At 71.2% G+C, this 56,467-nt stretch carries 52 protein-coding genes (2 of these 52 only partly in view); 26 read left to right on the forward strand and 26 right to left on the reverse strand.

From position 1 onward, the window contains the following. The 5 genes in view from AB0C35_RS34415 to AB0C35_RS34435 are tightly spaced (each overlapping or abutting the next) and all read right to left on the reverse strand, a layout consistent with a single transcriptional unit that may run on beyond the window. Positions 1–109, reverse strand: the beginning of a protein-coding gene (locus AB0C35_RS34415) for a carbon-nitrogen hydrolase family protein (protein ID WP_358465458.1). The gene continues 800 nt to the left of window position 1, outside the view; the window shows 109 of its 909 coding nt (coding positions 1–109); it begins with the start codon at positions 107–109; its stop codon lies off the left edge, out of view. After that, on the reverse strand, positions 106–903 hold the full coding sequence (locus AB0C35_RS34420; RefSeq protein ID WP_358465461.1) for an ATP-binding cassette domain-containing protein: 798 nt from the start codon (positions 901–903) through the stop codon (positions 106–108). The genes AB0C35_RS34415 and AB0C35_RS34420 overlap by 4 nt, the downstream gene beginning before the upstream one ends. After that, complete coding sequence (locus AB0C35_RS34425) at positions 900–2,807, reverse strand: dipeptide/oligopeptide/nickel ABC transporter permease/ATP-binding protein (RefSeq protein WP_358465464.1); 1,908 nt, start codon at positions 2,805–2,807, stop codon at positions 900–902. Before AB0C35_RS34425 ends, AB0C35_RS34420 begins: the two co-directional genes overlap by 4 nt. After that, positions 2,804–3,823: an ABC transporter permease gene (locus AB0C35_RS34430; protein ID WP_358465467.1), complete on the reverse strand. Its 1,020-nt coding sequence runs from the start codon at positions 3,821–3,823 to the stop codon at positions 2,804–2,806. The genes AB0C35_RS34425 and AB0C35_RS34430 overlap by 4 nt, the downstream gene beginning before the upstream one ends. After that, the gene (locus AB0C35_RS34435; protein ID WP_358465470.1) at positions 3,820–5,397 is read right to left on the reverse strand and encodes an ABC transporter substrate-binding protein; all 1,578 of its coding nucleotides are present in this window, start codon (positions 5,395–5,397) and stop codon (positions 3,820–3,822) included. Before AB0C35_RS34435 ends, AB0C35_RS34430 begins: the two co-directional genes overlap by 4 nt. A 131-nt stretch (positions 5,398–5,528) precedes the next feature. Between AB0C35_RS34435 and AB0C35_RS34440 the strand changes: the two genes are divergently transcribed. Beyond that, on the forward strand, positions 5,529–6,416 hold the full coding sequence (locus tag AB0C35_RS34440) for a LysR family transcriptional regulator (RefSeq protein ID WP_358465473.1): 888 nt from the start codon (positions 5,529–5,531) through the stop codon (positions 6,414–6,416). Positions 6,417–6,503: 87 nt separating this feature from the next. Next, complete coding sequence (locus AB0C35_RS34445; RefSeq protein ID WP_358465476.1) at positions 6,504–7,502, forward strand: RNA polymerase subunit sigma-70; 999 nt, start codon at positions 6,504–6,506, stop codon at positions 7,500–7,502. A gap of 58 nt (positions 7,503–7,560) precedes the next feature. Here AB0C35_RS34445 and AB0C35_RS34450 read toward each other — a convergent pair whose 3' ends face one another. Next, positions 7,561–7,899 (reverse strand): TraR/DksA C4-type zinc finger protein, encoded by a 339-nt coding sequence (locus AB0C35_RS34450; protein ID WP_358465479.1) that lies wholly within the window; start codon positions 7,897–7,899, stop codon positions 7,561–7,563. A 137-nt stretch (positions 7,900–8,036) separates the two neighbouring features. Here AB0C35_RS34450 and AB0C35_RS34455 point away from each other — a divergent pair, with 137 nt between their 5' ends. Beyond that, complete coding sequence (locus tag AB0C35_RS34455; RefSeq protein WP_358465482.1) at positions 8,037–10,754, forward strand: LuxR C-terminal-related transcriptional regulator; 2,718 nt, start codon at positions 8,037–8,039, stop codon at positions 10,752–10,754. On the opposite strand, the gene AB0C35_RS34460 is transcribed toward AB0C35_RS34455, so the two are convergent. Further along, positions 10,738–11,220 (reverse strand): DUF1579 family protein, encoded by a 483-nt coding sequence (locus AB0C35_RS34460; protein ID WP_358465485.1) that lies wholly within the window; start codon positions 11,218–11,220, stop codon positions 10,738–10,740. The two genes, AB0C35_RS34455 and AB0C35_RS34460, sit on opposite strands and share 17 nt — an antisense overlap. Before the next feature lie 196 nt (positions 11,221–11,416). After that, the gene (locus AB0C35_RS34465) at positions 11,417–12,244 is read right to left on the reverse strand and encodes a TIGR03619 family F420-dependent LLM class oxidoreductase (RefSeq protein ID WP_358465487.1); all 828 of its coding nucleotides are present in this window, start codon (positions 12,242–12,244) and stop codon (positions 11,417–11,419) included. Between the two features lie 210 nt (positions 12,245–12,454). On the opposite strand from AB0C35_RS34465, the gene AB0C35_RS34470 reads away from it, so the two are divergent. Then, a complete protein-coding gene (locus tag AB0C35_RS34470; protein WP_358465490.1) occupies positions 12,455–13,795 on the forward strand; it encodes a cytochrome P450 in 1,341 nt (446 codons plus the stop codon). Between the two features lie 49 nt (positions 13,796–13,844). Here AB0C35_RS34470 and AB0C35_RS34475 read toward each other — a convergent pair whose 3' ends face one another. After that, entirely contained in the window at positions 13,845–14,651 is an 807-nt protein-coding gene (locus AB0C35_RS34475) for an SAM-dependent methyltransferase (RefSeq protein WP_358465493.1), read from the reverse strand. Between the two features lie 426 nt (positions 14,652–15,077). Between AB0C35_RS34475 and AB0C35_RS34480 the strand changes: the two genes are divergently transcribed. Then, complete coding sequence (locus AB0C35_RS34480) at positions 15,078–16,355, forward strand: prolyl oligopeptidase family serine peptidase (RefSeq protein ID WP_358465496.1); 1,278 nt, start codon at positions 15,078–15,080, stop codon at positions 16,353–16,355. A gap of 40 nt (positions 16,356–16,395) precedes the next feature. Here AB0C35_RS34480 and AB0C35_RS34485 read toward each other — a convergent pair whose 3' ends face one another. From AB0C35_RS34485 to AB0C35_RS34500, 4 genes are all read right to left on the reverse strand, one after another. After that, the gene (locus tag AB0C35_RS34485; RefSeq protein WP_358465499.1) at positions 16,396–17,412 is read right to left on the reverse strand and encodes a TIGR03617 family F420-dependent LLM class oxidoreductase; all 1,017 of its coding nucleotides are present in this window, start codon (positions 17,410–17,412) and stop codon (positions 16,396–16,398) included. 129 nt (positions 17,413–17,541) lie between these two features. Then, on the reverse strand, positions 17,542–19,272 hold the full coding sequence (gene ilvD, locus AB0C35_RS34490) for a dihydroxy-acid dehydratase (RefSeq protein ID WP_358465502.1): 1,731 nt from the start codon (positions 19,270–19,272) through the stop codon (positions 17,542–17,544). Between the two features lie 62 nt (positions 19,273–19,334). Then, positions 19,335–20,270: an FAD binding domain-containing protein gene (locus AB0C35_RS34495; RefSeq protein ID WP_358465505.1), complete on the reverse strand. Its 936-nt coding sequence runs from the start codon at positions 20,268–20,270 to the stop codon at positions 19,335–19,337. Continuing rightward, positions 20,267–22,789, reverse strand: coding sequence for a molybdopterin-dependent oxidoreductase (locus tag AB0C35_RS34500; RefSeq protein ID WP_358465508.1), 2,523 nt, complete (start codon positions 22,787–22,789; stop codon positions 20,267–20,269). Before AB0C35_RS34500 ends, AB0C35_RS34495 begins: the two co-directional genes overlap by 4 nt. 133 nt (positions 22,790–22,922) lie before the next feature. On the opposite strand from AB0C35_RS34500, the gene AB0C35_RS34505 reads away from it, so the two are divergent. From AB0C35_RS34505 to AB0C35_RS34515, 3 genes are all read left to right on the forward strand, one after another. Then, positions 22,923–23,723 (forward strand): SAM-dependent methyltransferase, encoded by an 801-nt coding sequence (locus AB0C35_RS34505; RefSeq protein WP_358465511.1) that lies wholly within the window; start codon positions 22,923–22,925, stop codon positions 23,721–23,723. A gap of 248 nt (positions 23,724–23,971) precedes the next feature. After that, a complete protein-coding gene (locus AB0C35_RS34510) occupies positions 23,972–24,517 on the forward strand; it encodes a hypothetical protein (RefSeq protein WP_358465514.1) in 546 nt (181 codons plus the stop codon). Between the two features lie 67 nt (positions 24,518–24,584). Further along, complete coding sequence (locus tag AB0C35_RS34515; RefSeq protein WP_358465517.1) at positions 24,585–25,457, forward strand: IclR family transcriptional regulator; 873 nt, start codon at positions 24,585–24,587, stop codon at positions 25,455–25,457. A gap of 164 nt (positions 25,458–25,621) precedes the next feature. Here AB0C35_RS34515 and AB0C35_RS34520 read toward each other — a convergent pair whose 3' ends face one another. The 5 genes from AB0C35_RS34520 to AB0C35_RS34540 all read right to left on the reverse strand — a co-directional run bounded on the left by AB0C35_RS34520 (position 25,622) and on the right by AB0C35_RS34540 (position 30,376). After that, on the reverse strand, positions 25,622–26,110 hold the full coding sequence (locus AB0C35_RS34520; RefSeq protein ID WP_358465520.1) for a flavin reductase family protein: 489 nt from the start codon (positions 26,108–26,110) through the stop codon (positions 25,622–25,624). Positions 26,111–26,126: 16 nt separating this feature from the next. Continuing rightward, positions 26,127–27,335: an acyl-CoA dehydrogenase family protein gene (locus AB0C35_RS34525; protein ID WP_358465523.1), complete on the reverse strand. Its 1,209-nt coding sequence runs from the start codon at positions 27,333–27,335 to the stop codon at positions 26,127–26,129. 26 nt (positions 27,336–27,361) lie between these two features. Next, positions 27,362–28,858: an aldehyde dehydrogenase family protein gene (locus tag AB0C35_RS34530; protein ID WP_358465526.1), complete on the reverse strand. Its 1,497-nt coding sequence runs from the start codon at positions 28,856–28,858 to the stop codon at positions 27,362–27,364. Beyond that, a complete protein-coding gene (locus AB0C35_RS34535; protein WP_358465529.1) occupies positions 28,855–29,253 on the reverse strand; it encodes a nuclear transport factor 2 family protein in 399 nt (132 codons plus the stop codon). The genes AB0C35_RS34530 and AB0C35_RS34535 overlap by 4 nt, the downstream gene beginning before the upstream one ends. Positions 29,254–29,329: 76 nt before the next feature. After that, positions 29,330–30,376 carry a LuxR C-terminal-related transcriptional regulator gene (locus tag AB0C35_RS34540; protein WP_358465532.1) on the reverse strand — a complete coding sequence of 349 codons (1,047 nt, stop codon included), beginning with the start codon at positions 30,374–30,376 and terminating at the stop codon, positions 29,330–29,332. Positions 30,377–30,703: 327 nt separating this feature from the next. Between AB0C35_RS34540 and AB0C35_RS34545 the strand changes: the two genes are divergently transcribed. The 4 genes from AB0C35_RS34545 (at position 30,704) to AB0C35_RS34560 (ending at position 34,355) form a co-directional block, all read left to right on the forward strand. Then, entirely contained in the window at positions 30,704–32,350 is a 1,647-nt protein-coding gene (locus tag AB0C35_RS34545) for an NAD(P)/FAD-dependent oxidoreductase (protein ID WP_358465535.1), read from the forward strand. 129 nt (positions 32,351–32,479) lie between these two features. Continuing rightward, the gene (locus AB0C35_RS34550) at positions 32,480–32,848 is read left to right on the forward strand and encodes a nuclear transport factor 2 family protein (protein WP_358465538.1); all 369 of its coding nucleotides are present in this window, start codon (positions 32,480–32,482) and stop codon (positions 32,846–32,848) included. A 173-nt stretch (positions 32,849–33,021) separates the two neighbouring features. Next, entirely contained in the window at positions 33,022–33,717 is a 696-nt protein-coding gene (locus AB0C35_RS34555; RefSeq protein ID WP_358465541.1) for a 3-oxoacid CoA-transferase subunit A, read from the forward strand. Next, positions 33,717–34,355, forward strand: coding sequence for a 3-oxoacid CoA-transferase subunit B (locus tag AB0C35_RS34560; protein ID WP_358465544.1), 639 nt, complete (start codon positions 33,717–33,719; stop codon positions 34,353–34,355). The genes AB0C35_RS34555 and AB0C35_RS34560 overlap by 1 nt, the downstream gene beginning before the upstream one ends. 6 nt (positions 34,356–34,361) lie before the next feature. Here AB0C35_RS34560 and AB0C35_RS34565 read toward each other — a convergent pair whose 3' ends face one another. Next, a complete protein-coding gene (locus tag AB0C35_RS34565) occupies positions 34,362–35,384 on the reverse strand; it encodes a DNA polymerase IV (RefSeq protein WP_358465547.1) in 1,023 nt (340 codons plus the stop codon). Between the two features lie 162 nt (positions 35,385–35,546). Here AB0C35_RS34565 and AB0C35_RS34570 point away from each other — a divergent pair, with 162 nt between their 5' ends. Together AB0C35_RS34570 and AB0C35_RS34575 are read left to right on the forward strand one after the other, a co-directional pair. Further along, positions 35,547–36,176, forward strand: a complete 630-nt coding sequence (locus AB0C35_RS34570; RefSeq protein ID WP_358465550.1) for an ATP-dependent Clp protease proteolytic subunit — start codon at positions 35,547–35,549, stop codon at positions 36,174–36,176. Beyond that, a complete protein-coding gene (locus AB0C35_RS34575; RefSeq protein ID WP_358465553.1) occupies positions 36,173–36,781 on the forward strand; it encodes an ATP-dependent Clp protease proteolytic subunit in 609 nt (202 codons plus the stop codon). Before AB0C35_RS34570 ends, AB0C35_RS34575 begins: the two co-directional genes overlap by 4 nt. Here AB0C35_RS34575 and AB0C35_RS34580 read toward each other — a convergent pair whose 3' ends face one another. Further along, positions 36,782–37,147: a helix-turn-helix transcriptional regulator gene (locus AB0C35_RS34580; protein WP_358465556.1), complete on the reverse strand. Its 366-nt coding sequence runs from the start codon at positions 37,145–37,147 to the stop codon at positions 36,782–36,784. A 112-nt stretch (positions 37,148–37,259) separates the two neighbouring features. Between AB0C35_RS34580 and AB0C35_RS34585 the strand changes: the two genes are divergently transcribed. After that, positions 37,260–38,396: an FAD-dependent oxidoreductase gene (locus AB0C35_RS34585; RefSeq protein WP_358465559.1), complete on the forward strand. Its 1,137-nt coding sequence runs from the start codon at positions 37,260–37,262 to the stop codon at positions 38,394–38,396. Positions 38,397–38,500: 104 nt separating this feature from the next. Here the strand turns inward: AB0C35_RS34585 and AB0C35_RS34590 are convergent, their stop codons facing one another. After that, positions 38,501–39,535, reverse strand: coding sequence for a helix-turn-helix domain-containing protein (locus tag AB0C35_RS34590; protein WP_358465562.1), 1,035 nt, complete (start codon positions 39,533–39,535; stop codon positions 38,501–38,503). Positions 39,536–39,641: 106 nt separating this feature from the next. On the opposite strand from AB0C35_RS34590, the gene AB0C35_RS34595 reads away from it, so the two are divergent. Next, positions 39,642–40,550, forward strand: a complete 909-nt coding sequence (locus tag AB0C35_RS34595) for an alpha/beta hydrolase (RefSeq protein WP_358465564.1) — start codon at positions 39,642–39,644, stop codon at positions 40,548–40,550. 136 nt (positions 40,551–40,686) lie between these two features. Here the strand turns inward: AB0C35_RS34595 and AB0C35_RS34600 are convergent, their stop codons facing one another. Next, a complete protein-coding gene (locus AB0C35_RS34600) occupies positions 40,687–41,493 on the reverse strand; it encodes a GntR family transcriptional regulator (protein WP_358465567.1) in 807 nt (268 codons plus the stop codon). 197 nt (positions 41,494–41,690) lie between these two features. Here AB0C35_RS34600 and AB0C35_RS34605 point away from each other — a divergent pair, with 197 nt between their 5' ends. The 8 genes from AB0C35_RS34605 to AB0C35_RS34640 all read left to right on the forward strand — a co-directional run bounded on the left by AB0C35_RS34605 (position 41,691) and on the right by AB0C35_RS34640 (position 49,442). After that, positions 41,691–42,941 (forward strand): extracellular solute-binding protein, encoded by a 1,251-nt coding sequence (locus tag AB0C35_RS34605; protein WP_358465570.1) that lies wholly within the window; start codon positions 41,691–41,693, stop codon positions 42,939–42,941. A 27-nt stretch (positions 42,942–42,968) separates the two neighbouring features. Continuing rightward, the gene (locus AB0C35_RS34610) at positions 42,969–43,970 is read left to right on the forward strand and encodes a sugar ABC transporter permease (protein ID WP_358465573.1); all 1,002 of its coding nucleotides are present in this window, start codon (positions 42,969–42,971) and stop codon (positions 43,968–43,970) included. After that, a complete protein-coding gene (locus tag AB0C35_RS34615) occupies positions 43,967–44,800 on the forward strand; it encodes a carbohydrate ABC transporter permease (protein WP_358465575.1) in 834 nt (277 codons plus the stop codon). Before AB0C35_RS34610 ends, AB0C35_RS34615 begins: the two co-directional genes overlap by 4 nt. A 64-nt stretch (positions 44,801–44,864) precedes the next feature. Further along, a complete protein-coding gene (locus tag AB0C35_RS34620) occupies positions 44,865–46,409 on the forward strand; it encodes a beta-N-acetylhexosaminidase (RefSeq protein ID WP_358465578.1) in 1,545 nt (514 codons plus the stop codon). A 58-nt stretch (positions 46,410–46,467) separates the two neighbouring features. Further along, positions 46,468–47,907 (forward strand): cellulose binding domain-containing protein, encoded by a 1,440-nt coding sequence (locus tag AB0C35_RS34625; RefSeq protein WP_358465581.1) that lies wholly within the window; start codon positions 46,468–46,470, stop codon positions 47,905–47,907. 156 nt (positions 47,908–48,063) lie between these two features. Beyond that, positions 48,064–48,459, forward strand: coding sequence for a metalloregulator ArsR/SmtB family transcription factor (locus AB0C35_RS34630; protein ID WP_358465584.1), 396 nt, complete (start codon positions 48,064–48,066; stop codon positions 48,457–48,459). Next, on the forward strand, positions 48,392–48,874 hold the full coding sequence (locus tag AB0C35_RS34635; protein ID WP_358465587.1) for an SRPBCC family protein: 483 nt from the start codon (positions 48,392–48,394) through the stop codon (positions 48,872–48,874). The genes AB0C35_RS34630 and AB0C35_RS34635 overlap by 68 nt, the downstream gene beginning before the upstream one ends. Next, positions 48,861–49,442, forward strand: coding sequence for a TIGR03086 family metal-binding protein (locus AB0C35_RS34640; protein WP_358465590.1), 582 nt, complete (start codon positions 48,861–48,863; stop codon positions 49,440–49,442). Before AB0C35_RS34635 ends, AB0C35_RS34640 begins: the two co-directional genes overlap by 14 nt. 24 nt (positions 49,443–49,466) lie before the next feature. On the opposite strand, the gene AB0C35_RS34645 is transcribed toward AB0C35_RS34640, so the two are convergent. The 4 genes from AB0C35_RS34645 to AB0C35_RS34660 all read right to left on the reverse strand — a co-directional run bounded on the left by AB0C35_RS34645 (position 49,467) and on the right by AB0C35_RS34660 (position 53,804). Further along, on the reverse strand, positions 49,467–50,090 hold the full coding sequence (locus AB0C35_RS34645; protein WP_358465593.1) for a TetR/AcrR family transcriptional regulator: 624 nt from the start codon (positions 50,088–50,090) through the stop codon (positions 49,467–49,469). Between the two features lie 4 nt (positions 50,091–50,094). Further along, positions 50,095–51,225 carry a hypothetical protein gene (locus AB0C35_RS34650; RefSeq protein ID WP_358465596.1) on the reverse strand — a complete coding sequence of 377 codons (1,131 nt, stop codon included), beginning with the start codon at positions 51,223–51,225 and terminating at the stop codon, positions 50,095–50,097. 14 nt (positions 51,226–51,239) lie between these two features. Then, the gene (locus AB0C35_RS34655) at positions 51,240–52,763 is read right to left on the reverse strand and encodes a hypothetical protein (RefSeq protein WP_358465599.1); all 1,524 of its coding nucleotides are present in this window, start codon (positions 52,761–52,763) and stop codon (positions 51,240–51,242) included. A 156-nt stretch (positions 52,764–52,919) separates the two neighbouring features. Then, on the reverse strand, positions 52,920–53,804 hold the full coding sequence (locus AB0C35_RS34660; RefSeq protein ID WP_358465602.1) for a LysR family transcriptional regulator: 885 nt from the start codon (positions 53,802–53,804) through the stop codon (positions 52,920–52,922). 134 nt (positions 53,805–53,938) lie between these two features. On the opposite strand from AB0C35_RS34660, the gene AB0C35_RS34665 reads away from it, so the two are divergent. Together AB0C35_RS34665 and AB0C35_RS34670 are read left to right on the forward strand one after the other, a co-directional pair. Beyond that, positions 53,939–55,126 (forward strand): CoA transferase, encoded by a 1,188-nt coding sequence (locus AB0C35_RS34665; protein WP_358465605.1) that lies wholly within the window; start codon positions 53,939–53,941, stop codon positions 55,124–55,126. An 18-nt stretch (positions 55,127–55,144) separates the two neighbouring features. Next, positions 55,145–56,467, forward strand: partial view of an SLC13 family permease gene (locus AB0C35_RS34670; RefSeq protein ID WP_358465608.1) — the 5' portion only. Its footprint extends 57 nt past the window's final position; only the first 1,323 of its 1,380 coding nucleotides appear in the window; it begins with the start codon at positions 55,145–55,147; its stop codon lies beyond the right edge, outside the window.

Raw genomic sequence — 56,467 nt, forward strand, 5'->3', positions numbered from 1 at the left:
ACACCGCGGCGAGTGATCTCACCTCGCGGGCGAACTTCGCGAAGGTCGCCTCCGGGTCGGTGGCGACGGGGGCGACCTGCATGGCGGCGACGCCGAGGATACGGCTCACGAACGGGCTCCTTGGGGATGGTCGAGGACGGACGCGCGGCCGCGGCCGGGCACGGAGTCGAGAAGACGACGCGTGTACGGGTGCTCCGGTGTTTCCAGCACATCCCGTGCCGGCCCGGTCTCCACGATCTCGCCGCAGTACATGACGCTGACCCGGTCGGCCAGATGCCTGACCACGCCGAGGTCGTGCGATATGAACAGGTATGCCAGGTCGGCGGCCTCCCGCAGGTCGAGGAGCAGGTTGAGGATCTGGGCCTGGACGGAGACGTCGAGCGCCGACGTCGGTTCGTCGAGGACGAGCAGCGCGGGCCCCACCGCCAGCGCCCGCGCGATCGCCACGCGCTGGCACTGGCCGCCGGAGAGTTCGTGCGGATACCTGTCGAGCAGGTCGCCGGGCAGTCCGACCCGTTCGAGCTCGGCGGTGACCTCGCTCTCCCGGCGGCCCGCGACGCGGAGCGGCTCGGCGACGAGCCGCCGGACGGTCATCCTCGGGTTGAGCGCGGCGTACGGGTTCTGGAAGACGATCTGCACCCGGCGGCGCAGGCTCCGCATCTCCGCGCGGGAGAGTCCGGCGAGCGCCCGCCCGGCGACGCTGATCTCTCCGGCGGTGGGTGGGATCAGCCCGAGGACGCAGCGGGCCAGCGTCGTCTTGCCGGAACCCGACTCGCCGACGAGCGCGTGGATCTCGCCCGGGGCGATCCGCAGGTCGGCGCCGGCGACGGCGGTGTGGGCGCCGTACTTCTTGACCAGTTTCCGTACGTCCAACGCCGGTTGCGGGCTTCCGTCGGGTGTCACGCGGGCACTCCCTTCAGGTGGCAGGCGCTGGCCCTGTCCTCTCCGGCCGCGTCCGGATCGGCCCGCAGCACCGGGGCGGTGCGGCAGGCCTCCATCGCGTGGTCGCAGCGGTCGGCGAACACGCAGCCCTCGACGGTGTCGGGACGGGCGGGCACCGCGCCGGGGATGGCCGCGAGACGGTCGCCGGCGCGGGCGGCGTCCGGCAGCGCGGCGAGCAGCGCCTTGGTGTAGGGGTGCGCCGGGCGGTCGAGCACCTCGGGGACCGGTCCCGTCTCGACGACCTCGCCGGCGTAGAGGACGTGGACCCGGTCGCACAGCTCCCGCACCTCACCGAGGTTGTGCGTGATGTACAGGACGCCGAAGCCGTACTCGGCCTGGAGGCTCCGCAGCAGCGAGCGGATCTCCTTGGCGACGGTGACGTCGAGCGCGACCGTCGGCTCGTCGGCGATCACCAGGTCCGGGCGGCAGGCGAGCGCCATCGCGATCATGGCGCGCTGCAGCATGCCGCCGGACAGCTCGTGCGGGTACGCGCCGAGCACGCGGGCGGCGTCGAGGCCGACCGCCTTGAGCGTGTCGTCCGCCAGTTCGAGCGCCGCCGCGCGGGAGAGACCGTGCCGTAGCCGGATCACCCTGCGCAGCTGCCGTCCGATCGTGGTGACCGGGTCGAACGACGTCGCCGGACTCTGGAAGATCATGGCGATCTCGCGGCCGCGGACCCGCCGGAGGTCGCCGCCGAGCAGCGTGCGGCCGTGCAGCCGGATCGAGCCGGCGGCGGTGGCTCCGGGCGGCAGCATGCCGATCACCGACAGGGCGGTGAGGGTCTTCCCGCAGCCGCTCTCACCGACGATCCCGACGATCTCGCCGGGGCGGACCGTGAGGTTCACCTCGCGGACCCGGACGGCGTCGCCGATCGCGACCCGCAGGTTCTCGATCTCCAGCAGCGGCGCGTCCCGCGTTCTCTTGGCCGTGATCTCGACCGGCGCATCGATCGGCGCATCGGCCAGCGCATCGGCCGGCTTGGCCGACTTGGCCGGCTTGGCCACGGGTTCGCGGGAACGGCGCGCCGCGCGCTTCGCCGTGGCGGCGCTTCGGGGATCGAAGATGTCTCTGAGCGCGTCGCCGACGAGGTTGCAGGCGAGCACCGTAAGGAAGATTGCGAGCCCGGGGAACGCCGAGATCCACCAGTGGGCGAAGATGTCGACGCGCCCATCGGAGATCATCAAGCCCCAGTCGGCCGCCGGCGGCTGGGTGCCGAGGCCGAGGAAGGCGAGCGACGCGGCGGCCAGGACGACGGTGCCGATGTCCACCGTCGCCTGCACCAGGATGGGCGAGGCGGCGTTCGGCAGGATGTGCCTGCCCATGATCACCCAGTCGGGCAGCCCGAGCGCGCGTGCGCCCTCGACGAAGGGCCGTTCCCGGAGCGAGGCCGCGAGGCCCTGGACGAGCCGCGTGTACCACGGCCACCACGACACGGCCAGCGCCAGGCAGGCGTTCGCGAGGCTGGGCCCGAGCAGCGCGACGATCGCCATCGCCAGCAGCAGCGGCGGGAACGCGAGGAACATGTCGCAGACCCGCATGATCACTTCGCCGGTCCGCCCGCCGCGGTATCCCGCGACCAGGCCCAGCGGCACCCCGATGAGCACCGCGAGGCCGACGACGAGGAGCGGCACGTACAGCGCGGGCCGCGCCCCGTACACGATCCGGCTCAGCACGTCCCGGCCAAGGCCGTCGGTGCCGAGCGGGTGCGCGCCGCTGGGCGCGAGGTTGCGCGCGGCCACGTCCGCCGCGCCCGCGCCCTGCGCCGGATACGGGGCAAGCCAGGGGGCCAGCAGCGCCGCGAGGACGAGGAGGGCGATGACGACGAGGCCGAACAGGGCCAGCCGGTCGCGGACGAGCGCGGTCACGTCAGCCTCACCCTGGGGTCGAGCCGCGCCTGGGTCAGGTCGACGACCAGGTTGACCAGGACGTACGCGACGGCGCCGAGCAAGGTGATCCCCATGATCGCCGGATAGTCCAGGCTGAGCAGCGAGCTGGCGGCGTACCGGCCGAGCCCCGGCCGGTCGAACACCACCTCGACGAAGAACGCGCCGGTCAGCCCGTACGCCGCGGTGAGGCCGACCACGGTGGCGGTGGGCGGCAGGGCGTTCCGCAGCGCGATCCGCCAGCGGACCGTGCGTTCGGGCACCCCGTAGGCCCGCGCCACCCGGATGTGGTCCTGGGCGAGGGTCTCCAGCATGGTCGCCCGCGTCATCCTGGCGATCGCCCCCATCGGGTACGCCGCGAGGGTGACCGCCGGCAGGACGAGGTGCGCGGCGACGTCCGACAGCGCCGTCCAGTTGGCGGTGAGCAGGCTGTCGAGCAGATTCATCCCGGTGATGTGCCTGATGGGGGACACGTACGGGAGGTCACTGCTGGTCTCCCCCGTCGGCGGGAGCACGTTCAGCCAGCCGAAGGCGAACAACTGGAGCAGCAGGCCGAGCCAGAAGGCCGGCAGTGAGACGCCGGCGATCGAGGTGACCCGGATCGCGTGGTCGGCGAGCCGGCCCGGCCGGTACGCCGCGGCGACGCCGAGGACCACGCCGCTGACCAGCGCGATGGCCATGGCGGAACCGACGAGCTCCAGCGTGCTGGGCAGCCGGCCGGTGATCTCGTCCAGCACCGGGCGCTTGGTGCCGATCGAGGTTCCCCAGTCGCCGCGGAACACCCCTCCGAGGTACTTGGCGTACTGCACGGGCAGCGGCCGGTCGAGGCCGAGGGTGTGACGGACCTGCTCCGCCTGCTCCGGCGTGGCCTTGGCCCCCAGGTAGGCGAGCGCCGGATTCGAGGGGACCACGCGGGCCAGCACGAACGTGATCGCGCTGACCCCGAACAGGACGAGGAGCGAACCGCGCAGCCGGCGGAGCAGAAAGCGGCCTATCATGCGGCGTCCGGTCCCAGCCGGTAGAACGGGGTGCTGAACGAGTAGTTGGCGTTGCACGCGAACCCGCGGACCGCCTTGTCCGTCACGACCGGGGTCCGCACGTCGTAGAGGAACGCGCCGGGGGCCTCGTCGAGCAGCAGCCGCTGCGCCTGGCCGTAGATGCGGGCGGCCTCGTCCGGGTCGGTGGCGGTGAGGGTCCCCGCCTTGTCGACGAGCTCGTCGTACTCGGCGTTCTTCCAGTAGCTGAGGTTGAAGGACGGCTTGGGGCTGCTGCGGAACAGCGACACCAGGTTGTCCGAGCCCGCGTCGGAGTACGTCGGCCAGTACAGCAGCAGGAAGATGTCCTGCGCCTTGCGGGGATCGGCCTTGGCCTTCTCCCACTGCTGGTTGAACAGGATCGACTGCAGCGTGACGTCCACGCCGATCTTGGCGAACGAGTCCTTGATCAGTGGCGCGAACTTGGCCTCCTGCGGGTTCTCCGCGGCATAGCTGAGCGTGAGCTTGAAGCCGTCGCCCTTCCCCGCGTCGGCGAGCAGCTTCCTGGCCTTCGCCAGGTCGTACTCGTAGCGGGTGAGACCCTCATCGTGGGGGAACACCCCGGCGGGCACCGGGCCGCGGGCGAGTGTCCCGTGTCCTTCCGCACCGACCTTGAGGACGTCGTCGTACGGGATCGCGTAGGACAGGGCGCGACGGACCTCCGGGTCGTCGAGCGGCGGCCTCGTGGTGTTGAAGAAGGCCAGGTAGCTCTGCAGGGTCGGGCACTCGGTCACCTTGTACCGCTTGTCCTTGGCGAACTGCCCGATGTTCTCCAGCGGCAGGGACGACGCGAGGTCGACCTGCCCCGACTGCAGCTTCTGCTGCTGCACGACCGCCTCAGCGGTGATCTGCGCGACGATGGTCCGGTAGTGCGAGCCCGACCATCCACCCCAGTACTCGTCGTAGCGGCGCAGCACGACCTTCTGGTTCGGCTTGTACTCCGAGAGCTGGTAAGGCCCCGTGCCGGCGTCGACCGCCTTGTCGAAGTAGCCCTTGCCGGCGCTCAGCGCCTTCGGGCTCACGATCCAGGCCCCGTACATCGACGAGGCGATCAGGTCCATCGGCGCCGCGTACTTCAGGTGCAGCACCACCGTGGACTCGTCGGGAGTCGCCACGTCCTTCAGCGGTGCCCAGATGAAGGAGGCGCCGCCGTCCTCGGCCGCGGCCTCGATGGACGCCTTCACGGCGGCGGCGTTCATGACCTCGCCGTCGTGGAACGTGACGCCCTTCCGCAGGTGGAAGGTCCAGGTCTTCGCATCCGCCGAGGACTCCCACGTCTCGGCGAGACCGGGCCGGAACTTCTCGGAGGCGCCCGGCGGATTCGTCCACAGCAGCGGCTCGTACACGTTCGCGAGGTAGTAGACCTCGGTGGAGAACGACTTGATCGGGTCCCAGGTGGTCACGCTCGCGGTCGTGGCCACGTTGAGGACTTGCCCGGCGGCGTTCCCCGCGGTGCCCGCCCCGGCGGTGCAGGCGCTCACGAGCAGTCCGGCGGTGAGCATCGCCGTCGCGGCGATCTGGGGTCTTTTCACCTTCATGGCGCACGTCCTAGGTCCAGCAAGGCTCGGCAGGTTGGGATAAGAGTGGAACTTTGCCCAAATAACGTCAAATACTTAGAGTGACCGTGTTTCATGCCTTTCAGGCATCGACCATCCCGGAGGACGGCGCCATGGAGCTCAGGGTTCTTCGCTACTTCCTCGCCGTCGTCGACGCCGGCTCGGTGACGAAGGCCGCCGCGGAGGTGCACGTGGCGCAGCCCTCCCTGTCCCGGCAGCTGCGCGGCCTCGAAACGTCCCTCGGCATGACGCTGTTCGACCGCACCGGCAAACGGATGCGGCTGACCGCGGCCGGGCTCCGGTTCCTCCCGATCGCCCGTGACCTGGTCACCCGTGCCGACACGGCGAGGGCCGCGGCGGCGGCGATCGCGGGCGGCCAGGTGACCCGCCTGACCGTGGCGGCACCGGCCACGACCATCACCGACGTGATCGCGCCCTTCCTCGCCGGATGCGGGCCGGACGACCCGATCGTCATGGTGGAGGAGGAGAGCCCCACGCGGGCGTACCGCGCGCTCGCCCGCGGCGCCGACGTCGCGATCAGCTCGGGTCCCCCGCGCAGGCGGTTCGCCTGGCGCCCCGTCGCGCGGCTGCCGCTGTGGGCCTACGTCCACCCTGGTCACCGCTGGGCGGCCCGCTCGGAGGTGGCCATCGGCGAGCTCTCGCTGGAGCCCCTGGTCGTGCTGACGGTCGACCACGGCAGCCGCCGCCTGCTCGACGAGGCGGCCCTGGCCGCGGGCGTCTCCTTCGACGTGGTCTTCGAATGCGCGACGCCCCAGGTCGCGCAGGCGATGGCGGCCTCCAGCCATGGCATCGCGGTCGTGTCCGACGACCCCCGGTTCGGACTCAAACCGCTGATCATCAACGGCACGGCGGGCCCCCTCCAGATCCACCTGCACGCGGCCTGGGACCGGACCCACTACGCGGCCCCCGCCATCGAGTGGCTCGTCAGGGGTCTCACGGCCTTCTGCGTGGAACGCTACGGCCCGCAGGCTCGCGGGTAAGGCCCGCTGATCGACCCGGGTGATGAGTTGTCGCGCCCGCATCCGTCACACGTTCGACGGGACATGACGAGAGGGAAGGATGACGTGATGGGTGCGGACACGCGGCTGGAGGAGCTGGGAGTGAGCGGTCTGGGCGAAGTCGACGAGCCGGCGTTCTCGGGGCTGGCGGAGCGGCACCGGCGGGAGCTGCACGTCCACTGCTACCGGATGCTCGGATCGTTCGAGGACGCCGAGGACACCGTTCAGGAGACGTTCCTGCGCGCCTGGCGGCGGCGGGAGACCTTCGAGGGGCGGTCGACGTTCCGGGCCTGGCTGTACCGGATCGCCACCAACGCCTGCCTGGACCTGCTCGCCAAGCGCCGCCCGGAGCCCGCGACCGGCGGCGAGGTGCGGTGGCTGCAGCCCTACCCGGACCGGCTGCTCGACGAGCTGCCCGCGGGCGACGCGAACGAGCCGGAGACCGTGGCCGTCGCGCGGGAGACGATCGAGCTCGCGTACCTGGTCGCGGTCCAGCACCTCGCGCCGCGCCCGCGGGCCGTGCTGATCCTGCGGGACGTGCTCGGCTGGCCGGCCAAGGACGTCGCGGGACTCCTCGGGGACTCCGTCAATTCCGTCAACAGCGCGCTGCAGCGGGCCCGCGCCGGCATGCGGGAGCACCTGCCCGCCGAGCGGCAGGACTGGACCGGCGGCGAGGAGGACGCCGGGACGCGCGAGGTGGTGCGCCGCTACACCGACGCCAGCGTGGCCACCGACGTCGACGGGCTCGCCGCACTGCTGCGCGACGACGTCCGGTGCTCGATGCCGCCCACGCCGGGCCTGTACATCGGCCGCGACGCGGTGGTGAACGACTGGATCGAGAGCGGCTTCGAGGGCATGACGGGCCTGCGCGCCGTCCCCACCTCCGTGAACCGGCAGCCCGCCGTCGCCTTCTACCAGTGGCGAAAGCACGAGGGCGCGTATTTGCCGCTGACCATCGACGTCCTGCGCGTCACCGGCGGGGCGATCAGCGAGATCGTCACGTTCCACGACGACCGGTTCCCACGGCTCGGGCTGCCGGAACGCCTGCCGGCGGACGGCACGGAGTAGTCCCGGTGCGGACGCTCGCGCTGCGCCGTGGCGCGCCGGCGTCGCGTGCCTGGGCGGGTCAGGCGCTGGCGCAGGCGATGCAGGTACGGGCGGTCGGCCGCGCGCCCAGGCGCTCTACCCCGACCGGTCCACCGCAGTGTTCGCAGACGCCGTAGGTGCCGTCGCGGAGCCGGCGCAGCGCGTCGTCGATGTCGGCCAGATGCGCGTGGGCCTGGTTCAAAGACGCCTGGATCCGGGCGCGTTCGAAGGCGATGGTGGCGCCCTCCGGATCGTGCTCATCGTCCACCCCGGTTTGCGCGGACGCCTCGACGACGCCGTCCCAATCGCCGCTCAGCGACGCCATGAGTTCCAGCGTGGCGGTGCGAGCCGCGATCAGGCGTTCCTCGGGTGTGGTCACACCGCCTTCAACGTCCGCCGCGCCGCACCCCATTCCGGACGGCCCCGGTACCGTCCGCACACCCTGCATATCGGTCGAGTTAGGCCGCAACCTGGCAATTTGCCACGAACTTGGTGAAGTTCGGTCATGATCGGAGGGTGGGGGAGCATCCCGTCGAAGTGTCCGCGCGTGAGGCCGAAGTGCTGGCACTTCTGGGGCTTCGGCTCTCGAACGCCCGGATGGCCCGTCGCCTGAACGTGTCGGTGCGCACGGTCGAGGGCCACGTGTCGTCGCTGCTGCGCAAGTACGGGGTGACGGGACGGAGCGCGCTGGCCGATCTCGCCGAAACGGTCGGCGGGGGCGTTCCGCCGCCGCTGGGGCGGCTGGCCGGGTTGCCGCGGGCGCGGACCTCGTTCATCGGGCGCGTCGGGGAGCGTGACGCGGTTCTGGCCGCGTTGGGCGGCGGACGGCTGGTGACGCTGCTGGGGCCGGGCGGCGTCGGCAAGACACGGCTGGCGGTCGTCGTCTGCGACGAGGCCGGTCCCCTGTTCCCGTTCGGCGGGGCGTTCGTCGATCTTGCGCCCGTCGGCGCCGGGTTCGTCGCCCAGGCGGCGGCGGAGGCGCTGGGCGTGTCGGAACGGCCGCAGCAGCCGCTGGAGGACACCATCGCCGAACGGCTCGCCAGGGGCCGGTCGCTGCTGGTCCTGGACAACTGCGAGCACCTGCTGGACGCGGCTGCGGACTTCGCCGACCGGATTCTGGCGGCCTGCCCCGCTTCCGCGATCCTGGCCACCAGCCGCGAACGGCTGGGCCTGCCGGGTGAGCAGATCCTGCACATCGGGCCGCTCCCGCTGGACTCCGACGCTCAGCGGCTCTTCACCGACCGGGCGCTGGCCGCCGATCCCGACCACGTGGCCGACCCGGCCGTGGTTGCGGATCTGTGCGCGCGTCTGGACGGGCTGCCGCTGGCGATCGAGCTCGCGGCGGCCCGCAGCGCCTCGCTCGGGGCGTCCGGCCTGCTCACCGGACTGGGCGACTATCTCCGGCTGCTGGCCGGGGGCCGCGGCCCCACCGTGCGGCATCGTTCGCTGCGCGGGGTGCTCGACTGGAGCCATGATCTGCTGGAGGAGGAGGAACGGGTGCTGTGGCGCCGGCTGGCGGCCTTCACCGGCTCGTTCGACCTGGCGGCCGTGTCGGCGGTCTGCGATGTCGATCCGGTGGCGGGCGCCGACGTCCTCGGACGGCTCGTCGACAAGAGCCTGGTGATGCACCAGCGCGGCCCGGTGAGTCGGTGGCGCATGCTGGCGACCATCCGTGCCTGCGCCGCAGAGCAGCTCGACCTCAGCGGCGAACGGACCGAGGTCGGGCACCGGCACCTGGTCTGGGCCGCGGCGACGGCGGCGCTACTGGAGAACCCCCAGGACGGCGGCCCGAGCGAGGACTTCGACACCGTTGCCGCCGACCTGCGGGCGGCGCTGGCCGCGGTCCCCCCGGGGCTGGACTCCATCCCGTACGGGTTGGCGCGTTCGCTCGGCCGCCTGGCCTACGCGCGCCGGTTCCTGCGGGAATCCCAAGGGCACTACGAGCGTGCCGCCGGACACGCCCCCAGGGCGCCGGACGCGGCCGCCGCCTGGGGCCGCGCGGCAGACTGCGCGCAGGTCATGCACGACACCGGCCATGCGTTCGAGCTGCGGCTGAGATCGGCGGCCGCGTCCCGTACCGCCGGGGACGGCGACGCCCAGGCGATCGCGCTGGCCCGGGCCGCCGAGCTGGTCGGCCGTTTCCCGGCGACGTTCCGGACGGAGATACCGCACGAGCGGCTCGGCGGCCTGCTCCGGGAGGCGGAGGTCGTCGGCGACCCCGCCGATCCCACCGTCGCCGCCCATCTGGCCTGCGCGGCGGCATGGTGCGCGAGCACGCGCAAACTCGCCCCCGACCCGGTGCTCGGCGCGAGGGCCGTCGAAGCGGCCCGGGCCACCGCCGACCCGGTACTGATCAGCGGTGCCCTGGACGTGCTGCGGACCGCGGCCGCCACCTCCGGGCGGCTGCGGGAGGCGCACCGGATCAGCGGCGAACGGCTCGCCCTGCTGCCGCGCAACGACGCCGGCGATCCGTACCCGGCCCCGGAGATCGACGACGTGTACAGCGGGGCGTGCGCCGACGCGGTCGCCGCCGGCGACCTGCCGGCCGCGTTCGCCGCCGCGGACCGGCTGCTGGCCGACGACCTGCTCGGCCGGCACCCCTACCTGCCCGCAGCCAAGGTGATCCCGGTGCTGGTGCTCGCCGGGGATCTCCAGAAGGCGCTGAGGTACGCCGTCACGATGTGGGACAGCTGGCGACGCGCCGGAAGCCCGCCCGCGTTCGGGATGCCGGCGGCGGTCCAGTTCACCTCACTGGCCTACGGGCTGCTCGGCGACCGCGAGCTGTCCGCGCAGTGGCGCGGCCGGGTCGACGCGGTCTCCGGCATCCCCAACCCGTTCCAGGTCCAGCTCTCGCCGCTCGCCTGTTTCGTGGACGCCCGCATCGCCGTCCACACCGGTGACCTCGCCGGCGCGGCCGGTCTTCTGGAACGCGCGTTCCTGGACGTCCCCGGCGCCCGCTACGAGCCGTACGCCCACGCCGCCGCCGTCGAACTCGCCGTCATGGCCGGACTGCCCGAGGCCGAGAAGCGCCTGCCCGAAGTGGAGGCCGACACTGAGGAGAATGACTGGGCCGGCGCCTGCTTGCAGCGCATCAGATGGCGCCTGTCCGGCGACGCCGCTGCGCTGGAAGCGTCCGTCCGAGGCTGGGAACGCCTCGGCGCCCGCTTCGAGCACGCCCGTACCCTCCTCCTCCGCCCCGATGCCCCACCGGAGGATGTCAGCCGGTCTTGGTGAGGGTGTAGGTCATCATCGGCGCCCAGGTGTCCTCGCCGACCGGCACGTCCGAGTCGACCGTGACGGTGCCGTCGGCGTTGGGCGTACGGGTGATCCGGGCAGGGCCGGCGACCACCAGGGCGTCCCCGGTGAAGCCGCCGTGGTACTTGCTGCCCGCGTCGTCGTAGGGGCCGAGACTGTTGAAGAAGTGCGTGCGGAACCGGCCGGTCGCGGAGTCGTAGTCGAACATCTCGTACCCGGCGTCGACCACCGCGGTTCCCGCGACCTCGAAGGAACTGGTCCAGCGGTGGACGAGGAAGAAGCCGCCGTCCATCCACTCGAAACTCTCCTCGCCGAGGATCTCGGTGGCCGGGCCCATCGGCCCCTCGATCGTGGAGCCCTTCAACTTCCAGCTCCCGACCAGGAAGTCCAGCCGCTTCAGGGCGGCGTCCGGGGTCGGCATCTCGAACTCGGTGTTCTCCGACATGGTCGCTTCCTTCCGTCTTGCCTGTGAGGGCGCTGCGTTTCCTTGTGCCCTCAGCCTGCGGCCCAGGAGGGTGAACGGGCATCGGTGCCGACCACGTGCTCACCACGTGTCCACCACTTGCCGGCCACGTGGGCCGAAGATCGCAGTTCGTCGCCCGCGTGATCGCGCTGGACCGCGTCGTGGCCGCGGTTCGGGGTCAGAAGGAGTCGCGGAAGGCGGCGAGCCTCTGCTGGTCTTCCTCGGGTGTTCCCGCTCGCTCGGGGCTGCCCGGGTAGGTGTCGAACAGCAGGTGGGTCGCTCCCAGCTCGGCGAACTCCTCGGCCTGCCGCAGAGCCTGGTCAACGTCGTCCAGCCGGATGCGGGGGGCCAGTGCCGGCACGGGCCGTCCGACTTCCTCGGCGGCCCTGCGCAGGGCCGGGAGCCCCTCGGCACGGAGCCGGTCCGGTGCGATGTTGATCGGGTGCCAGGCGTCGCCGAACCGCGCGACCCGGCGCAGCGCCCCGGGCGCCTGCCCGCCGACCCAGACGGGCGGGTGCGGTTTCTGGACGGGGTGCGGCCTTGGATCGATCGTCTCGCCACCGTAGGTGACCGAGTCCTGCGTCCAGGATTGGAGGATCACCTCCAGGGACTGGTCGGCCAATGCACCGCGCTGTTCGAACGGTACGTCCAGCGCCGCGTACTCTCGCTTTGCCCAGCCGACCCCGACCCCGAATATCAGCCGCCCGCCGCTGAGCCGGTCCAGGTTCGCGGTGACCCGCGCGAGCTGCAGCGGGTGCCGGTACGGCAGGACGGTGACCGTCGTGCCCAGGCCGATCCGCTCGGTCGTCCCGGCCAGCCAGGCCAGCACGGTGAACGGGTCATAGAACGGCGCCGGATACTGCTCGGCGACGTCGGGAGTGACCGCGAGGTGGTCGGAGACCATCACGAAGTCGAATCCCGCCTCCTCGGCGAACCGGGCCCAGCCCGCGAACGCCTCCGGGGTCGCGTGGGCACCGAAGTTGAGGACGTTGACACCGAGCTTCATGATCGGCATCAACGCCCCGGCCCTTTCCGGTTGTTCCCCGGGATGATGGTCGATTTCAGGAGCAGATCCCCGCCCGGCCGGCGAGCCGCCGATGTCGGCCATTCGCGATTCGGGCCCGGCTCATATATCGCGAACTATTCACGGACATGTGAGCATTGTGATCAACTCGTGGACGACCCGATCGAAGACTCTCACGGCGGGAGAGCGCACATGCCCGGCGACGGCAGCACCCCCTCGCAGATCCCTGGCCCGCCCGCCCAGGGCGACGGTGCCGAGGCGATTACCGCGGCCGGTGGACTGCACAACTACCAGCTGCGGTTGCACGCCGAGTACGGGCCGGTGGTGCGCTTCCCGCTTCCCGGCGCGGGCGCGGCGGTGTCGGTCGCCGACCCGGTGCTGCTGGAGGCCACCGCGAAGATCGACAAGCGGCCGGAGAAGCTGTTCGAATTCCTCGCCCCCTTGCAGGAGGCGGGCAACCTGCAGACGATCCCGGCCGGCGAGCACGGCCCGTGGCGCCGGGTGATGCTGTCGGTGCTGGCCGGACGGCCCTCGCACGAGGCGCACTTCGCGCAGTTCGCCGCGCTGACGACCGAGCTGGCCGACCGCTGGGCGAGCCAGGACGGCCCGATCGCCCTGCAGAAGGACCTGAGCGAGCTGTCGCTGCGCATGATCTGCCAGTACGCGCTCGGGAGCGGCCTGGAGTCCCCGGGGTCCGCCGGACGGGTCGTGTCCGCGTTCGAGACCGTCCTCACCGAGTTCATGACCCCGGACGGCCCGGGGAAGGAGAGGGCCGACGAGGCGCTGGCCTACCTGCGCGCGACCGTCGACCAGGTGCTCGCCGCGCACCGCGAGCGCGGCGCCGAGGAGGCCGACCGCAGCGACCTGATCGCGGCGCTGGCCGGGGCGGGCGAGTCCCCGGCGCGCATCCGCGACACGGTGCTGATGACCATGCTGGCCGCGCACCACACCACCGGCGTCGCCATCTCCTGGACGCTCTACCTGCTGGCCGGCCACCCGGACGCGGCCGACCGCGTCGCCAGGGAACTGGACGAGGTTCTGGGCGACCGCGCCGTCCCCGAGTACGGCGACCTCAAGCGGCTGACCTATCTGGACATGGTGCTCAAGGAGGCCATGCGGCTGTACCCGCCCGGGCCGTACGGCGCGCGGGAGGCCACCGAGGACCTCATGCTCGGCGACTACGCCGTCCCCGCGGGCACGACGATCTTCTACCCGTTCTGGGCCGTCCACATGAACCCCGAGTACTGGCCGGACCCGGAGGCGTTCGACCCGGAGCGGTTCACGCCCGAGGCGTCGGCGAACCGGCCCCGGCTGGCCTACATCCCGTTCGGGCTCGGCCCGCGCAGCTGCGAGGGTTCCGTTCTCGCGATGGTCGAGGCCGAACTGGTGCTGGCCTCCCTGCTCAAGCGGTTCCGCCTGGAGCCGGCCCCCGGGCGGACGGTCACGCCCATCGAACGCTTCGTGCTGTGGGCCGCCGAGGACATCCACATGATGCTGACGCCCCGTGATCCAGCGGATCCGTCCCTGACGTAACGGGAGGATCGACCATCGGCGATGGTCCGGAGGCTTGGCACTATGGCCGTCAGGGCTTGCGGGCCACCGCGGCCAGGCCGGTTCCGGGGATGGGCTCGGCGGAGCCGATGTCGCTCTCCCGCTCCGGCCGCCAGGTGTACGGCGGGACGAGTCCCGGCTCGACCATCTCCAGGCCGGCGAAGAACCCGCGGATCTGCTCGGGGCTGCGCAGGCGGTACGGGATCGCGCCGGACTCGGCGTAGGCGCGCATGGACTCCACGAACGGCGGGTGGGTGTCGTCGGCCTCGGCGATGGCGAGATAGGAGCCGGACGGCAGCGCGTCGACGAGGGTGGCCACGATGTCACGGGCCCGCTGGTAAGGGTCGATGTGGCCGAGGATCCCCATCAGCATCAGCGCGATCGGCCGGTCGAAGTCCAGCCTCTGTCGCGCGGCCTCCAGGATCTCGTCCGGCTGGTTCACGTCGGCGTCCACATAGGCGGTCGCTCCCTGCGGCGTGCTGGTGAGCAGCGCGTGGGCGTGGGCGAGGACCAGCGGGTCGTTGTCGATGTAAACGATGTGGGACTCGGGCGCGACGCGCTGCGCCACCTCGTGGGTGTTGTCGGCCGTCGGCAGCCCGGTGCCGACGTCGAGGAATTGGCGGATCCCGGCCTCGTCCGCGAGAAAGCGGACCGCGCGGCCCGTGAACTGGCGGGTCATCCTGGCCGACTGCACGAACCCGGGGAAGATCTCCTCGACCGTCCTGCCCATCTCCCGGTCGACCTCGTAATTGTCCTTGCCGCCCAGCCAGTAGTTCCAGATGCGGGCCGAGTGCGGCACGGTCGTATCGATCGTGGCGGGCTGCTGCGCGTCGTCCATGTCTCCAGTTCCCGTTCTCGTGAGGCCGCACGGTCACCAGTGCTGTCGGCCTGTTAATGCAGGTGACGAAGCCTGTAACAGTATCCCATCATGTGCGGCCACCAGCGGCCTCAATGCCATTTCGCATGGCCATGGCGGGCACGTTCCGCGACATAAGAGCGACAGTGAGCTAACACGGTCGGAGTTGCGCCGGTTCGAGCCCGGCGCGGACCCCCGGCCCTTGCCACCCGAACGGTCCCCGCACCGCCTGCGGGTGCACGGCGCCCGGTGCCGTCGACCTCGACTCATGTCATTCCTTTATCCGGAAGCGATGAATTTTTCGCGCCGGATGCTCTCGGTTGTGCATTGGCGGCCGCTTCGAAAGGACCTATTGTGGCGCGACTTCTCCCAAGTGCCGACGGCACGGGCTCGCAGGAGGTACCTACCGTGGACCACCCGCCTCGGTCTTGGCGCGGTCTCGCCGCCGTGTTCCTTGCGGGAGCGGCGCTGAGCGTCGCACCCGCCGGGGCCGCCCAGGCCGCTCCGCCCGCCGAAGACCGTGTCACGGTCACCGCGGCCGGTTCCCCGGCCTACGACCTGACCGGAGAACTGTCGTCAGGATCCATCGCCGTCCTCGACAACGTCGCGACGTATGAGACCGACAAGATTCAGGGTGCGGGCACGCTCCCCGGCGCCGACGGCGGGACGGCGAACGTCTCGTTCCAGATCGCCCGGGGCGCCTTCGGGTTGAAGGGCGACTTCACCCTCAAGGACCCCGGCGCGGGCGTGGAGATCTCCGCCCGTGTGAACGGCGGAGTCACGGTCCCCGGCGCGGCGACGGTGAAGTGGGCGGGGATCGGCACCGTGCGGCGCGGCGGCTCCTCTTCTTTCCAGCCGGTCACGTTCACGGTCGAGGATCGCCGTCCCGACCCGGGCGACCACGCCATCCGCATCACCCACGCCGGGCAGGCCAGAAACGCCATTCTCCGCCTGCCCGACGACTACGACGGCACCCCGCGGCCGGTGTTGTTCCATTTCCCCGGGCTCTTGGAGACGCCGGGTCTCGCCGAGTTCTTCGGCCGTATGGCCGATTACGCTCAGACCCGCGGCTTCATCATGATCACCCCTGAGCATTACGGCATCGGCTGGCAGGGCGTCCCGCCCGCGACATCGTCCCCCGATGTGGACGACCCCGGCTTCGTGCAGCGGCTCCAGGACATTCTCGTTCAGCGGTTCGACGCCGATCCCCAGCGCCTGTACGCCTCCGGCATGAGCAACGGCGGCTTCTTCACCAGCAAGATGGCCTGCGACAACGACCGGTTCGCCGCCTTCGTCGCCGTCGCCGGCCAACTGTCGGACCCCGGCTCCTGCCGCCCCGGACGGCATGTCCCGATCGTCATGATCCACGGCGACGGCGATTTCGTCGTCCCCTATTCCACCGTGCGGCCGGCGCTCGACTTCTGGACGCGCAACAACGGCTGCGGCACCAGGACCGTCGCCACGAACCTGCCCGACATCGCGCCCGACGACAACACCACCGTCGTCCGCCACGACCACCCGGACTGCCCGGCCGACGGCCCCGTCATCCTCTACCAGATCAGAGGCGGCGGTCACAATTGGCCCGGCGGCATCCCGTTCCTCGGGCCGTTCTTGGGCGGGACCACCTACGACATCAACGCCAACGCCGTGATCTGGGATTTCGTCTCCCAGTACCGCCTCCCCTAGCTCACTCGCATGAGTCGAATGCCTAGGCTGGTGGACGCGTTCAGGGCGTTCTGCTCAGTTCGGTCGCGAGGGCGGCGACCGTCTCTTTCGGGTGGGTCGATCCGGGGAAATAGGCACAGACCCGCTCGGCCACATCGCCGAACCGGGTCTTGATCTCGGCGGCGCATTCGGCCGGCGTTCCGACGACCGCCAGAGTCCGCATCATCGTGTCGTCGATCAGACCGGTCATCGCCATGATGTCGCCGGTCTTGGACAGCGCCCTCAACTCGGGTTGCAGGTCCCCCCAGCCCTCGATGTCCAGGACCGGCCTGTACGCCGGGGTCGAACCGTAGAACGCCAGGAGCGCCTTCACCCCGAAGGTCGCGGCCGTGATCTCCTCGGGAGTGCCGCCCATCGCGACGATCGCCTGCGGGTACAGCTCGATCCGCTCGCGTCCCGCCCGCTCCAGGCCCTCGGCCACGGCGGGGAGCGTGCGCTCGCGGAAATGCCGGTGGCTGTGGAACGGCATCACCAGCAGGCCGTCGGCGACCTCGGCCGCGGTCCGGGTCATCACCGGGCCCAGCGCGCCCAGCAGGACCGGCGGAACGCCGTAGGGGTTCGGTCCGGGGACGAACGTCGCGGGCATCAGGGTGTGCTTGGTGAACTCGCCGCGGAAGTCCAGCGGGGTGCCGTCCTGCCAGGAGTTCAGGATCGCCTTCACCGCGAGCACCGTCTCGCGCATCCGGGCGGCGGGCCTGCTCCAGGTCGAGCCGTACCGGTTCTCGATGTGCGGCCTGATCTGCGAGCCCAGGCCGAGCCGGAAACGGCCCTCGCTCAGCAACTGCAGGTCGTAGGCCATGTTGGCCAGGTTCATCGGGCTGCGGGGGATGGCGATCGCCACGTTGGTCATCAGGTCGGTCGGCGGCACCTCCGAGGAGCCGGCCGCGACGATCAGCGGCAGGAACACATCGTGCGGGCCCTCGAAGGTGAACAGGCCGTCCACCCCGGCGGCGATCAGCGCGCGGGCACGCTGCGCCGCCTCATCCGGCCGGCCGTCCAGTTGCACGTCGAGTTTCACTGAGCGATCTCCGTTCCGCGCGGCGCCAGGCGTCCGCCGGCGAGGGGGCCTGGAATTCCTGGAATGAGCCTCGCATGTTCTCCGGGCGGCACACCGGGCAGGCCGCTCGGTCCGCTCGGCCGGCTCCCTCTACTCGAGGACGGCCCCCTTCGATGCCGACTGGACGAGCTTCGTGTACTTCGCGAGCACGCCCCGCGTGTACGGGTGCGGTACGGGCGCCCAGTCCGGCGTCCGCCGGGCGGCGAACTCGGCGTCGCCCACGAGCAGGTCGAGCCGCTTGCCCTTCACGTCGAGCCGGACGCGGTCGCCGTCGCGCACGAAGGCGATCGGTCCGCCGTCGGCGGCCTCGGGTGCGATGTGCCCCACGCACAGTCCCGTCGTCCCGCCGGAGAACCGGCCGTCGGTGACCAGCAGGACGGTCTTGCCGAGGCCCGCGCCTTTGATCGCCCCCGTGATGGCGAGCATCTCGCGCATCCCCGGCCCGCCCTTCGGGCCCTCGTACCGGATGACGACGACGTCCCCCGCCGTGATGGTGCCGTCCTCCAGGGCGTCGAGCGCCGCGCGCTCGCGCTCGAACACGCGAGCCGTGCCCTCGAACACGTCCTCGTCGAACCCGGCGGACTTCACGACGGCGCCTTCGGGCGCGAGCGACCCGTGCAGGATCGTGATCCCGCCCGTGTGGTGGATCGGGTCGTCGAGGGCCCGCAGGATCTTCCCGTCCGGGTCGGGCGGGTCGATGTCGGCGAGGTTCTCGGCCACGGTCCGCCCGGTGACGGTGAGCGCGTCGCCGTGCAGCAGCCCGGCGTCGAGCAGGGCCTTCATGACGACGGGCACTCCCCCGATGCGGTCGACGTCGTTCATGACGTACCGGCCGAAGGGCTTGAGGTCCCCCAGGTGCGGCACGCGGCTCGCGACGCGGTCGAAGTCCGCGAGGGTGAGGTCCACCTCGGCCTCGTGCGCGATCGCGAGCAGGTGCAGCACGGCGTTCGTCGAGCCGCCGAACGCCATGACGACGGCGATCGCGTTCTCGAACGCCTCCCTGGTCATGACGTCACGCGCGGTGATCCCCCGCCGCAGCAGGTTCACGACGGCCTCTCCCGAGCGGTGCGCGAACGCGTCGCGGCGCCGGTCCGCCGACGGCGGCGCCGCCGATCCGGGCAGCGACATCCCCATCGCCTCGGCCACGGACGCCATGGTGTTCGCCGTGTACATGCCCCCGCAGGCGCCCTCGCCCGGGCAGATGGCGCGCTCGATGCGGTCGACGTCCTCGCGGCTCATGAGCCCCCGCGCGCACGCCCCGACGGCTTCGAACGCGTCGATGATCGTGACGTCCTTCTCCGTGCCGTCGGAGAGCTTGACCCACCCCGGCATGATCGAGCCCGCGTACAGGAACACGCTCGCGAGGTCGAGGCGGGCGGCGGCCATGAGCATCCCGGGCAGGGACTTGTCGCAGCCCGCGAGCAGCACCGTCCCGTCGAGGCGTTCCGCCTGGACGACGGTCTCGACGGAGTCCGCGATGATGTCGCGGCTCACGAGCGAGAAGTGCATCCCCTCGTGCCCCATCGAGATGCCGTCGGACACGGAGATCGTGCCGAACTGCAGCGGGTATCCGCCGCCGGCATGCACGCCCTCCTTCGCGCCCTGCGCGAGCCGGTCGAGCGACAGGTTGCACGGCGTGATCTCGTTCCACGAGTTCGCGATGCCGATCTGCGGTTTGGCGAAGTCCTCGTCGCCCATCCCGACGGCACGCAGCATGCCGCGCGACGCCGTCGCCTCCAGCCCGTCCGTGACCTGACGTGAGCGCGGCTTGGGGTCGGCACCGGCGATGATGCCCGGTTCTGTTGGCGGCACGGCTGACATGCCACGACCCTACATACCGGGGTCCCGCGCCTCCCGACCGCAGGTTGCGGAAGGCTCCCGGGTCAGGGGGAGGGAGGTGGAGCCGAGCAGGCGGTGAGGGTGTCGATCAGGGTGGCGCGGAGGATGGCCACCTTGTAGGCGTTCCGTGGCAAGGGGGTGCAGCGGGCGGTCGCCAGGTCCGCGGCGGCGGCCAGGGTCTCCCCGGTGGCGGGCTTGCCGAGCAGGGCTTCGGCCACTTCGGGGAGGAGGAGGGGCGTGCGGGCCACTCCGCCCACGGCCACGGCGGCGGTGGTGATGGTGTCGCCGTCGAGGGTGAGGCGGGCGGCGGTTTCGACCAAGGGCCATTCCGCCATCTCACGGGCGGTGGCGCGGCGGTATGCGGCTCGCTCGGCCGGCGTGGGCGCGGGCATGAGGACGGCCTGCAGGATCTCGCCGGACTCCAGAAGATGGTCGCGTGTCGGGTCACCGCCGTCCCCGTAAAGTTCGGCGATGCCCAGCGGGGAGCGGCCGTGGACTTCGGCGGTCGCGGCGTAGGTGAGGAGCGCGATGGCGAGTGAGGACGGGTGGGGGGCGATGCAGGGGCCCTGGTCGATGACGGCCGAGTACAGGTGGGCGCCCTCGCGGGCGGGGCAGCCGTCGCCTCCCGTCTGGTGGCAGGAGAAGGCGGGGTTGCGCAGGTACCAGCAGCGGTTGCGCTGGAGGAGGTTGCCGCCGACGGTGGCGACGTTGCGGATCTGCGGGGTGGCGACGGCGGCGGCCGTGGCGGCGAGCGCGGGATAGGCGGCGGTCAGGCGGTCGTCGGCGAGCAGGTCGGCGATGGTGGTGAGGGCGCCGATGCGGGCGGAGCCGTCCGGCCGCCAGGCGGTGCCGCGCAGGCCGGGGACGCCGAGCAGGTCGACCGGAGGGCGGGTCGCCCGGGTCATGACGTCGGTGCCGCCGGCGCGCAGTTCGCCGCCGGTGTCGCGGACGGCTCTGGCGGCGGATTCAAGGGTGGTCACGTGCCGGTCCCCTCCAGCAGCCGGTCGGGCCGGATGGGCAGGTCATGCATGCGCCGGCCGGTGGCGTGCCTGACGGCGTTGCCGATCGAGGCGGCGACGGCCATGGTGCAGACCTCGCCCAGGCCGACGCCGCGGCCGGGCACGTGGTCCCAGCCCTCGGTATGGAAGTGCACGTCGATCTCCGGAGTGTCGGCGATGCCGGGGATGTGGTAATCCTCCAGGTTCGCGGTGAGGACGGTGCCGGTGGCCGGGTCCTCGTGGCGCTGCTCGAACAGGGCGTAGCCGATGCCCTGGATGATTCCGCCCTCGCACTGGTTGCGGGCCAGCCGGGGGGCGTAGATGTGGCCGGCGGCCACGCCGCTCCAGACGCGGGTCGGCCGGACGCGGCCGAGCAGGGTGTCCACCTCGACCTCGGTGACGACGACGGCTCCCGAGAAGCCCCGGCCGATGGCGAAGTGGTCCAGGGCGAAGGGCGTGACGTATCCGCGGCGGTCCCGTGGACGCCTGCCGACGACCTGGAGCCCCTCGGCCTCGTCGAGGGAGCGGGCGCCGAGGGCCTTGCGGAGCCGGCGCGCCGCGTCCTCGGCCGCGGGGGCGATGGAGGGGGTGGAGCAGCTGCTGGCGGACGTCGGCCCATAGGCGTGGTCACTGTGGCCGAGTTCGACGCGCACCTGACCGGGCCGCAGGCCGAGCGCGGACCGCACGACCTCGGCGATCACCGAGCGGCTGCCGGTCCCGATGTCCTGGGTGGCGATCCGGGCGACCACGGCGCCCTGCTCGACCGCCAGCGAGACCTTGGTGCCCGGGTCGAGGAAGTACATGTAGTTGGCGGCCGCGACGCCCACGCCGCGGCGGAGACGGCCGTCGCCCGGATCCGTGCGGTCGCGCCACATGGGCAGGGCCGAGGCCCGGTCGTACAGCGCGTGGCGCTTGGCGTTGCCGTCCCAGCGGCGGCGCAGCGCGATGGGATCCTCGCCGCGTCGCAGCGCCATCTCGTCCACGGCCTGTTCCAGAGCCCACAGCATCGGCGGCATGCCGGGGCCGCGGAACGGTATGCCGGGGGCGCGGTTGGTGACGTGGTCGTAGTCGCGGATCCGGCGGGGCGCGTTGCCGTAGAAGAACCGCGAGTGCCAGGCGGCGTTGGACCCGATGGAGACGCCGGAGTCGCCGTGGCCGTCCATGGTGAAGGCCGACAGCCCGCCGTCGGCGTCGGCGAGGAGGGCCAGCTCGATGCGCACCCCGGGGCGGGTGCCGCCGTCGACGAGCTCCTCCGGCCTGCTGAGGACGACCCTGACCGGCGCGCCGTGCAGGCGGGACAGTTCCACGGCGGCGACCACGTCGGAGGTGACGTTGACCTTGGAGCCGAAACCGCCGCCCACATGCTCTGCCACGACATGGACCTGCTCTGGGCGGAGCTTCCAGCGCTTGGCCGCCTGTTCGGCGACGCGGGTCACGGCCTGGGTGGACAGGTGGAGATGCAGATCACCGTCGTCCCAGCGGGCCACGCAGCAGTGCGGCTCCATGCAGGTGTGGGCCTGTACGCCGGTGGTGAAGGTGGCCTCCACCAGGGTTTGGCCGTCGTCGTTCCGGGCTTTCTCGATGCGCTTCACGGCCGTGCGTCCGCGCCAGCTCATGGCAGCGGGTCCGCGTACGTTGCCGTTCCACTTGGCGGACGCGAGCGGGCCTTCGTTCGCGCGCGGAGCCCCCTTGCGGGACTCCCCGGTCGGATAGACGACGGTCTCGTCCTCCGACGACAGGACTGCGGGCAGCGCCGTGTACTCCACCTCGACGCGCGCCGCGACCGCGAGCGCCTCGGCCCGGGTGGGCGCGGCGACCGCGGCGACGGGCTGGCCCACGTACCGGACGACGCGGTCCGGCGGCAGCAGCTCGGCCAGCGGACCGTCGTGCCGGATCTCCCCCACCTTCGCGTGCGGGTGCGGCGACCGGACGATCACGCCTTCGAGCTGCCCTTCCAGGACGACGTCCGCCGTGTACCGCGCCTCGCCCGTGATCTTGCTGTAGGCCTCCACCCGCGCCGGCGTCACCGGCGCGTCGTCGTGCTTGCCCGCGCACGCCGCCGCGACCGCCTCGTAGATGCCGGCGTACGCTCCGCAGCGGCACAGGTGACCCGCCAGGGCCTCGGCGATCTGCTCGCGGGACGGCTCGGCCGTGCCGTGCCCGGCCCGCCACCGGTCCATGAACGCCGCCGCCTCGACCACGAAGCCCGGCGTGCAGTAGCCGCACTGCAGCGCATCGTGCTCGGCGAAGGCCCGCTGCACCGGATGGTCGCCGCCGAGACCCTCCACGGTCGTGATCTCGCGGTCCGCCGCCGCGCCGGCGGGCATCAGGCAGCTCGCCGCCGTGCGTCCGTCGACCAGCACGGTGCAGGTGCCGCACACGCCCGTGCCGCAGGCGACCTTCGTCCCGGTCAGCCCCATCCGCTCCCGCAACACCCGCGCCACGGTCTCCTCGGGCCCGACACCGACGTCGACGCGCTTGCCGTTGAGGCTGAATTCCATTCGCGCTCCATGCGCCGGGTGCGGATCAGCGCCATCGTGGCACAGTGAACTGCGCAAATCACTACTTTCGCACGATGTCACCGTTTAAGATCATTTTTACAGACCCACCGCCGACGGCAGACGGGAACTACCGGTGTCGCAACAGCCAGGCGTGCCCCAGGGGATCGACCCGAACACCCCCAACGTGGCCCGCATGTACGACTACGTGCTCGGCGGGAAGGACAACTACGCCGCCGACCGCGAGCTCGCGGGCCACCTCATCGCGTCCATCCCGGACGGCGTCGAGGCCCTGCGCGCGAACCGCCGCTTCCTCGGCCGCGCCATCGCCTACGTCGCCGAGCTGGGCATCGACCAGTTCATCGACCTCGGCGCGGGACTGCCCAACCAAGGCAACGTCCACGAGATCGCCCAGCGCGTCCACCCGGACGCGCACGTCGTCTACGTGGACATCGACCCGATCGTGATCGTGCACGCCCGCGCCCTGCTGGCCGCCGACGACCGCACGGCCGCGGTCCAGGCCGACATGCGCGCCCCCGCAACGGTCTTCGCCTCCGACGCCGTGGCCCGCCTCATCGACTTCGACCGCCCGGTCGGCGTCATCTTCAACGCCATGCTGCACTTCGTCACCGACGCCGAGAACCCCGCGGGCATCGTCGCCGCCTTCACCGACCGCATGGCCCCCGGCAGCCACCTCGTCATCTCCCACAGCACCCTGGACGACCGCCCCGCCGATCTCGTCGAGATCATCGAGACCGCCTACGAGAACGCCTCCGCGCCCATGGTCTTCCGCGACCACGACCGGATCCTGCGCCTGTTCAACGGCCTCACCCTCGTCGAACCGGGGCTGGTCAAGGTCAACCGGTGGCACGCCGACGACCAGGAGGCCGCGGCGAGCGGCGGCGCCTGGGTCTACGGCGGCGTCGCCGCCAAATGACCCCGCCGGCGGCCTAGGTTCCGCCGCCGAGGTCACGAATCCGCCCGGCCGTCCGCGCCGCGGTGGTCCGGTGGGCGGACTGAGGCGTTACCGGTCGTTTCGGGCGAGGTGTTCTCCTCTGTCTCACCGACACATGGTGGCCCGTCCACCATGCCGAACCGAGACCGGACAGAGGAGAGGCCGATGGTCTCCGACCCGCCCGCCCAGCCGGCGCCCGCCGCGGACACCGAGCCGCGGGCCCTGCCGTAATGGCGCGCATCGTCCTGGGCGTCGGCGCCTCGCACTCGACGCTCATGAACACCCACTGGGACGAGGTCGAGCACGTCGACCGTGCCGAGCGGTTCCGCGATGCCCTCGGCGAAGCCCGTAACGCGGTCCGGGCCTGGGAGGCGGCCTCGGGCCGCCCGCACCGGGCGGTTCCGGACAACAGCGGCGCCACCGACGCCAAACTCCTGCGGGCGCGCGGTATGCCCACGGCCCGGGTCGGGATGCCGAAGGTCGTGCCCGACCACGGGGCGGCCGACTTCGCCCTGGGGATGAACACGGTCGCCGTGACGGCGATGCGCCGCCTGTGCGAGGTGCTCGCCAGGGTCAGGGTGGCGAACGCGCTCGGCGACGTCCCGGAAGCGCAGGCCATGCACGAGGCGATTCCCGGCTCACAGCTGGAGCTGTTCGACGACACCGGCCACTGGCCCCAGCACGAGCAGGCCGCCCGCTACAACCCGCTCAGCCTCGGGTTCCTCGCCGAGGTCTCGGGCCGGCGCGCGCCCCGCGGTTCAGCGCCGACCGGGTGAGCACCGCCGGTCCGCTAAATGGAACTCGTCCGTTGACATGGCTATTTCCCCAGGTCAACATCGGTCCATGGACGCCGCCAGAGATTTGATCATTCAGTCCGGGCCGCTCGGACGACACCCGGCGGGCGGCGGCGTCGAACCGGGCGTCCCCAGCGGCGGACGACCGGATTCCGCTCACGGTGCACAGGAGCCGGCCACCGAAGGCAGCAGCGTGCTGGGCAAGGCCCAGCTCATCCTCGAAGCCTTCGGCATCGACGACGAAGCGCTGGGCCTGTCGGAGCTGACGCGCCGGACCGGCCTGGCGAAGGCGTCCGTGCACCGGCTCAGCCAAGAGCTGGTGCACTGGGGGTTCCTGGAGCGGCGCCACGGCAAGTACAGCCTGGGCATGCGGCTGTTCGAGATCGGCCAGCGGGTTCCGCGGCAGCGGATCCTGCGGGACCTCGCCCGGCCGTTCATGGAGGATCTGCTGCAGGCCACCGGTCAGACCGTCCATCTCGCCGTCGTCGACGGGCTGGAGGTCCTCTACCTGGAGAAGGTCTCCGGGCACGCGCAGGTCGGACGGCCGTCCCGGGTCGCCGGGCGAATGCCGCTGCACTGCACCGCCACCGGCAAGGCCCTGTTGGCCTTCGGGCCTCGCAGCCTCTTCGAGGAGGTCGTGGCGGCACCGCTCGCCAGGACGACCGCCCGCACGACGATCGCCCCCGGCCTCCTGGAACAGGAGCTCGAGCGCGCCCGCGAACTCGGCTACGCGGTGGAGTACGAACAGGCCCGCGTCGGATACATGAGCGTCGCCATCCCGCTGGCCGGCGCGACCGGCGCGACGGTCGCGGCCCTGTCGGTCACCGGTCCGGCCGCCCCCGGCAAGGCCGAACGCTATGCGAGCCTGCTGAACATTGCGGGCCGCAGGATGACCAGGCTGCTCAGCGTCCAGGACGTGTGAGCCCGGCCCCGGCCGTGAGAGCCCCGCACTCGGCCGCGCGGTGTGATGGCCGGTGAAACGAGAGCGGCACGGGCACCGGTGGATTCCAGTGCCCGTGCCATGCGCATCGACGGTCGGCGGACGCGGTTTCGGCGCGTCGCCGTCACCTCATCGCGGCTTCCTCCTCAAACCGGTGCCAGCCTGCGGAACCGGCTGGTGTGGAAGACCAGCGGAGGGGTTTCCGGCCTGGCGAGCAGGCCGCGGACCTCCAGCAGCACGATCACGTGATCGCCGGCCGGGATCTCATCGTGGAGGAGGCAGTCCAGCCATGCGGTCGCGTCGAGGACGAACACTCCCCCGCCCGGCCGGTGCTCCCAGTCGACCCCGTCGAAGCGGTCGCCCTCCTTGCGGGACAGGCGCATGCAGGCCTCGTTGTGGCTCTCGGCGAGCACGCTCAGCCCGAGGCGCGGCGCGTGCCGCAGCTTCGGCCAGGTCGCCGAGGTGTCCTGGACGCATATCGACACCAGGGGCGGGGCCAGCGACACCGACGTGAACGTACTCGCCGCCATGCCGGTCGGCGTCCCGTCGACCAGCGCGCACACCGCCGTCACTCCCGACGGGAAGCATCCGAAGGTCCGGCGGAGTGCGACGACGTCCTCGGTGACCTCCTGCATCTCGGCCACCCGCTCGTCAGGCCGTGGCCAGCGAGGGGGCCCGCGCCGGGTCCAGCCCCATCGTGATCAGGCCGGCCATCTCGGCGCTGGCGTAGGCGTTCGGCGGCATGATCGCCGCGGTGGTCACGTCGCGCAGCATGCGCTCGTACCCCCGGGGGCGCATCAGGGCGTTCAGGCCGCCCGCGGTCGTGCCGAGCTCGACGACCCGTCCGATCGCGTCCGCGAGCATCAGCTTCGCCTGCAGATAGGCGTGGCAGGTGCCGAGGCCCGGGCCGGCCGTGTCCGCCCTCCATGCGGCGTGGTACATCATCAGCCGGGCGGCTTCGACGTGCGTCGACAGGCGCCCGACCGCCGAGCTGATCGTCGGGTGGTATCCCATCGGCTGGGCGTATCCCTTCGCCTTCCGCGTGCCCAGGTTCTCGACCAGCCAGGCCACCATCGCCTCGACGAGACCGAGGTAGCAGCCCGTGTACCCGCCCCAGCTGACGGCCGCCTGCGCGACGATCCAGTTGTTGACGAAGTCGTCGATCGGCCCCAGCACGAGCTCCGCGGGGACGTGCGCGCCGTCGATCCTCACCTGGTTGCTGCGCGTCGCCCGCATCCCGAGCGTGTCCCAGACGTCGGCGACCTCGATGTGCCCCGGTTGCGCGACCGGCAGCAGGAACGCGATGACCAGTGCCGGATCATCGATCCAGTCGGGACGGGCGAACATGAAGGCGTAGTCGCTCGCCTCCCAGATCGAGGCGTACATCTTGGTCCCGCTCACCCGCAGGCCGCCGTCGGCGGTGCGGGTGGCCGTCATCGTCGGCAGGAACGAGCCCGGCAGGAGGCTGGACGAGGACGGCTCGGACAGCGGCGCCGAGATCAGCGCGCCATCGTCGATCACCAGCGACGCCACGTGCTTCTTCGCCGCGGCGTCGAACGACGGCAGTTCCCCCACCAGGCGCGTGGCCACGTAGTGCATGTTGAACCCGAGGGCCGTCGAGGCATCGCCCTGTGCGAGCTGCTCGACGGTCGCCAGCCACGCGGCCGACCGCACGCCGAGCCCGCCCAGACCGGTGGGCAGTCCCGCGCCGTACAGCCCCGCCGACCGCAGGGCGGCGAAGTTCCCCTCCGGGATACGGCGCTGTTCGTCGGCGTCGGCAGCGCCCTGCGCGAGTACGCCCGCAAGCCCTTTCCCGATCTCCGCCATCCGCCGGCTCTGTTCATCTAGCTGGAAATCCATGGTTCCTCCACGTTTCGTGCGGGGCGTCAGTCCCACATGGGCGGACGCGCGGTGTCGAGGCTGACGTTGACGACCTTCGTGGCCTGGTACTCGGCGATCGTCTCCGCGGCGCCCTCGCGGCCGAAGCCGCTGGCCTTGACCCCGCCCTGCGGCTGACCGAGGGGGGTGGCGAACCAGGTGTTGACCCAGACCATCCCCGCCTCAAGGCGTCCGGCGATGCGGTGGGCCCGTGCCAGGTCGGTCGTCCACACGCCGCAGGCGAGCCCGTACGCCACCGAGTTCGCGCGAGCGACGGCCTCGTCCTCGTCCGACCAGCGCTCGACGGTGAGGACCGGCCCGAAGAACTCCTCGCATGAGGCGCTCGTCCCGCCGTCCGGGTCGGTCAGGACCGTCGGGCGGTAGAAGGCGCCGCCGCCGAGCTCGCCGCCCAGATCCGGGACACGGTGCCCCGCGCACACGGTGGCGCCCTCGGCGACGGCCCTGTCGACCGCCTGCACGACACGATCACGGTGAGCGGCGCTGATGAGCGGGCCGACCTGTGTCGACGCGTCCAGCGGGTCGCCGACACGGATCCGGTCGGCGCGCGCCGTGATGCGGTCCACCAGCTCGTCGTGCACGTCGGCGTGGGCGAGGAGCCGGGAGGCGGCGAAGCACACTTCGCCGTTGGCCGCGAAGATCCCGGTCAGGACGTCATCGGTCAGCGTGTCGAGATCGGCGTCCGGGCCCACGATGAGCGAGCCCTTGCCTCCCAGCTCCATGAGCGCCGGGGTCAGCCGGGCGCCCGCCCGGCTCAGGATCGTCCGCGCGCTCGCCGAGCCGCCGGTGAAGCTGATCTTGGCGATGCGCGGGTCGGTGACCAGCGCGTCGCCCGTGGTGGCGCCCAGGCCGGTGACGACGTTGACGACCCCGGGCGGCACCAGGTCCGCGATCGCCTCGACGAAGCGGACGGTGCTCACCGACGCGAGCTCAGACGGTTTGACCACGATCGTGTTGCCCGCCGCGAGGGCCGGCGCCAGTTTGTGGGCGATCGAGATGAGCGGCGAGTTCCACGGAACGATCGCGGCGATGACGCCGAGCGGCTCCCGCCTGGTGTAGACGTGCGACGTTTCCGGCGCCCCCTGGATCGTCTCCCCGTGGACGCCTCTCGCCATCCCCGCGAAGTACCGGAAGATCTCCGCCGCGGTCGGCACGTCGATGAGCCCGGCCTCACGGATCGCCCGCCCGTTCTCCGTGGCGAGCAACGCCGGCCAGTCCGCCGCCGTCGCGGTCAGCCGATCGGCAATCGCCCACAGCACGGCCTGCCGGTGCGCCAGGGAGGTCGCCCGCCACGTCTCGAACGCCGCTGCCGCGGACGTGACCGCCTCGCCCACGACCGCGGCGTCGCAGTCGGCGACGTGCGCCCACGTCCGCCCCGTCGCCGGTTCGACCGCCGCGATGACGTCCGGCACCGGTCGCGCCTCGCCGCCGACGATCGCCGGCAGGGGCCGGTCGATGGTCAGCCGGCCCGTCCCGACCGTGGTCACGAGTCGAGTCCTATGTGGACGGAGTGGAACGGGTTGTCGATCACGATGCGCCATGTGCCGTCCGCCTGGCGCCGGAAGACGTTCGAGTCGATCGCGCTCATCTCGACCGGCTCACCGTCGGGGCCGGTCCCGGACAGCTCCCACCGGAGCGCGACCAGGACGATGTCGTCGGCCTCGACCCGGTGCAGTTCCTCGATCTTCAAGTGCGGCTTGAGTTCGAGGAATTCCCCCAAGGCCGCGCGAAGCTGGACCATGCCACGCGCCGGCTCCGTACCCGGCCCGGTCTGGAACACCGTGTTCTCGTCCCAGACCGACAGCGCGGTGTCCAGATCGCCGGCGTTCATCGCCTCGATGAACAGATCGTTGAGCTCGGTGACACTGTTGTGTGATCCCATGCCGTGAACGATATGAATCGTTCATTCCGCGCACATCGCCCGTTTATGGGAATGCGCGGATCACCCGAACGTGGGATCACCGCAGGAGCAGACCCGCCAGCTCCACCCGGGAATGCACGCCGAGCTTCGAATAGATCGACTTGAGATGGTGCTTGACGGTGTTCGGGCTGATATGCAGCTGTCCGGCTATCTCATGGTCACGCCGCCCGACCGCGACGAGTTCCGCGATCGCCGCCTCACGGTCGGTGAGGAGACGGCGCAGCGCGGGCGCCGGCGCCGGCGCGGGAGCGTCGGCCGACAGGATCGACACGATCACCGAGGGACGCTCGGGCAGGGGCGCCGACGTCACCGTGATGCCGGTCGCCACACCGTTCCCGGCGGGCCGCACCGTCAGCCGCCGTGTCGCCTCGCCGCCGTCGATCGCCGCGTCGAGGAAGGGCCACGCGTCGTCCGCGGCGTCGAGCAGCGCACGCGCGGGCCGGTTGGCGTGACGCTCGGCCCGCTCCAGGTCGGTGACGACGATCGCCTGGCCGCTCGCCTCGAGCGCGCCCCACCACGCCGCCCGCTCGGCATCGATCGCCATCACCAGATCCGTCGCGGCGACCGCTGCCTGGAACATCATCGCCGCCACGGTCGCCTTGCGCCGGTCGCCGTCGTCGAAGGGGGGCTCGCCGCCGTTGCGGGCGAAGTTGATGGTGCCGACGACCTCCCCGCCACTGATCAGGGGCGCGCACATCACGTGCGCCATGTCGTAGTGCCGGAACAGATCCCGGACGATCGGCGCCCGCCGCCACTGGTCGGCCGGCTTCACCAGGGAATCGTCCCAGGCGCGGCGCGCCGCCACCGCCCCGCGCAGGACGGGGTCGACGGCCCGGCCGAACCGCTCGTAGCGATGCGCGTAGAACCGGCTGAGCCCGCGTACCGCCGACGCCCGGGGTCTGCCCGTCCGCTGATCGAACAGGTAGACGCCGTAGGCGAAGGACGGCACATGGCCGGCGACCCAGTCGAAGTAGCGGTCCTGCAACTCGTCCAGGCCCTTGGCGGTGACGAGCACCGCCAGCCCGGAACTCAGTCGCTCTTCGTCGGCGGCCACCGCCTCGCCGACATGACTGTCGTCGCCCATCCAGTGAGTATGCGCCGCCGATATGCCACCGCGCCAGGCAGCACGGCCAGCAATTTGTCGGTATGTCTCGTGTGCCGCCTCCACAATGGAGGCGCATCCGCCTGCTCGGTCCACTCAGCGGTCCGCGTGCGAGTGTCCGCGGCTTCGCCACTTGCGAGATCGGCGGCGCTATCGGAGACCCCGAACTCCAGCCCCAGGGTAGAAGGAAAGGCCGCTCGAAGTGCCCCTTTTGCCGGGTTCCGGATATAACATTCATGCTTCTGGTCGCTGAATGTGTGCGGGTTCTCCCTGCTCGCTCCCGCCGGACTCCCGAAAGGAAATCCAAGGATGACCCAGACGTCACCGCGGCCGCAGCAGGTCGCCGAGGAGAGCCCCCGTAAGGTCGACGCGGTCGTGGTCGGCGCTGGGCTTTCCGGCCTCTACATGCTGCACAAGCTGCGTGGGCTCGGCCTGTCGGTGCAGGTCTACGACAAGGGTGAGGGCATCGGCGGCACGTGGTTCTCGAACCGCTATCCCGGGGCACGCGTCGACGTGAAGAGCATGGATTACGCCTACTCGTTCGATGCGGCGCTGGAGCAGGAATGGGAGTGGACCGAGAAGTACCCGGCTCAGGAGGAACTGCTCAGGTACATCGAGCACGTTGCCGACCGCTTCGACCTGCGTCCGCACATCCGGCTCCGGACCCGGGTGGCCGAGGCGGTGTTCGATGGGGGCGCCGGGCGCTGGCACGTGCGCACCGACCGCGGCGGCGAAGTGTCGGCCCAGTACTTGATCATGGCGACCGGCTGCCTGTCGGCGTCCAAGCTGCCGGAGGTGCCCGGCCTGGAGAGCTACGGCGGCGACTGGTACCACACGGGGCACTGGCCGGAGGAGGGCGTGGACTTCACGGGGAAACGGGTCGCGGTGATCGGCACGGCGTCCTCGGGCGTCCAGGTCATTCCGCTCATCGCCGAGCAGGCCGCACAATTGACGGTGTTCCAGCGCACGCCCAATTTCGTGATACCCGCGAACAACCATCCGCTCGATCCCGAAGACCAGCGGTCGGTGAAGGCCCGTTACGCCGAGGTGCGCAAGGCGAACCGCGAGTCCGGATTCGGTGTCGCGTTCCCCGAGGCGACCCAAGGGGCGATGGAGGTGTCGGACGAGGAGCGCGACGGCTACTACCGCAGAGTCTGGTACGACGAGGACAACAGTCTCGTCAGCCTGCTCAGCGGCTACAACGACCTGATCCTCAACAAGGAGTCCAACGACACCATCGCGCAATTCGTCCGTGACCGGATCGCCGAGGTCGTCGAAGATCCCGAGGTCGCCGAGGAGTTGCAGCCCAGGGACCATCCGCTGGGGGCCAAACGCCCCTGCCTGGGTACGAACTACTACGAGACGTTCAACCTGCCGCACGTGAGCCTGGTCAATGTGCGCAGGACACCTCTCGTGGAGATCACGCCCACCGGCATCCGCACGTCGGAGGACGAATTCGCCTTCGACGCGGTGGTGTTCGCGACGGGGTTCGACGCGATGACCGGCGCACTCATGGCGGTCGACATCCGCGGGCGCGACGGGGCCCGGCTCGCCGAGAAGTGGGCGGAGGGGCCGCGCACCTATCTGGGGATCGCCGTGGCCGGGTTCCCCAACCTGTTCACGATCACCGGCCCCGGCAGCCCATCGGTGCTCTCCAACATGATGGTCTCGATCGAACAGCACGTGGAGTGGGTGGGCGGCGCGATCGCCGCGATGCGAGCCCGGGGCAAGCGGACGATGGAGGCGACCGCCGCGGCCGAGGACGCCTGGACCCGGCACGTCGGCGATGTCGCGCAGGCGACGCTCTACCCGACCGCCGACTCCTGGTACATGGGCTCGAACGTGCCGGGCAAGCCCCGAGTGTTCATGCCCTACCCCGCCGGCGTCGGGCTGTATCGCCAGAAATGCGATGAGGTCGCCGCCGCCGGCTACGAGGGGTTCGACCTCACAGACTGACATCACGGACGTGGCGGCGCGCGGTGGCCGTCGTATGTCGAGAACGCTCCGGCCGCTCCGACCTATCAGGGGCGTCGCCGGTTCGCACTGCGGCTCCCCATGAACGGCACCCGGTTCGAAGGAGCAGAAATGTCACGGAACGTCGAGACCGTCAACACGTACCTGGACGGTTTCCGCAAGAACGATCACGCGCAGATCCTGTCCTGCCTGACCGACGACATCGAGTGGACCGTCTTCGGCGGATTCCACCTGACCGGCAAGGACGCCTACGACAAGGCCATCGACGGCCCGCCCGAACTCGTCAACCCGCCGCACCTGGAGGTCGTGCGCATGGTCGAGCAGGGCGACGTCGTCATGGCCGAGCTCACCGGGACGGTGAAGCGGGCCGCGGGCGGCGAGATGCGCATGTCCATGGCGGAGGTGTTCGTCATGCGTGACGGCAAGATCGCCGAGCGTCGCGCCTGGGTCGTCGAACTGAAGGAGAACGACTACCGCTGACCCCGGGAGTTCGATGACGGGCGGGCGGCCCGGCCGGCGACACGCCCCGGGCCGCCGTCGACGAGCGCCTCCGCGGCCCGCGCCGCCGTTCGCGAAGGGCACCGCGGTGCGGCACCGATGGCCGAGCACGGCCATCATGGGTGACGCGACCGCAACGTCATCGGAGGAGCAGCGTGAGCAAAGCGCAGATTTTCGCGTCGCCTGACGAGGCGGTGAGCGTCGTCAAGGACGGCGACACCGTTCTGGTGGGCGGCTTCGGATTCGCCGGCATGCCGTTCGACCTGATAGACGCCCTGATCCGGCACGGCCCGGGCGACCTCACCATCGTGTCCAACAACGCCGGCAACGGCGAGGTGGGCCTGGCGGCCCTGCTGAAGGCCGGCCAGGTGCGCAAGGTCCTGTGCTCCTTCCCCCGGCAGGCCGACTCCCACGTCTTCGACGGCCTCTACCGCAGCGGGCGGATCGAGCTCGAGGTCGTCCCGCAGGGCAACCTCGCCGAGCGGATGCGGGCGGCCGGGGCGGGCATCGGGGCGTTCTACTGCCCGACGGGCGTCGGCACGCCGCTCGCCGAGGGCAAGGAGACCCGCACCATCGACGGACGCGACTACGTCCTCGAGTACCCGATCAAGGGTGACGTCGCCCTGATCTCCGCTCACACCGCCGACACTGCGGGCAACCTCGTGTACCGCAAGACCGCCCGGAACTTCGGCCCGGTGATGGCCGCGGCCGCCGCGGCGACCGTCGTCCAGGTCGCGTCGATCGTGAACGCGGGGCAGATCGACCCGGAGGCCGTCGTCACCCCGGGCATCTACGTCGACCGCGTGGTCCAGGTCGAACCGCGTCACTACACCGTGCAGGGAGCCCGCTGATGCCGCTCAATCCAGACCAGCTCGCGGCCCGGGTCGCGCAGGACATCGAACCGGGCAGCTACGTCAACCTCGGCATCGGCCAGCCCACCAAGGTCGCCGACCACCTTCCCGTCGGCGGCGGTGTCGTCCTCCACACCGAGAACGGCATGCTGGGCATGGGCCGCGCAGCCGTCGGCGACGAGGTCGACCCTGACCTCACCAACGCCGGCAAGGTGCCCGTCACCGAGACGCCCGGAGCCGCGTACTTCCACCATGCGGACTCCTTCGCCATGATGCGCGGCGGCCACCTCGACGTGTGCGTCATGGGCGCCTTCCAGGTCTCGGCGAGCGGTGACCTCGCCAACTGGGACACCGGCGCGCCCGGCTCGATCCCCGCCGTCGGCGGCGCGATGGACCTGGCGATCGGCGCCAAGCGCGTCTACGTGATGATGGGGCTCTTCGCGAAGAACGGCAGCCCGAAACTCGTGCCCACCTGCACCTACCCCCTCACGAGCGTCGGCTGTGTCAGCCGCGTCTACACCGACCACGCCGTGTTCGAGATCGCCCCCGACGGCGTCCGCGTGCTCGAATCCTTCGGCACGCCCGTCGAGGAGCTCCGCGCCCGCTTGGAGGTGCCGCTCGTGGTCGGCGCCCACTGAGGCGGCTCAACGTGCGAACTGGGCGCGGACGCCCAGCAGCCGCACCGGCCGTCGATCGGTGAACGCGTCGAGCGCGCCCAGGGCGGCCTCCTCGATCCGGGGCGCCTCGATGCCCGGCCGCTCCAGCGCCCGGCCGTGGGTCTGCGTGAAGAAGGGCGCGTACCGGACCTTGACGATGACGCGGGCGACATCTCTCCCGTCGGCCGCGGCGTCGCCGGCGACCCGGCGCGCCAGATGAGAGACTCCGCGGCGCACGTCCTCCCAATCCCGCAGATCCTGCTGGAACGTGGTCTCCCTGCCGACCGAGCGCGGGACGTACGGCGCGTCGGTCACCGGCGAGTGGTCCTCGCCTCGGGCGAGCCGCACCAGCCACGGGCCGGTCGCGGGGCCGACGGCCTCGGCCATGGCACCCGGATCCGCCGCCGCGAGGTCGCCGACGGTGGCGATGCCCATGCCCTTCAGCCGCTTGGCGGTCTTGGCCCCGATCCCCCACAGCGCATCGGTCGGCCGGTCGCCGAGCACCTCGAACCAGGTCCGCCGCGTCAGCCGGAAGACCCCGCCCGGTTTGCCGAAACCGGTCGCCAGCTTGGCCTGCAGCTTGTTCTGCCCGATGCCGACCGTGCAGTCGAGTCCGGTCGCCGCGAACACCCGGTCACGGATCTCCTGGGCCATCGCCTCCGGGTCGTCCCGGTCGACGGCGAGGAACGCCTCGTCCCAGCCGAGCACCTCGACCACGGCGTCGAAACCCCGCAACGTCGCCATGACCCGGTCCGAGGCGGCCTCGTAGGCCTCCCTGTCCACGGGCAGGAACACCGCGTCCGGGCAGCGCCGCACCGCCGTGCGCAGCGGCAGCCCGGAGTGCACGCCGTAGGCGCGGGCCTCGTACGACGCCGTGCTGACCACACCGCGCTTGGCCGGATCGCCGTCACCCCCGACGACGACCGGCCGCCCGCGAAGTTCGGGGTGGCGCAGCACCTCGACGGCGGCGATGAACTGGTCCAGATCGACATGCAGGACCCAGAGAGCCACACCTCATTCTCGCTCTACCAGCACGAATGTGACCAACTTGATCTCCGTGACCGCACGAAACCCCACCGACGGCCGGGCCGTCGCGGGACGTGCTGCTCTGGGCGGATCCGCCGTGGGCAGATCAGGCGGTGGCCAGGGTGCGCGCCGGCGCAGAGTGTAGGCATGAGTGAGGAACAGAGAAGCCCGTTGTTCAACGAACGAGTGCGGCGTGAGCTCTACCAGCAACGCGTTCTCGTCCTCGACGGCCCGCTGGACGACGACAACGGCACCCTGCTGGCGACGCAGCTGATCACCCTGTCGAGGGAGGACTCGTCCACCGACATCGCGCTGTGGATCCACTCCCCCGGCGGATCGGTGCCGTCGATGCTCGCGATCCGCGACGTCATGCGGCTCATCCCGTGCGATGTGTCCACACTGGTGCTCGGCATCGCCTACAGCGCCGGCCAGTTCCTGCTGTCATCGGGAACCCGCGGCAAACGCCGCGCCATGCCGCACGCCCGGGTCCTGATGCACCAGGGCTCCGCCGGAATCGGCGGCGCCGCCGTCGACATCGAACTGCAGGCCAACGACCTGCGCCACACCCGCGACACCGTCCTCGGGCTCATCGCCGAGGACACCGGCCAACCCCTGGAGCGGGTCTTCGAGGACTCGTTGCACGACCGCTGGTACACCGCCCAGGAAGCACTCGACTACGGGTTCATCGACTCGATCGTCACCACCATGGACGACATCGTGCCGACCGGCCATCGGCCCATCGGGCTCGGCATCCCGTCCGGAGGAGCCGCCCGATGAGCACCTACACGATCCCGAACGTGATCTCGCAGAACCCTCGCGGTGAACGGATCATGGACGTCTACTCGCACCTGCTGACCGAACGGATCATCTACCTCGGCACCGCCATCGACGCGGGAGTCGCGAACGCCCTCGTCGCGCAACTGCTGCACCTGGAGGCCGACAGCCCCGAACGCGACATCCAGCTGTACATCAACTGCGAAGGCGGAGACCCCAGCGCGATGCTCGCCGTGTACGACACGCTGCGCTACATCCGTCCGAACGTGGCGACGACCTGCGTGGGGCAGGCGGTCGCCGTCGGCGCCGTGCTCCTGGCCGCGGGCACTCCCGGCAAACGCGCCGCCCTGCCCCACACCCGCGTCGTCCTGCACCAGCCGACGGGGCAGAGCCGCGGGGCGATCCCCGACCTCATCCTCCAAGCCGACGAGGTGGTGCGCGTCCGCGCCGACATCGAACACATCCTGTCCCGGCACACCGGCCAGGACACCGCGACGCTGCGCGCCGACACCGATCGCGACCGCGTGTTCACCGCGAAGACCGCGCTGGACTACGGCCTCATCGACCACGTCATCGAGGAACGCCAGCCGGTCCCCGTGTCCGCGTAGTCAGGCGGCGAGCGCGTAGGCGGCCTGGCAGGTCGGGCCCGCCGGAGGCGCTGCGGCCGGCGCGGTCAGGAGGCTCGTCGCGACGGCGAGCGTCAGGTCGCCGAGCGTCACGTCCAGGGCGCCGGCGACCGCGGCGATCATCTCGCTCGAAGGCTCCTTGACACCGCGTTCCATCTCGGAGAGGTACTGCGGCGAGACCCCCGCACGGCGGGCGGTCTCGACCAGTATCTCGCCGCGTTCGAGGCGCAGGCGCCTCAGGCAGTGGCCGAGCGCGTCGCGCCACAGCGGCTCCGCCGGCGGGCGCGTCGCGGTCGGGTCGTACGGCTTGTCGTCGGCAGGCATGAGCTGTCGGGTCATCTCGGCCATGCGCACATCGTAAGTCGGCGGTGCCGTCAGGTCCTACGCGTTCCGCCCACCGCAGAATGGCGGCGATCGACACCTCTCGCGACGGCCGGGAGCGGGTGCCATTCTGAAGGGCATGCGGATACTGGTCGTGGGCGCCGGGATCATCGGGGCCGCTCTGGCGGACCGGCTCACCCGTCCGGCACCCGGTGGCCGTTCGCAGGATGAGGTCACGGTGGTGGAGGAGGGGCAGGAGCCCGGCGCCGGGACGTCCGGCACGAGCTACGCCTGGCTCAACGCCAACGACCCGGCGGACCCCGCCTATCACCGGTTGCGGACGGCGGCGCTGTCCACCTGGCGGGACGTGGCCGCCGAGTTCGGCGACCCGGCCTGGTACCGGCCGTCGGGCAACACGACGTGGGCGGCCGCCGAGGACGCGAAGGCCCTCCTGGCCGACCGCGTCGCCCGTCTGGCCGACCTCGGTTATGCCGCCGAACTGATCGATGCCGACCGGCTGCGCGAACTCGAGCCGCACATCCGGGCCCCACAGGGCGCGCTCATCGCGCACTACTCCGACGAGGGTTACGTGCACGGTGGCCCGGCCGCGCGGGCTCTGGCCCGGCGCGCTCGTGAATCGGGCGCCCGCATCGTCACCGGTCACCGCGCGGTCCGCCTCAACACCGAAGGCGACCGCGTGACCGGCGTCCGGCTGGACGACGGCCGGGATCTGGACGCCGACCTCACGATCTGCGCGGCGGGCCGGCGCGGTCCCGCGCTTTTGGCCACCGCCGGTGTCCCCCTTCCCCTGGTCGACCCGTCCGAGCCCGGCTCGGCCGCCCCGTGCCTCGTCGCCACCACCTCCGCGGCACGGGGCGTCCTCAACGGTCTCGTCCACGCCCCCGGGCTGTCCGCCCGGCCGGCGGAGGGCGGCGGTCTCGTCCTTGAGGCCGGCGACCTGGACGCCGGTGTCGACGAGTCGGCCTCCCCGGCCTTGATACGGGCGGTCGGCGCGGAACTCCTCGCCCGTGCGCGTGCGCTCGCCCCCGGGCTGACGGCGGACATCGCCGAAGTGCGACGGTGCGTCCGCCCGCTGCCCGTCGACGGGTACCCGCTCACCGGCTCCCAGCGGCCCGGCCTGTACACCGCGGTCACCCACAGCGGCATCACGCTCGGCCCCCATCTCGCAGTGCTGATCGACCAGGAGATCCACGGCCACCCGTCGCCGGCGCTCGACCCCTACCGCCCAGACCGCGCGATCCCCCATCGTGCGTGAGCAGCACCGCGAGCGCGTCCGCCGCTTTGCACGCTTACGCGCAATCCCCCATCGCGCGTGAGCAGTAGCGCGAGCGCGTCCGCCCGTTCACACCTCTGGCGGGCTCAGTCGTCGAGTAGGCGCCAGGTGGTGAGCGCGAGTCTGGCCCGTGTCAGTCCGGTGGGCTCGGTGAGGTCGGCGCCGAGGGCTTTTCCGATGTGTTCGAGCCGGCGGGCGATGCTGCTGTGGTGCAGGTGGAGAAGGTCGGCGGCGCGGCGCAGGGAGCCGGTGGCGCAGTAGGCGTCCAGAGTCTCCAGGTCGTCGGGGTTGCCGGACATGCGGGCGATCGCGGCCACGTCGGCGTTGTCGCGTGCGGCGTCCTGGGGAATCTGGGCGAGCAGCGCCATCGCCCCGAGGTCGTCGTGGTGGACGACCGGCTGGCGCGGGGTGGTGAAGCGGAGTGCGGTGCGGGCCTGCCGCCAGGACCGGCCGGGGCTTTCGGTGGCACCGATGCCCGCGCGGACGCCCGCCGGGAACCGGGCCGGGTCGATGGTGGTGGCCAGGATGACGCCCACGTCGTCGAGTGGCGCCGCCTTGACCGGGCGGGCCGGGCAGATCAGCCCGGCGACCTGGTCGAGGGGAAGCCGCGACCGGACGGCGGCGACGCGGACCGGCAGGTCGGCGGCGAACCCCAGGAGCCGCAGCGCCCGGGCCCTGGCCGCCTCGTCGCCGCCGGCGATGATCGCCAGTTCGACCAGGGCGGGGTCGGCCATTGTGGTGCGCGCCGGTCCGTACCTTTCGAGGACCGCCGCGGCGGCGATGGCGAGCCGGTCCAGCAGCACCTCGTCGAGCGGGACGGGCGGGCCAGGCCGTTCCAGCCACACCGCGCCGATCTCCTCCTCATCGAGCGTGATCGGCGCGGTGATGGACGCGGGCGATTGCGGGTCGGGCGCCTGCCCGCCGTCCGGCGCGACGCGGATCACCCGTCCGGTGCCGTGGATCCGGATCCCGGCCACGCACTCGGCCAGGCCCGCCGAGGCCCGGGCGAGCACCGGCAGATCCACCCGCCGGCGCATCAGCGTGTCGTAGAACGCGACGACGCGGATCGCGCCTTCGGCGTACGAGTCCAGTCCCGACAGCCGCACCGCCAGTGCCTCCATGAACCAAGGATAAGGACGGGGCGGGCGCCGGACGGTGCGTGAACAGGGCGGGATGCGCGACGGACGGCGGATGATCTCGTGGATGCCGTCCATGAGGATGGGCCCCATGGATCCCGAACTCGACGCGTTCATCCCGCTGATGCCGAAAGTCGACCTGACCGATCCGGTCACCGCGCGCGAGAAGCTCGCCGAACTGGCCGCCTCGGCGCCGAGCGCGGTCGCCGCGGCGCCGGACGCCGGCATGGAGGTCGAGGACCGCACGGTGCCCGCCGATCCGGGCGTCCCGGTGCGGATCTACCGTCCGGACGGGGCACGGGGCGCCGTCGTCTGGATGCGCGGCGGCGGCTGGGTCTTGGGCGACCTGGACGCCGAGCACCCGACGGCCGCGCGCATCGCCGCCGCCTCCGGCGCGGTGGTGATCTCGGTGGACTACCGGCGGGCGCCCGAGCACCGGTTCCCGGCCGCCCTGGACGACGTCCATGCCGTGCTGACGTGGGCGGCCGGGCACGCGACCGAACTGGGCGTCGATCCCGGCCTGATCGCGGTCGGAGGCCACAGCTCCGGCGCCGGGCTCGCGGCCGCGGCGGCTTTGCGGGCCCGCGATGAGCAGGGGCCGCCGATCCGTTTCCAACTGCTCAACCAGCCCGCGCTGGACGACCGGCAGGAGACGTGGTCGCAGCGCAACTTCACCGACACGCCCTGGCAGGACCGTGACTCGATCACCGCGGTGTGGCGGCACTACCTGGGCTCCCGGCCCGCCACCCCGTACGCCGCCCCCGCCCGTGCAGCCGACCTGTCCGGCCTGCCGCCGGCCTACGTCGCCGCCGCGGAGTTCGACCCGCTCCGCGACGAAGACATCGAATACGCGCTGCGCCTCTTGCAGGCGGGCGTGTCGGTCGAGTTGCACCAGTGGCCCGGCACGTTCCACGGCTCGCAGGCCATCCTGTCCGCCGAGGTGTCGCAGCGGCAGGTCGCCGAACTCGGCGCCGCGCTGCGCCGCGCCCTCGCCGGGTGAGGTGAACGATCAGCCGGACGGCCGCGGATTCGATGGCCGTCCGGCGGTGGCGGTCGCCGATCGGTCGCACCGGCCTCGGCCGGACGCGTCGAGGACGGGGGCGAAACGGCGCCGTGGGCTACCGGGGTGGTGTCGCCTACTGGACGTCGCCTGTGGTGGTCGTGGCGACAATGCCCCGGTCGCTGAAGTCGCCTGGGGGGATGCCGGGTTGGTGCCCGAGGTTCGCCGTGGTGTCCGAGGCGGTGTCCGCCAGGGCGAGCCGGGACACGATGCGGTAGCGGTCGCCGCGGTAGATGCTGCGCACGTACTCGACGGCCTGACCGTCCCTGTCGTAGGTGAGGCGCTCGATGAGCAACGCCGGCGACAGGACGGGGACCAGGAGTTCGCCGGCCTCCGACTCGCTCACGACGGTCGGTTCGATGGACTGGACGGCCTCGCACACGTGGACGTCGTGATGGTCGCGCAAATGGTCGTAGAGCTCTCCCGCTTCGAGCTCCTCCGTGGTGAGCCGCGGAACGAGCCGGGCCGGAATGTGCAGATGCTCGATGGCCATGGGGACGCCGTCGACCAGCCGAAGGCGTGAGATGTAGCGAAGCTCCGTGGCGGGGGAGACATTGAGCTTCCGGCTGATGCGGGCGCCGGCCTGGACGGTGTTCAAGGTCAGTATGCGGCTGGTCCAGAAACCGGACGCCCGGGGAACGCCCATGGTGGCGCCGGACGAGACGAGCTGCTGGGTGATCTTGTCGGCGGCGATGAAGGTGCCGCGGCCGTGCCGGCGGACCAGGTGGCCGAGGGCGATGAGCTCGTCGACGACGGCCCTGAGCGTGGGACGCGAGACCGCCAGCTGATCGCTGAGCAGGCGTTCGGAGGGGATCGGGTCGCCGGGCCTGCCGGCTTCGATCAGCCCGAGGAGGTGCTCCCGGACTCGATCACGTTTCGGCATGGCACTGGCCGTGCGGTTCAACCTGGGCATCCTCGTTCCCCTTCAACTTACAACTGGTAAAGCGATGAGGGTAATGCTTTACCAGTCCGCCGCAGCGCTTCCTGCACAGGCGTTGACACGCCGCGCCACCCATGTCACCGTACTCCATACCACTGGCACCTGACCACTGGTCAGTTACCTCTCTGTGGAGAACCCCCATGAAGACACGTCTCATCGCTGGTGCCGCCTGCCTGATGGTCTCCATCACCCTGGCCGCCTGTTCCGCCTCCGACGACACGACCACGGACGGTCCTCAGGAACTCACCGTCTGGCTCATGAAGGACAGTGTCTCCCAACAACTGCTGGATCGTTTCGAGAAGGACTTCGAGCGCACGCACAAGAACCTGACCCTGGACATCCAGATCCAGGAGTGGGAGGGCATCGGCGAGAGAGTCACGGCCGCGCTGGCCAGCAAGGACGCCCCCGATGTCATCGAGGTCGGCAACACCCAGGTCGCGCAGTACTCGGCCAGCGGCGGCGTCGTCGACCTCACGGGCAAGATCGAGGACCTGGGCGGAGCGGACTGGCTGCCCGGGCTCGCCGAGCCGGGGAAGATCGACGGCAAGCAGTACGGCATCCCCTGGTACGCCGCCAACCGTGTCGTGATCTACAACAAGGCGCTCTTCGCGAAGGCGAAGGTCAAAGCGCCGCCGAAGACGCGCGAGGAGTGGCTGGAGATCACCGGGCGGCTCGACTCGGGCACGACGCAGGGCATCTACCTGCCCGGCCAGAGCTGGTACGCCCTGGCCGGGTTCATCTGGGACGAGGGCGGCGACCTGGCCGTCGAGGAGGGCGGGAACTGGAAGGGGACGCTCGACTCCCCCGCGGCGCTCAAGGGCATGGACTTCTACAAGCGGCTGCAGGCCCTCGGCAAGGGACCCAAGGACTCCGACGAGGCCGAGCCGCCCCAGGCGAACGTCTTCGCCAAGGGGGACGTCGCCCAGATCATCTCCGTGCCCGGCGGCGCGAAGCTCATCGAAGAGGCCGCCCCCGAACTGAAGGGGAAGATCGGGTTCTTCCCCATTCCCGGGAAGACCGCCGACAAGCCCGGGTCGGTCTTCATCGGCGGCTCGGACCTGATCATCCCCGTGGCGTCCGCCGATCCCGACGGCGCCTATCAAGTGGTCAAGGCGCTGGCCGGCACGAAGTGGCAGACCGAGCTGGCCAGGACCATGAGCTACGTCCCGAACCGGACCTCGCTGGCCTCGGTGGTCGAGGACGACGAGGGAACGGCCGCCATGGCCGCCGGAGCGGCGCAGGGCCGGGCCACCCCGAACACCCCCAACTGGGCCGCCGTCGAGGCCAGCAACCCGATCAAGCAGTACATGACCTCCGTCCTGACCGGCGGCGATCCCGCCGAAGCCGCGCGGACCGCTTCGTCGAGCATCACCACGACGCTGAACTCCTGACGAGGCGCCACCGGAAAGGAGCGGGCCGTGTCACCACCCACCGGCACCCGGCCGGCGCGAGCGTCGATCCCCGGACGGAACCCGTCCCCGAACCGCCCGGGACCGCTCCGCCCGGGCCGGACGCGCCGCCCCCGGCGCCTGCGCCCGGCCGTTCTGTGGCCCTACCTGCTGATCTGTCCCGCCGTCGCGGGCTTCGTCCTCCTGCTGGCGTATCCACTGATCCGCAACCTGGTGATCTCCTTTCAGGACTTCGGGATGCGCGAGCTGATCCGCGGCGGCGCGGGCTTCACCGGCCTCGGCAACTACCGGGAGGTCCTGGCCGATCCCGAGTTCTGGGAGGTCGTCCGGCGGACGTTCTGGTGGACGCTGGTCAACGTGGTCCTGATCATGGGTCTGTCCACGCTGGTGGCCCTGATGATGCAGCGGCTCGGCAAGAGGATGCGGATCCTGGTGATGAGCGGGCTCGTGCTCGCCTGGGCCAGCCCGGTCATCGCCACGACCACCGTCTTCCAGTGGCTGTTCTCCTCCCGGCTCGGGGTGGTCAACTGGATCCTGGTCCGGATCGGGTTCGAGTCCTTCGAGGGGTACTCGTGGTTCGCCAACGGCCCGGCCACCTTCGCCATCCTCGTCGTCCTCATCGTCTGGCAGTCGGTGCCCTTCGCGGCGATCACGCTGCACTCGGCGATGCTCACGGTGCCGGGCGAACTGTACGAGTCGGCCCGTATCGACGGAGCCGGCAGCTGGCGGCTCTTCCGGTTCGTCACCCTGCCCGTCCTCAAGCCGATCTTCGGGCTGGTCCTGTGCCTGGAGATCATCTGGGTCTTCCGCTGCTTCGCGCAGATCTGGGCCGTCAGCAGGGGCGGACCGAACGGCGCGACCACCACGCTGCCCGTCTACGCCTACCAGGTGGCGCAGTCCCTGCATCGCTACGACCTGGCCGCGGCGGTGGCGACCATCACGGTGCTCATCCTGGTCGCCGTCCTGATCCTCTACTTCCGGCAGATGTTCAAGCAGGAGGCCGTGCAGTGAATCCCACCCGGCTCAGGCGGATCCCGCTGAACGTCACCGCGCTGATCGTGTTCGTACTGTCGATCTTCCCCGTGTACTGGATGATCCTCACGGCGTTCAAACCGGCCGAGGACATCCAGGCGGCCACCCCGCGCTTCCTGCCGACATCGGTGACCTTCGACCACTTCACCACCGCGGTGAACGCGGACGGCTTCTGGTTCTTCTGGCGCAACAGCCTGATCGTGACCGTCGCCTGCGTCCTGCTGACGCTGGTGGTGGCGCTCGGCTCGGCGTTCTCCGTGGCGCGACTGCGGTGGAAGGGACGGCGCGGCTTCATCCTGATGATCTTCATCGCCCAGGTCGCCCCCTGGGAGGCGCTGCTGATCCCGATGTACATCATCGCCCGCGACACGAACATGCTGGACCGCCTGGCGACGCTCACCCTGATCTACTTCATGCTCACGCTGCCGTTCACGATCGTGACGCTGCGCTCCTTCTTCACCGCGATCCCGGTCGACCTGGAGGAGGCCGCGCAGGTCGACGGCTGCACACGGGCCGCGGCCTTCCGGAAGGTGACGCTCCCGCTGCTCGCGCCCGGCCTCCTGGCGACCTCGTTGTTCGGCTTCATCACCGCGTGGAACGAGTTCGCCTTCGCCAACATGCTCATCATCAAGAACCAGGACGAACGCACGCTCCCGGTCTGGCTGTCCTCGTTCTCCAACATCTTCGGCACGGACTGGGGCGCCACCATGGCCGCCTCCACGCTCTTCGCCCTGCCCGTCCTCATCCTCTTCCTGGTCCTGCAGGGCCGGGTGGCCGCCGGAATGACCAGCGGCGCAGTCAAGGGCTAGTCCCCCGCTCCCTCGCCCGCTCCCTCAGCTCACATCACACGCCCGTACGACCGAAGGCTGCTGCATGCCCACATCGAGCAACCATTTCAATCTGGTCCCCTTGCCCGGCCGGGTGGACGCCAGGCCCGGTTCCTTTCTCCTCGGCCCGGACACCGCCGTCCGGGCGCTCCCCGGCACCCGGCCCGCCGCCGATCTCCTGTGTGAACTGCTCGCTCCCGCCATCGGCCGTCCATTGCCGTCGGCCGCCGACGGAAACGTCATGCTGAGCTTGGACGACGACCTGTCCGCGCTCGGCGGCGAGGGCTACGACCTGGACGTCCGCACCGACACCGTCGTGCTGCGCGCCCACCGGCCGGCCGGCCTGCAACGCGGCGTCCAGACCCTGCGCCAGTTGCTGCCGCCGCGTGCTCTCGCTCGCACGCCGGGCGATTCCGACGCGTGGGAACTGCCCTGTGCGCAGATCACCGACAGTCCCCGTTTCGCCTGGCGAGGCGCGATGCTGGACGTCGCGCGCCATTACCAGCCCATCGCTTTCCTCAAACGTTTCGTCGACCTGCTGGCCTTCCACAAGCTCAACGTCTTTCACCTTCACCTGACCGATGACCAGGGCTGGCGCATGCCGGTCGCCGCCTATCCGAAGCTGACCGAAATCGGCGGCCGGCGCCGGGAGACCACCGGGGACGGAATCCCGCACGGCGGCTTCTACACCCGCGCGGAACTGGCCGGCCTCGTCGCCTACGCACAGGCACGCGGCGTGGACGTGGTTCCGGAGATCGAGATGCCCGGCCATGTCCGGGCGGCGCTCGCCGCCTACCCGGAGCTGGGCAACGATCCGGACCGGCGGCTGGAGACCTGGACCCGGTGGGGCGTGTGCGACACGATCCTCGGCGTCCACGACGAGGTTCTGGATTTCTGCCGCGCGGTCCTGGACGAGGTCATGGACGTCTTCCCGTCCCGCCATCTGCACATCGGCGGCGAGGAGTGCCCCACCACCGAATGGGAGGCCAGTCCACGGGCGTCGCGGCGGGCGGCCTCGCTCGGTCTGCCCGGACCGAAGGCGCTGCACGGATGGTTCATGGGAACGATGGCCGACCACATCGTCGCCCGCGGCCGGACCCCCCTCGGCTGGACGGAGAACGGGCAGGATCTGCCGCCGGCGTTCACGGCCGCCACCTGGCGCGACGACGAGCACGGCCTGGCCGCCGCCCGCCGGGGCCAGCAGATCGTCATGGCGCCCCACATCTCGACCTATCTCGACTATCCCCAGTCCGACAGCCCGCACGAGCCCGCCGGCCAGCCGGGACTCGTCGTCGACCTCAAGACCGTCTACCACACCGAGCCGGCCCCGGATCACTGGGAACCGGAGGCCGCGGCTCGCGTGCTGGGCGCGCAGGCGCAGCTCTGGACCGAGTACGCCCCGACCGCCGAGCACATCGAGTACATGGCCTACCCCCGGCTCGCCGCCATGGCCGAGGCGACCTGGACCACCGGGCGTACATGGCCGGGCTTCCAGGCCCGCATGCGCGTCCACCAGGCCCGGCTGGACGCGCTCGGCGTCACCCGCCGCCCCCCGCGGAAGGAGGTTCCCGCACAAGAGACCGGATCATGACCACCGCAAACCCTCTCATCACCCCCGTTCAACCCACCCCCACCGAGAGGAATCGACCATGTCCATCCCGCGTCCTGGCACGGCCACCCGAATAGGCACGGCCATCGCAACGACCCTGGCCATCGGCGGGCTCGGCACCGCCGCGCTCACCGCGCTTCCCGCCAGCGCCGCCGCGGAGGCGGTGCAGGTCCAGTACCGCACCAGCGCCGGCGGAGCCACCGCCTACCAGTCGGAGCCGTGGTTCAAGGTGGTCAACACCGCGTCCACGCCGCTCTCCCTCAGCCAGGTCAAGATCCGCTACTACTTCAAGGCCGACGCCGCCGGCACCCAGTACCGGTTCGCGTGCTCATGGGCCAGGAAGGGGTGCGGCAACATCACCGGCACCTTCGGCGCCCTGGCCGAGCCCACCGCGACCGCCGACCGCTACCTGGAGATCGCCTTCACCTCCGGGGCCGGCTCCCTCGCCCCGGGCACCGACACCGGTGACATGCAGTTGCGCTTCTACCGCGCCGACTGGCAGAGCCTCACCCAGTCCGACGACTACTCCTTCGACGGATCCAGAACCGCCTACGGCGCCTGGGACAAGGTCACCGCGCACATCGGCACCGCCACGGTCTGGGGCACCGCCCCGGCCGGCAACCCGCCGACGGACCCCCCGACCGACCCGCCCACGGACCCGCCCGCCGACGGCCCCACGCTCTTCGACGACTTCGACTACACCTCGCACACCGACCCGGCGATCGGCGCCCACGGCTGGAGCGTCCGCGCCAACTCCGGCGGGCCGGGCGTGCCGGGAGCCACCTGGGCCCCGGAGAACGTCACCTTCGCCATGGAGGGGACCAACTCGATCATGAACCTGGAGACCTCCACGGCGGGCACCGGCGCGACCACCGTGCACACCGAGGTCCTCACCAAGGCGATGAAGTTCAAGAACGGCACCTACGCCGCCCGGGTGAAGTTCTCCGACGCGCCGATCTCGGGACCCGACGGCGACCACGTCGTCCAGACCTTCTTCACCATCAACGACCTCACGGCGCCCATGGCCGACGACTACGCCGAATACGACTTCGAGTATCTCCCGAACGGCGGCTGGGGCGAGCCCTCGAACATCCTCTACGCCACCTCCTGGGAGACGTACCGCCCGGACCCGTGGGAGGCCGTCAACCAGCACTCCCAGACGCGCACGAGCTACGCCGGCTGGCACGATCTCGTGCTCACCATCGACGGCGGCGGCATCCGGTACTACGTCGACGGGCAGTTGTTCGGCACGCACGACGCCCGCTACCTCCCCGAGCGTCCCATGTCGATCAACTTCAATCAGTGGCTCATCGACCTCAACGGCCAGACCGCGACGACCCCCCGCTCCTACGACGAGAAGATCGACTACGTCCTCCATGTGAAGGATCAGGTCCTCACGCCCGCGCAGGTGACGGCCAAGGTCGACGCCTATCGCGCGGCCGGCACCGGTTTCGAGGACACGGTGCCCGGCGGGCAGTGAGCGCCGCCCGCCACTGCTAGTCGCCCGCCACTGCTAGGGGTGCGTGGGGCCGAACGGCCTCACGCACCCCTAGCAGCACTTTCAACCGTGCGGTTGACGCGCGGGGGATCCACTGTCTACGGTGGTTTCAACCGAAAAGTTGAAACTGGAGGGGCGATGACCGCGGATGCGCTGTCCCGAGTCTTCGCCGCCCTCGCGGATCCGACCCGGCGCGACATGGTGGCCCGGCTCTCGGAGGGCGAGGCGACCGTGAGCCAGCTGGCCGGGCCGTACCGGATGACGCTGCAGGCCGTCTACAAGCACCTGCGGGTGCTCGAGGACGCCGGGCTCGTCAGCCGGCCGCGAGGGCCGCAGCCGCGGCCGGTGCGCCTGGAGGTCCAGGCCCTCGATCTGATGGACACCTGGATCGAGCGCCACCGCAGCCGCGTCGAGGAGCGCTACCGCCGCCTTGACGCCGTCCTGGCGGAGTTGAAGGGAGACGAGCATGAGCAGGATCAAAGAGACGGTCATCGAAGCCGACCCGGGCCTGCCGGTCATCCGGGTGATCCGTGACTTCGCGGCGACGCGCGAGCAGCTGTTCCGCGCCCACACCGACCCCGCGTTGTACGCCCGGTGGGTGGGGCCCGACGCCACGACCACCCGGATCGAGCACTGGGACGCGCGCACCGGCGGCAGCTGGCGCTACGTCTCGGTGCACGACGGCACCGAGTACGCGTTCTACGGCTGCTTCCACGAGGTGCGGCCGGACCGCATCGTGCAGACCTTCACGTTCGAGGGCATGCCCGACGACGTCGCACTGGAGACGCTGTGGTTCGAGGACCTGGGCGAGGGCCGTACGCGGCTGCGGGCGCAGTCGCTGGTCGACAGCATCGAAAGCCGCGACGCGTGGCTGCGCAGCGGCATGGAGACCGGTGTCAACGAGGGTTACGCCAAGCTGGAGAGGATGCTCGCCGATGGCTCTGTCTGAGCGCCCGGCCGAGCGGCACCGGCAGATCGCCGGGCTGTTCACCGACCGCGTCCGCGGTGCCCGGTCCTGGGACGCGCCGTCCCCGGTGGCCGACTGGACCGCCCGCGACGTCGTGCGTCACCTGACCGAATGGTTCCCCGCGTTCCTGGCCTCCGGCGCCGGCGTCGAACTGGCCCGCGGACCGTCGGTGGACGAGAACCCGGTGGCCGCGTGGCAGGTTCACTGCGACGCGGTGCAGGCGGTGCTGGACGATCCGGAGACCGCGCACCGGAAGTTCACCAACCCGCACATCGGCACGCTGCCCCTGGACTCGGCGATCGACCGGTTCTACACCGCCGACGTGTTCATGCACACCTGGGATCTCTCCAGGGCCACCGGCCAGGACGACCGGCTGGACGCCGACTTCTGCGCTCAACTCCTCGGCGGAATGGAGGAGATGGAGGAGGTCATCCGCTCCTCCGGCCAGTACGGTCCCCGGGTCGAGGTGCCCGCCGATGCGGACACCCAGGCCAAACTGCTGGGCTTCATCGGCCGGGACCCGTTCTGGCGGGGGCCGGACGCCTCCTGACCCTGACCCCGGCCTGACGCACGCTCAGCGGTGACCGTGGACGACCGCCGACGGCCGGCGCAGTGCCGGGGCCAGCCACCGGTCGAGGAGGGCGCGGAGCCGGGCGTCGTCCTGCGGCGGCTCGCCCGGGTGCTGCAGCAGCGACGCCAGCAGCCGCATGATGATCTCGGCGAGCCCGTTGAGGTCGTCCTCGCCGACGCCGGCGGCCTCCCAGTCGACGGGGTAGCGCTTCAGCATCTGGGCGCCGTAGGCGATGGCGTCCCCGGTGGTGATCCCGCGGCCGAAGGCGCCGGAGTCCCCGAGTTGCAGCAGCAGGCTCAGATGCGGCTCGGTCGGGATGGTCCGCACGCAGAAGACCATGCCCTCCACCACGGCCTCGGCCGGGTCGCCGATCCCCTGGAGGTGGTCGATGAGCCGATCGACGAACGACTCCGCGCCCTGGGCCGCCACCTCGCCGATGATGTCGCTGATCCGGGCGAAGTGGCGGTAGACGGTCTGGCGGGTGACGCCGAGCTCGGCGGCGACGTCGGACAGGGTCGTCTTCGCGACGCCGTGCCTTTCGAGGCAGCGGGCGGTCGCGTCGATGATGCGCTGCCGGGCCTCGGCAGAGGACGCGGGAGGCCGGCCTCCCCAGCCGTGGTGCGACATGGCCCTAGGATCCCACAGGCCGCGCGGCCGGCCGTGACCTCGTCGCGCGGAGTGCGACCAGGATGAACACGGTCGCGGCGACGGCGCAGAGCACGGCGTACCACAGGCTGCCGACCGGCGTGCCCTGCTCGGTGACGCCGCCGGCCGACGCGAGGTACGCCGGCAGCGCGATCAGCCACAGGACGACGTGGACCCCGAGGTACGCCGCCGGATAGGTCCGCGCGAACCGCGGCGACGCCGCCGGGGTCACCGCGTCGGCGCGCACCGCACGCCAGGCGTCCACGAGCAGGTAGAGGCCGGCGATCCAGACCACGGCGAGCTCGGCGCCGAGGATGGCCCGCTGGATCCCGAGCCGGTCCTCGCCGCGGAAGGCGCCGCTGGGCGCGCTCACGATGATCATCGCCAGCGGCGTCACGGCGCCGGCGACGACGGTGCGCCAGGCGACGTGCGGGCCGGTGAGCGTGCCGCGGCCGTCCTTCGGGCCGACCAGGCGGACCACGAGGTAGGTCATCGCGCCGAAGGAGACCGAGGCGAACAGGAGCATGCTGTTCATCGGCACCGAGGCGAGCGCCGGCTGGTTGATCATCTCGTTGCCGGGGTTCCACGCCCACCACTTCAGCTGGGGACCGAGATGGTCGAAGACCTCGTAGAAGACCTGGCAGGCGAACGCGACCGCCACCGAGCCGATCAGCGGCCCGCGCCGCGCGAAGACGCCGAGGGTCCGGACCAGCTCGTAGGCGAGCTGCGACAGCGCGGGATAGAACGCCACGATGTAGAGCGGCAGCCGGTCGTACATGAACTGCACGGTGAACACGTTGTGGGAGAAGATGAACCCGACGTGCTCCTCCAGGCCGAACCAGCCCGGGAAGTAGAGCGGCGGCTCGATCACCGCGAGGTAGACGACCGAGGCGAACCACAGCGAGATGTTGACCGGGTCGCCGTCGCGCCTCCACCGCCGCCACGCGTGGACGAGGGCGAACACCGCGCCGCCGACGATGAGCAGTTCGAGGACGAGCATGGTGCCGTTCTCAAGGCCGAACGGGTTGCGGAAGGTCACCATCGGGTGGGCGTCGTGGCACGAGAAGCCGAGTCCTTCGGCGACGCGCTCGGCCGCCGAGTCGCAGGTGTAGTCCATTGCTCGCTCCCCGGTCAGGCGCCGACGCGGTCGTCGCTGCGGCCGGTTCCGGCGGGCGACGCGCTCGCGGGCCCGGTGTAGCCGGTGAAGTCGGTGCCGGGCGGGTCCCGCCGGTCGTCGAACCCGCCGGGCACGACCGTGCGACCGAGCCGCTGACGCAGCTTGTAGCGCGCGATGCCGAACCAGAACCGCGGATCGGCGGCCATCTGCCTGAGCGACCTGTCGAGGTTGAACACCTGCGCGAACGTCTGCTCGACGTAGGCGTCCTCGCGGCTCGCGGCGTTGATGGCGTTGAAGATGGGCCAGCTCAGGCGCGCCGCCAGCCTGCGGCGCCAGGCGGGGGCGATCTCCGTCCCGGTCGCGAAGTCGTAGGCCTGGTCGCGGGCCATCGCGAGCATCCAGGGCACGTCGAGGGACTTCTTCTGCCGGTCGAGGAACGCGCGGAAGAAGGCGGGGCCGGCGGGGTCGCGGTCGCGCAGCAGCTCGCCGAGGATGAGCGCGGAGCGGGCGGCCGAGCTCATCCCCTGGGCGTAGAACGGGTTGAAGGCGCAGATCGAGTCGCCGACGCAGACCAGCCCGGTCGGGGGGACGTCGAGCAGGTCGAAGCGGCGCCACTTGTTCCCGGTCGCGCGGGTCAGGTGCACCTCGGAGATCGGAGTGCAGGCACGGGTCGCCTGACCGAAGGTCGTGGCCCGCACACGGTCGACCCCGGCCTCGAACGCGTCGGCCTTGCGCGGCATCTCGATGCCCCACGACCCCATGCACACGATGGCGCGGTCGCCCTCGATCGGGAAGAAGTTGCTGAGGAACTCGTGCTCTTCGGGGTGGTCGCCGGTGTCCTGGGTCGGCGTGACGACGAGATGCCTCCACCACCACGACGCCGGGCGCCGGTCGGCGGAAGGCAGGTCGTACCACCGCGAGGTGTAGGTGACCTTGGCGTCGAGGGTGTTCTCCGGCGGTGCGGGCCAGCCGGCCGCGCCGAGCCAGTCGACGACCGAGGACCCGCGGCCCAGCGCGTCGACGACCAGGTCGGCGGCCAGGTACAGCTCTTCGCCGTCGGCGGTGCGGTACTCGGCCCCCTCGACGCGTCCCCGCGTGGTGCCGGCCTCGGTGGAGCGGAGCCCGGTGACGGTCGCGCCCTCGCGGATCTCGATGGCCGGTAGCTCGCGGATCTTCTCGCGCAGGACCCGTTCGATGAGCACGCGGGAGCTGTAGACCATCGTCATCGATCCGGACTTGCGCGGTGCCCAGCCGTCGTTCTCGCAGTAGGCCGCGTCCATCGACGGCATCAGGTGCAGCCCGCCCGCGGCGATCAGCGCCTCCTCGAACCCGGGGAAGATCTCGTCGATCGCGCGGCGGCCGGAGTTGAGGAGGAAGTGCGGATGCTTGCTCTGCGGGACGCCCCGGCGGTGCTCCGCGCCCGGCGGCAGCCGGTCGCGTTCCAGGACGATCACCTCGTCGTAGTGCTTCGCGAGCGCTCCCGCGGCGCACAGTCCCGCCACGCTGCCGCCGAGCACCACAGCCGTTTCTCGCCGCATCCCGCCCTCACCTCATTCATACAGAATATGGATGAATGTATGACTCAGGACAAGGCGGGGTCAACCGGCCTGGGGACGCGGCTCGGAACGCGGCTCGGGGAACGCGGCTCGGGGAACGCGGCCGGGCTGGGCGTGCGGGTCACCGGACTGCGGGGTCTACCGTCCGGCCAGTTCGTCGGCCTTGGCCCGGATGAGCCGCCGGACGATGAGGGCGGACCGCGAGGGCCGGCCGTCCTGCCGCTGGGTCAGGCACAGGCGGACGGGCGGCGCATCGCGCAGGGGAACCCAGACGAGGTCGGCGATGTCCGCCGAGGTGTCGAACCGGGCGAGGATGCCGAGCCCCGCCCCTTGAGCGACCATCACCTTGACGGTGCGCGCCGACATGGCCTGGACGACGACATCGGGATCGGCGACGTGCCGGTGCAGCATCTCCCACATGACGGTGCCCGCCCGCATGGTGACGATGGGCCAGGTCTCCAGATCGCGCCAATGGACGTGGTCGCGTCCGGCCAGCGGATGGTCGGTCCGCACGCAGGCCCCGACGGGGGCGGAGACGAGCGGTATCCGGCGCAGCCCCGGCGCGGCCGGGCTCACCGGCGTGGTGACCACCCCGAAATCGAGCGCGCCGTCGAGAACGGCGGCCTCGATGGCGGCCGAGGCGCCCTCGCGGACGGTGAACCTCAGCCCCGGATGATGCTCGCGCAACCGGCCCACGACCGGCGCGATGATCGTCTCGGCGGTCACCGAGACGCCGCCGATCTGGACACGGCCGCGGTACGCGGCACCGGACTCCATGGCCGACTCGCGCACCGCGTCCTCGGCCGCCACGAGCCGTCCCAGCGGTTCGATCAGTTCCTGGCCGGCCGGTGTGGGCCGCACGCCGTGCCGGCTGCGGGTGAGCAGGACGACGTCGAGCTCTTCCTCCAGCAGCGCGATCTGCTGGCCGATGCTGGGCTGGCTGACGCCGCACCGGGCGGCCGCCGCGCGCAGCGACCCGGTCTCGATGGCGGCCAGGAAGTACCGCGCCCGTTCCACCCGCACCGGCTCACTATAAAAGCAAAGCCTTTCACCCGTGAACTCTGATCGCGTCTTCCCGGCACTCCAATGAACAGGCATGTTGACGTTGGCCCGCCTTTCGGGCCTTGACGGCGGTTCGCACGTGAAAGGAATACCCATTGTCCGACGGTCCACTGAGCGGCGTACGCGTCCTCGACGTGTCGACGATCCTGGCCGGTCCCCTGGCGTCCTCGCTGCTCGGCGAGTTCGGCGCCGAGGTGATCAAGATCGAGCATCCCGCCGAGGGCGACCCGGCGCGCCGCTACCCGCCGCTGGAGGACGGCGAGTCGGCCGCCTGGGCGATGCTGGCCCGCGCCAAGCGGAGCGTCACGATCGACCTGCACCACGCCGAGGCCGCCGCCCTGGTCGGCCGGCTGGCCGCGGCCGCGGACATCGTGGTGACCAACTTCCGCCCGGCGACGCTGCGCCGGTTCCGCATCGACTTCGACGACCTCCGGGCGTACCGGCCGGATCTGGTGATGGTCCACGTGAGCGCGTTCGGGCGCACCGGCCCCTACGCCGACCGACCCGGCTTCGCCCGCGTCGCGGAGGCGTTCGCGGGCCTGACCTACCGCACCGGCGACCCGGAACGGCCGCCGGTCTTCGCCGGCTACCCCGTGGCCGACGGCGTCACCGGCATCTACGCCGCGTTCGCGGCCATGCTCGCGCTGCGCCAGCGGGACCTCACCGGCGAGGCGCAACTGGCCGACATCCCCCTCTACGAACCGCTGCTGCGGATGATGGAGGACTTCGTCGTCGAGTACGGCGCGACCGGTGAGAACCGTGAACGCCAGGGCAACGAGAACCCGCACATCAGCCCCAACAGCCTCTACCGCACCCGCGACGGCCGCTGGCTGGCGCTGCCCGCCTCGACCGAGCAGATGTGGCGCCGGCTGGTGAAGGTCATGGACGCCGCGGACCTCGCCGTCCACGACTCCATGACCGCCCGGCTGGAGCACCGCGAGGAGATCGAGGCGCGGGTCGCCGACTTCGTCGCGTCCCACGATCTCGAACCGCTGATGTCGCTGCTCCTCGACGCCGGGGTGGCCGCCGGGCCGGTGAACTCGGCGGCCGACATCTGCGCCGATCCGCACATCCGCGCCCGCGGATCGGTGGTGGAGGTGCCCGGCGGACCCACCGGCCGCCCCCGTCTCATGCAGGCGCCGGCCGGCCGCTTCTCCGGGTTCGACGCCACGATCGGCCACACCGCGCCGGCGCTGGGCCAGCACACCACCGACGTACTGCGGGACCTCGCCGGGCTCACGGAGCCGGAGATCGACGAACTACGCCACCGAGGATTGGTCTGACCGAGAAAGAGCCTGCCCATGACCATGGCCACCCTGTCCATCATCCTGCTGGTCGCGCTCTTCGCGGCGACCCTGATCCCCGCGTTCGACCTCGGGCTGGCCGCCCTGGTCGCCGCCTTCGTCCTCGGCCTCGCCGCCGATGTCGCCACGGACGAGGTGACGGGGTTCTTCCCGTCCGGCTTCTTCGTCCTCATCGTCGGGGTGACGGCCCTGTTCGGCGTCGCCCAGCTCAACGGGACCCTCGACTGGCTGCTCGACCTCATGCTGCGCCTGGTCCGCGGCAGGCTGGTGCTGATCGTGCTGGTCCCGTTCGTGATCGGCGCCGTGCTCACCGCCGTCGGAACGCTGCCCGCGGCCTGCACGGCGATCGTCTCCCCGATCGCGCTGGGCTTCGCCGCGCGGTACCGGATCTCGCCGCTGATCGCCGCCGTCCTCGGCGTCACCGGGATCATCAGCGGGCTGCTCTCGCCGCTCGCCGTCTACGGCGTCACCGCACGCGAGCTGAGCGAGAAGCAGGGCATCGGACTCCCCGGCTCGGCCCCCGTGTCCTTCATGCTCGGCGGCCTGCTCACCGGCCTGATCGTGTGCACGGCCCTGCTGGTCGTCGGCACGCGGACCGGTGCCGTACCGTCCGGCCGGGTGGCCGCCCCGGCCCGTCCCACCGCACCGGACCGTCCCGCACCGGACCGTCCCGCTCCGGACCATCCCGCACCGGGCGGCGCCGCATCGGAGCCTCCGGCGAAGATCTCCGTGTCCACCGCCACGGCCGGTACGGCGACGGCCGTCCACGCCGCGCCGGCGGGGACGCTCGACCAGCGCGGAGTCCGCGCTCTCACGCTCTCCTGCCTGCTCGCCGTGGTCGTCCTCTCGGTCGGATTCGACATGAACATCGGCTACCTCGGGCTCACCGCGGCCCTGGTCCTGCAGCTGGTGCTCCGCCTGCCGTCCGGTGAGATCATCTCCAGGATCCCGTGGAACGTCGTCCTGCTGATCGGCGGGCTGCTGACCTACGTCGGCCTGATGCAGCACCTGGGCGCGTTCAAGCAGATCAGCGACATGCTCAAGGTGGACGGGTCGCCCATGCTCAGCCTGCTGGTGGTCTGCTACATCGCGGGGGTCACGTCCTTCGCCGCCAGCTCCATCGCGGTGTTCGTGACCGCCATGCCGCTGCTGCCCCCACTGGTGGCCGAAGGCGTGTCCCCGGTGGGCGGCGTGCTCGCCCTCGCCTTGGCCTCGGTGATGGTCGACATCAATCCGCTCGGCATCACCGGCGGTCTGATCCTCGGCGCCGCCGAACCGTCGGCACGGCCGCGCCTGTTCCGCAACCTGCTGATCTACGGC

The sequence above is a fragment of the Spirillospora sp. NPDC048819 genome, from assembly GCF_040650055.1.
Lineage (GTDB): Bacteria > Actinomycetota > Actinomycetes > Streptosporangiales > Streptosporangiaceae > Spirillospora.

Bases quoted from the DNA above. Each gene is read 5' to 3' on its own strand.
- AB0C35_RS34430 (WP_358465467.1), bottom strand. From the start codon at position 3,823: ATGATAGGCCGCTTTCTGCTCCGCCGGCTGCGCGGTTCGCTCCTCGTC.
- AB0C35_RS34435 (WP_358465470.1), bottom strand. From the start codon at position 5,397: ATGAAGGTGAAAAGACCCCAGATCGCCGCGACGGCGATGCTCACCGCC.
- AB0C35_RS34440 (WP_358465473.1), top strand. From the start codon at position 5,529: ATGGAGCTCAGGGTTCTTCGCTACTTCCTCGCCGTCGTCGACGCCGGC.
- AB0C35_RS34445 (WP_358465476.1), top strand. From the start codon at position 6,504: ATGGGTGCGGACACGCGGCTGGAGGAGCTGGGAGTGAGCGGTCTGGGC.
- AB0C35_RS34460 (WP_358465485.1), bottom strand. From the start codon at position 11,220: ATGTCGGAGAACACCGAGTTCGAGATGCCGACCCCGGACGCCGCCCTG.
- AB0C35_RS34465 (WP_358465487.1), bottom strand. From the start codon at position 12,244: ATGAAGCTCGGTGTCAACGTCCTCAACTTCGGTGCCCACGCGACCCCG.
- AB0C35_RS34470 (WP_358465490.1), top strand. From the start codon at position 12,455: ATGCCCGGCGACGGCAGCACCCCCTCGCAGATCCCTGGCCCGCCCGCC.
- AB0C35_RS34475 (WP_358465493.1), bottom strand. From the start codon at position 14,651: ATGGACGACGCGCAGCAGCCCGCCACGATCGATACGACCGTGCCGCAC.
- ilvD (WP_358465502.1), bottom strand. From the start codon at position 19,272: ATGTCAGCCGTGCCGCCAACAGAACCGGGCATCATCGCCGGTGCCGAC.
- AB0C35_RS34500 (WP_358465508.1), bottom strand. From the start codon at position 22,789: ATGGAATTCAGCCTCAACGGCAAGCGCGTCGACGTCGGTGTCGGGCCC.
- AB0C35_RS34510 (WP_358465514.1), top strand. From the start codon at position 23,972: ATGGCGCGCATCGTCCTGGGCGTCGGCGCCTCGCACTCGACGCTCATG.
- AB0C35_RS34515 (WP_358465517.1), top strand. From the start codon at position 24,585: ATGGACGCCGCCAGAGATTTGATCATTCAGTCCGGGCCGCTCGGACGA.
- AB0C35_RS34520 (WP_358465520.1), bottom strand. From the start codon at position 26,110: ATGCAGGAGGTCACCGAGGACGTCGTCGCACTCCGCCGGACCTTCGGA.
- AB0C35_RS34525 (WP_358465523.1), bottom strand. From the start codon at position 27,335: ATGGATTTCCAGCTAGATGAACAGAGCCGGCGGATGGCGGAGATCGGG.
- AB0C35_RS34535 (WP_358465529.1), bottom strand. From the start codon at position 29,253: ATGGGATCACACAACAGTGTCACCGAGCTCAACGATCTGTTCATCGAG.
- AB0C35_RS34540 (WP_358465532.1), bottom strand. From the start codon at position 30,376: ATGGGCGACGACAGTCATGTCGGCGAGGCGGTGGCCGCCGACGAAGAG.
- AB0C35_RS34545 (WP_358465535.1), top strand. From the start codon at position 30,704: ATGACCCAGACGTCACCGCGGCCGCAGCAGGTCGCCGAGGAGAGCCCC.
- AB0C35_RS34550 (WP_358465538.1), top strand. From the start codon at position 32,480: ATGTCACGGAACGTCGAGACCGTCAACACGTACCTGGACGGTTTCCGC.
- AB0C35_RS34560 (WP_358465544.1), top strand. From the start codon at position 33,717: ATGCCGCTCAATCCAGACCAGCTCGCGGCCCGGGTCGCGCAGGACATC.
- AB0C35_RS34570 (WP_358465550.1), top strand. From the start codon at position 35,547: ATGAGTGAGGAACAGAGAAGCCCGTTGTTCAACGAACGAGTGCGGCGT.
- AB0C35_RS34575 (WP_358465553.1), top strand. From the start codon at position 36,173: ATGAGCACCTACACGATCCCGAACGTGATCTCGCAGAACCCTCGCGGT.
- AB0C35_RS34580 (WP_358465556.1), bottom strand. From the start codon at position 37,147: ATGGCCGAGATGACCCGACAGCTCATGCCTGCCGACGACAAGCCGTAC.
- AB0C35_RS34585 (WP_358465559.1), top strand. From the start codon at position 37,260: ATGCGGATACTGGTCGTGGGCGCCGGGATCATCGGGGCCGCTCTGGCG.
- AB0C35_RS34590 (WP_358465562.1), bottom strand. From the start codon at position 39,535: ATGGAGGCACTGGCGGTGCGGCTGTCGGGACTGGACTCGTACGCCGAA.
- AB0C35_RS34595 (WP_358465564.1), top strand. From the start codon at position 39,642: ATGGATCCCGAACTCGACGCGTTCATCCCGCTGATGCCGAAAGTCGAC.
- AB0C35_RS34600 (WP_358465567.1), bottom strand. From the start codon at position 41,493: ATGCCGAAACGTGATCGAGTCCGGGAGCACCTCCTCGGGCTGATCGAA.
- AB0C35_RS34605 (WP_358465570.1), top strand. From the start codon at position 41,691: ATGAAGACACGTCTCATCGCTGGTGCCGCCTGCCTGATGGTCTCCATC.
- AB0C35_RS34620 (WP_358465578.1), top strand. From the start codon at position 44,865: ATGCCCACATCGAGCAACCATTTCAATCTGGTCCCCTTGCCCGGCCGG.
- AB0C35_RS34625 (WP_358465581.1), top strand. From the start codon at position 46,468: ATGTCCATCCCGCGTCCTGGCACGGCCACCCGAATAGGCACGGCCATC.
- AB0C35_RS34630 (WP_358465584.1), top strand. From the start codon at position 48,064: ATGACCGCGGATGCGCTGTCCCGAGTCTTCGCCGCCCTCGCGGATCCG.
- AB0C35_RS34635 (WP_358465587.1), top strand. From the start codon at position 48,392: ATGAGCAGGATCAAAGAGACGGTCATCGAAGCCGACCCGGGCCTGCCG.
- AB0C35_RS34640 (WP_358465590.1), top strand. From the start codon at position 48,861: ATGGCTCTGTCTGAGCGCCCGGCCGAGCGGCACCGGCAGATCGCCGGG.
- AB0C35_RS34645 (WP_358465593.1), bottom strand. From the start codon at position 50,090: ATGTCGCACCACGGCTGGGGAGGCCGGCCTCCCGCGTCCTCTGCCGAG.
- AB0C35_RS34650 (WP_358465596.1), bottom strand. From the start codon at position 51,225: ATGGACTACACCTGCGACTCGGCGGCCGAGCGCGTCGCCGAAGGACTC.
- AB0C35_RS34655 (WP_358465599.1), bottom strand. From the start codon at position 52,763: ATGCGGCGAGAAACGGCTGTGGTGCTCGGCGGCAGCGTGGCGGGACTG.